This is a genomic window from Streptomyces sp. AC627_RSS907, assembly GCF_019049165.1.
Map to the genome: position 1 here is coordinate 19,587 of NZ_JAGMUE010000098.1, position 55,930 is coordinate 75,516.

The 55,930-nt window shown below is 73.6% G+C and carries 50 protein-coding genes and 8 pseudogenes (1 of these 58 running past the window's edge); 34 read left to right on the forward strand and 24 right to left on the reverse strand.

Annotated elements, in window-relative coordinates; genetic code table 11:
- The first annotated feature begins 549 nt into the window (after positions 1–549).
- Positions 550–2,067: a glutamate--cysteine ligase gene (locus tag KUM32_RS21640; protein ID WP_217143583.1), complete on the forward strand. Its 1,518-nt coding sequence runs from the start codon at positions 550–552 to the stop codon at positions 2,065–2,067.
- A gap of 99 nt (positions 2,068–2,166) precedes the next feature.
- Positions 2,167–3,024, forward strand: a complete 858-nt coding sequence (locus KUM32_RS21645) for a CPBP family intramembrane glutamic endopeptidase (RefSeq protein ID WP_217143584.1) — start codon at positions 2,167–2,169, stop codon at positions 3,022–3,024.
- Between the two features lie 62 nt (positions 3,025–3,086).
- On the opposite strand, the pseudogene KUM32_RS21650 reads toward KUM32_RS21645, so the two are convergent.
- Together KUM32_RS21650 and KUM32_RS21655 are read right to left on the reverse strand one after the other, a co-directional pair.
- Positions 3,087–3,893: pseudogene (locus KUM32_RS21650) on the reverse strand (PhzF family phenazine biosynthesis protein); the annotation flags it as partial.
- 216 nt (positions 3,894–4,109) lie between these two features.
- Entirely contained in the window at positions 4,110–4,904 is a 795-nt protein-coding gene (locus KUM32_RS21655; protein ID WP_217143586.1) for a hypothetical protein, read from the reverse strand.
- Between the two features lie 431 nt (positions 4,905–5,335).
- Here KUM32_RS21655 and KUM32_RS21660 point away from each other — a divergent pair, with 431 nt between their 5' ends.
- The 3 genes from KUM32_RS21660 (at position 5,336) to KUM32_RS21670 (ending at position 7,918) form a co-directional block, all read left to right on the forward strand.
- Entirely contained in the window at positions 5,336–5,989 is a 654-nt protein-coding gene (locus KUM32_RS21660; RefSeq protein ID WP_217143587.1) for a PadR family transcriptional regulator, read from the forward strand.
- Between the two features lie 238 nt (positions 5,990–6,227).
- A complete protein-coding gene (locus KUM32_RS21665; protein ID WP_217143588.1) occupies positions 6,228–6,767 on the forward strand; it encodes a Clp protease N-terminal domain-containing protein in 540 nt (179 codons plus the stop codon).
- A gap of 146 nt (positions 6,768–6,913) precedes the next feature.
- Entirely contained in the window at positions 6,914–7,918 is a 1,005-nt protein-coding gene (locus KUM32_RS21670; RefSeq protein WP_217143589.1) for a DMT family transporter, read from the forward strand.
- 367 nt (positions 7,919–8,285) lie between these two features.
- Here the strand turns inward: KUM32_RS21670 and KUM32_RS21675 are convergent, their stop codons facing one another.
- Positions 8,286–8,975 (reverse strand): pyridoxamine 5'-phosphate oxidase family protein, encoded by a 690-nt coding sequence (locus KUM32_RS21675; RefSeq protein ID WP_217143590.1) that lies wholly within the window; start codon positions 8,973–8,975, stop codon positions 8,286–8,288.
- Between the two features lie 35 nt (positions 8,976–9,010).
- Here KUM32_RS21675 and KUM32_RS21680 point away from each other — a divergent pair, with 35 nt between their 5' ends.
- The 4 genes from KUM32_RS21680 to asnB all read left to right on the forward strand — a co-directional run bounded on the left by KUM32_RS21680 (position 9,011) and on the right by asnB (position 13,840).
- The gene (locus KUM32_RS21680; protein WP_217143591.1) at positions 9,011–10,342 is read left to right on the forward strand and encodes an aminotransferase class I/II-fold pyridoxal phosphate-dependent enzyme; all 1,332 of its coding nucleotides are present in this window, start codon (positions 9,011–9,013) and stop codon (positions 10,340–10,342) included.
- Between the two features lie 56 nt (positions 10,343–10,398).
- Entirely contained in the window at positions 10,399–10,647 is a 249-nt protein-coding gene (locus tag KUM32_RS21685; RefSeq protein WP_217143717.1) for a hypothetical protein, read from the forward strand.
- A gap of 594 nt (positions 10,648–11,241) precedes the next feature.
- Positions 11,242–11,829 carry a hypothetical protein gene (locus KUM32_RS21690; protein ID WP_217143592.1) on the forward strand — a complete coding sequence of 196 codons (588 nt, stop codon included), beginning with the start codon at positions 11,242–11,244 and terminating at the stop codon, positions 11,827–11,829.
- Between the two features lie 169 nt (positions 11,830–11,998).
- On the forward strand, positions 11,999–13,840 hold the full coding sequence (gene asnB / locus KUM32_RS21695) for an asparagine synthase (glutamine-hydrolyzing) (RefSeq protein ID WP_217143593.1): 1,842 nt from the start codon (positions 11,999–12,001) through the stop codon (positions 13,838–13,840).
- Positions 13,841–14,133: 293 nt separating this feature from the next.
- On the opposite strand, the pseudogene KUM32_RS43645 reads toward asnB, so the two are convergent.
- A pseudogene (locus KUM32_RS43645) lies at positions 14,134–14,259 on the reverse strand (hydrolase); the annotation flags it as partial.
- On the opposite strand from KUM32_RS43645, the pseudogene KUM32_RS21700 reads away from it, so the two are divergent.
- Positions 14,245–14,673 (forward strand): annotated as a pseudogene (locus tag KUM32_RS21700) (LysR family transcriptional regulator); the annotation flags it as partial. The pseudogenes KUM32_RS43645 and KUM32_RS21700 sit on opposite strands and share 15 nt — an antisense overlap.
- Positions 14,674–14,888: 215 nt before the next feature.
- Here the strand turns inward: KUM32_RS21700 and KUM32_RS21705 are convergent.
- Positions 14,889–15,272 carry a DUF3037 domain-containing protein gene (locus KUM32_RS21705; RefSeq protein ID WP_217143594.1) on the reverse strand — a complete coding sequence of 128 codons (384 nt, stop codon included), beginning with the start codon at positions 15,270–15,272 and terminating at the stop codon, positions 14,889–14,891.
- A complete protein-coding gene (locus KUM32_RS21710; RefSeq protein WP_217143595.1) occupies positions 15,269–16,021 on the reverse strand; it encodes a HipA family kinase in 753 nt (250 codons plus the stop codon). Before KUM32_RS21710 ends, KUM32_RS21705 begins: the two co-directional genes overlap by 4 nt.
- A 633-nt stretch (positions 16,022–16,654) precedes the next feature.
- Here KUM32_RS21710 and fabG point away from each other — a divergent pair.
- The 5 genes and pseudogenes from fabG (at position 16,655) to KUM32_RS21735 (ending at position 19,940) form a co-directional block, all read left to right on the forward strand.
- A complete protein-coding gene (gene fabG / locus KUM32_RS21715; protein WP_217143596.1) occupies positions 16,655–17,416 on the forward strand; it encodes a 3-oxoacyl-ACP reductase FabG in 762 nt (253 codons plus the stop codon).
- 11 nt (positions 17,417–17,427) lie between these two features.
- Positions 17,428–18,189: an SDR family oxidoreductase gene (locus KUM32_RS21720; RefSeq protein ID WP_217143597.1), complete on the forward strand. Its 762-nt coding sequence runs from the start codon at positions 17,428–17,430 to the stop codon at positions 18,187–18,189.
- Between the two features lie 119 nt (positions 18,190–18,308).
- A pseudogene (locus tag KUM32_RS21725) lies at positions 18,309–18,511 on the forward strand (peptide-binding protein); the annotation flags it as partial.
- A 90-nt stretch (positions 18,512–18,601) separates the two neighbouring features.
- Positions 18,602–19,285: a uracil-DNA glycosylase gene (gene ung / locus KUM32_RS21730; protein WP_217143598.1), complete on the forward strand. Its 684-nt coding sequence runs from the start codon at positions 18,602–18,604 to the stop codon at positions 19,283–19,285.
- 124 nt (positions 19,286–19,409) lie between these two features.
- A complete protein-coding gene (locus KUM32_RS21735) occupies positions 19,410–19,940 on the forward strand; it encodes a hypothetical protein (protein WP_217143599.1) in 531 nt (176 codons plus the stop codon).
- A 30-nt stretch (positions 19,941–19,970) separates the two neighbouring features.
- On the opposite strand, the gene KUM32_RS21740 is transcribed toward KUM32_RS21735, so the two are convergent.
- Positions 19,971–20,432, reverse strand: a complete 462-nt coding sequence (locus KUM32_RS21740) for a hypothetical protein (protein WP_308408694.1) — start codon at positions 20,430–20,432, stop codon at positions 19,971–19,973.
- A gap of 153 nt (positions 20,433–20,585) precedes the next feature.
- Complete coding sequence (locus KUM32_RS21745) at positions 20,586–21,098, reverse strand: DinB family protein (protein ID WP_217143601.1); 513 nt, start codon at positions 21,096–21,098, stop codon at positions 20,586–20,588.
- 409 nt (positions 21,099–21,507) lie between these two features.
- On the opposite strand from KUM32_RS21745, the gene KUM32_RS21750 reads away from it, so the two are divergent.
- Positions 21,508–22,413 (forward strand): Gfo/Idh/MocA family protein, encoded by a 906-nt coding sequence (locus KUM32_RS21750; protein WP_217143602.1) that lies wholly within the window; start codon positions 21,508–21,510, stop codon positions 22,411–22,413.
- On the opposite strand, the gene lnt is transcribed toward KUM32_RS21750, so the two are convergent.
- A complete protein-coding gene (gene lnt, locus KUM32_RS21755; protein ID WP_217143603.1) occupies positions 22,337–23,911 on the reverse strand; it encodes an apolipoprotein N-acyltransferase in 1,575 nt (524 codons plus the stop codon). The genes KUM32_RS21750 and lnt overlap by 77 nt on opposite strands.
- A gap of 225 nt (positions 23,912–24,136) precedes the next feature.
- Here lnt and KUM32_RS21760 point away from each other — a divergent pair, with 225 nt between their 5' ends.
- Positions 24,137–24,877: an SDR family NAD(P)-dependent oxidoreductase gene (locus KUM32_RS21760; protein ID WP_217143604.1), complete on the forward strand. Its 741-nt coding sequence runs from the start codon at positions 24,137–24,139 to the stop codon at positions 24,875–24,877.
- Between the two features lie 55 nt (positions 24,878–24,932).
- Here the strand turns inward: KUM32_RS21760 and KUM32_RS21765 are convergent, their stop codons facing one another.
- The 3 genes from KUM32_RS21765 to KUM32_RS21775 all read right to left on the reverse strand — a co-directional run bounded on the left by KUM32_RS21765 (position 24,933) and on the right by KUM32_RS21775 (position 27,139).
- Positions 24,933–25,112, reverse strand: a complete 180-nt coding sequence (locus KUM32_RS21765) for a hypothetical protein (RefSeq protein ID WP_217143605.1) — start codon at positions 25,110–25,112, stop codon at positions 24,933–24,935.
- Positions 25,113–25,196: 84 nt separating this feature from the next.
- A complete protein-coding gene (locus tag KUM32_RS21770) occupies positions 25,197–26,072 on the reverse strand; it encodes an undecaprenyl-diphosphate phosphatase (protein WP_217143606.1) in 876 nt (291 codons plus the stop codon).
- Positions 26,073–26,359: 287 nt separating this feature from the next.
- Positions 26,360–27,139, reverse strand: coding sequence for a TVP38/TMEM64 family protein (locus tag KUM32_RS21775; protein ID WP_217143607.1), 780 nt, complete (start codon positions 27,137–27,139; stop codon positions 26,360–26,362).
- 111 nt (positions 27,140–27,250) lie between these two features.
- Here KUM32_RS21775 and KUM32_RS45345 point away from each other — a divergent pair.
- The 4 genes and pseudogenes from KUM32_RS45345 to KUM32_RS21790 all read left to right on the forward strand — a co-directional run.
- A pseudogene (locus KUM32_RS45345) lies at positions 27,251–27,397 on the forward strand (DNA alkylation repair protein); the annotation flags it as partial.
- On the forward strand, positions 27,358–27,813 hold the full coding sequence (locus KUM32_RS45350; protein ID WP_374227539.1) for a DNA alkylation repair protein: 456 nt from the start codon (positions 27,358–27,360) through the stop codon (positions 27,811–27,813). The pseudogene KUM32_RS45345 and the gene KUM32_RS45350, both read left to right, overlap by 40 nt.
- Before the next feature lie 91 nt (positions 27,814–27,904).
- Positions 27,905–29,074: an elongation factor Tu gene (gene tuf, locus KUM32_RS21785; protein ID WP_217143608.1), complete on the forward strand. Its 1,170-nt coding sequence runs from the start codon at positions 27,905–27,907 to the stop codon at positions 29,072–29,074.
- Positions 29,075–29,150: 76 nt separating this feature from the next.
- Positions 29,151–29,996, forward strand: a complete 846-nt coding sequence (locus KUM32_RS21790) for a spermidine synthase (protein WP_217143609.1) — start codon at positions 29,151–29,153, stop codon at positions 29,994–29,996.
- Positions 29,997–30,033: 37 nt separating this feature from the next.
- On the opposite strand, the gene KUM32_RS21795 is transcribed toward KUM32_RS21790, so the two are convergent.
- Positions 30,034–31,050: a hypothetical protein gene (locus KUM32_RS21795; RefSeq protein ID WP_217143610.1), complete on the reverse strand. Its 1,017-nt coding sequence runs from the start codon at positions 31,048–31,050 to the stop codon at positions 30,034–30,036.
- Positions 31,051–31,186: 136 nt separating this feature from the next.
- Between KUM32_RS21795 and KUM32_RS21800 the strand changes: the two genes are divergently transcribed.
- On the forward strand, positions 31,187–31,624 hold the full coding sequence (locus KUM32_RS21800) for a DUF4442 domain-containing protein (protein WP_217143708.1): 438 nt from the start codon (positions 31,187–31,189) through the stop codon (positions 31,622–31,624).
- 106 nt (positions 31,625–31,730) lie between these two features.
- Positions 31,731–32,366 (forward strand): DedA family protein, encoded by a 636-nt coding sequence (locus KUM32_RS21805; RefSeq protein WP_217143611.1) that lies wholly within the window; start codon positions 31,731–31,733, stop codon positions 32,364–32,366.
- 149 nt (positions 32,367–32,515) lie between these two features.
- On the opposite strand, the gene KUM32_RS21810 is transcribed toward KUM32_RS21805, so the two are convergent.
- A complete protein-coding gene (locus KUM32_RS21810; protein WP_217143709.1) occupies positions 32,516–33,043 on the reverse strand; it encodes a gamma carbonic anhydrase family protein in 528 nt (175 codons plus the stop codon).
- 107 nt (positions 33,044–33,150) lie between these two features.
- Between KUM32_RS21810 and KUM32_RS21815 the strand changes: the two genes are divergently transcribed.
- Positions 33,151–33,954, forward strand: coding sequence for an acyltransferase (locus KUM32_RS21815; protein ID WP_217143710.1), 804 nt, complete (start codon positions 33,151–33,153; stop codon positions 33,952–33,954).
- A 231-nt stretch (positions 33,955–34,185) separates the two neighbouring features.
- Positions 34,186–34,743 (forward strand): YbaK/EbsC family protein, encoded by a 558-nt coding sequence (locus KUM32_RS21820; RefSeq protein ID WP_217143612.1) that lies wholly within the window; start codon positions 34,186–34,188, stop codon positions 34,741–34,743.
- 4 nt (positions 34,744–34,747) lie between these two features.
- Here KUM32_RS21820 and KUM32_RS21825 read toward each other — a convergent pair.
- A pseudogene (locus KUM32_RS21825) lies at positions 34,748–34,942 on the reverse strand (cation transporter dimerization domain-containing protein); the annotation flags it as partial.
- Between the two features lie 168 nt (positions 34,943–35,110).
- Positions 35,111–35,518: a CoA-binding protein gene (locus KUM32_RS21830; RefSeq protein ID WP_217143613.1), complete on the reverse strand. Its 408-nt coding sequence runs from the start codon at positions 35,516–35,518 to the stop codon at positions 35,111–35,113.
- A 132-nt stretch (positions 35,519–35,650) separates the two neighbouring features.
- Between KUM32_RS21830 and KUM32_RS21835 the strand changes: the two genes are divergently transcribed.
- The 5 genes and pseudogenes from KUM32_RS21835 to KUM32_RS21855 all read left to right on the forward strand — a co-directional run bounded on the left by KUM32_RS21835 (position 35,651) and on the right by KUM32_RS21855 (position 41,863).
- Complete coding sequence (locus tag KUM32_RS21835; protein WP_217143614.1) at positions 35,651–36,355, forward strand: hypothetical protein; 705 nt, start codon at positions 35,651–35,653, stop codon at positions 36,353–36,355.
- Positions 36,352–36,950, forward strand: a pseudogene (locus KUM32_RS21840) (histidine phosphatase family protein). Before KUM32_RS21835 ends, KUM32_RS21840 begins: the two are co-directional and overlap by 4 nt.
- A gap of 23 nt (positions 36,951–36,973) precedes the next feature.
- Positions 36,974–37,600, forward strand: coding sequence for a YigZ family protein (locus KUM32_RS21845; protein ID WP_217143615.1), 627 nt, complete (start codon positions 36,974–36,976; stop codon positions 37,598–37,600).
- Positions 37,601–37,709: 109 nt separating this feature from the next.
- On the forward strand, positions 37,710–38,873 hold the full coding sequence (locus tag KUM32_RS21850; RefSeq protein WP_217143616.1) for an exonuclease SbcCD subunit D: 1,164 nt from the start codon (positions 37,710–37,712) through the stop codon (positions 38,871–38,873).
- Positions 38,870–41,863: an AAA family ATPase gene (locus tag KUM32_RS21855; protein WP_217143617.1), complete on the forward strand. Its 2,994-nt coding sequence runs from the start codon at positions 38,870–38,872 to the stop codon at positions 41,861–41,863. Before KUM32_RS21850 ends, KUM32_RS21855 begins: the two co-directional genes overlap by 4 nt.
- A gap of 16 nt (positions 41,864–41,879) precedes the next feature.
- On the opposite strand, the pseudogene KUM32_RS21860 reads toward KUM32_RS21855, so the two are convergent.
- Positions 41,880–42,050, reverse strand: a pseudogene (locus KUM32_RS21860) (Lrp/AsnC ligand binding domain-containing protein); the annotation flags it as partial.
- Between the two features lie 106 nt (positions 42,051–42,156).
- Here KUM32_RS21860 and KUM32_RS21865 point away from each other — a divergent pair.
- Positions 42,157–43,002: an SDR family oxidoreductase gene (locus tag KUM32_RS21865; RefSeq protein WP_217143618.1), complete on the forward strand. Its 846-nt coding sequence runs from the start codon at positions 42,157–42,159 to the stop codon at positions 43,000–43,002.
- Between the two features lie 7 nt (positions 43,003–43,009).
- Here KUM32_RS21865 and KUM32_RS21870 read toward each other — a convergent pair whose 3' ends face one another.
- On the reverse strand, positions 43,010–44,698 hold the full coding sequence (locus KUM32_RS21870; protein ID WP_217143619.1) for a DUF885 domain-containing protein: 1,689 nt from the start codon (positions 44,696–44,698) through the stop codon (positions 43,010–43,012).
- A 78-nt stretch (positions 44,699–44,776) separates the two neighbouring features.
- The gene (locus KUM32_RS21875) at positions 44,777–45,268 is read right to left on the reverse strand and encodes an Lrp/AsnC family transcriptional regulator (RefSeq protein WP_217143620.1); all 492 of its coding nucleotides are present in this window, start codon (positions 45,266–45,268) and stop codon (positions 44,777–44,779) included.
- 61 nt (positions 45,269–45,329) lie between these two features.
- Here KUM32_RS21875 and KUM32_RS21880 point away from each other — a divergent pair, with 61 nt between their 5' ends.
- Complete coding sequence (locus KUM32_RS21880) at positions 45,330–46,553, forward strand: PLP-dependent aspartate aminotransferase family protein (protein ID WP_217143621.1); 1,224 nt, start codon at positions 45,330–45,332, stop codon at positions 46,551–46,553.
- 22 nt (positions 46,554–46,575) lie between these two features.
- On the opposite strand, the gene KUM32_RS21885 is transcribed toward KUM32_RS21880, so the two are convergent.
- The 4 genes from KUM32_RS21885 to KUM32_RS21900 form a co-directional block, all read right to left on the reverse strand.
- The gene (locus KUM32_RS21885) at positions 46,576–47,943 is read right to left on the reverse strand and encodes a GNAT family N-acetyltransferase (RefSeq protein WP_217143622.1); all 1,368 of its coding nucleotides are present in this window, start codon (positions 47,941–47,943) and stop codon (positions 46,576–46,578) included.
- A 208-nt stretch (positions 47,944–48,151) separates the two neighbouring features.
- A complete protein-coding gene (locus KUM32_RS21890) occupies positions 48,152–49,738 on the reverse strand; it encodes an alkaline phosphatase (protein ID WP_217143623.1) in 1,587 nt (528 codons plus the stop codon).
- A gap of 141 nt (positions 49,739–49,879) precedes the next feature.
- Positions 49,880–51,325, reverse strand: a complete 1,446-nt coding sequence (locus KUM32_RS21895) for a PLP-dependent aminotransferase family protein (RefSeq protein WP_217143624.1) — start codon at positions 51,323–51,325, stop codon at positions 49,880–49,882.
- A 220-nt stretch (positions 51,326–51,545) separates the two neighbouring features.
- Entirely contained in the window at positions 51,546–52,424 is an 879-nt protein-coding gene (locus KUM32_RS21900) for an alpha/beta fold hydrolase (RefSeq protein ID WP_217143625.1), read from the reverse strand.
- A gap of 205 nt (positions 52,425–52,629) precedes the next feature.
- Here KUM32_RS21900 and KUM32_RS21905 point away from each other — a divergent pair, with 205 nt between their 5' ends.
- Both KUM32_RS21905 and KUM32_RS21910 read left to right on the forward strand, forming a co-directional pair.
- On the forward strand, positions 52,630–53,514 hold the full coding sequence (locus tag KUM32_RS21905) for an RNA polymerase sigma-70 factor (protein ID WP_217143626.1): 885 nt from the start codon (positions 52,630–52,632) through the stop codon (positions 53,512–53,514).
- Positions 53,515–53,739: 225 nt separating this feature from the next.
- Positions 53,740–54,501 (forward strand): GntR family transcriptional regulator, encoded by a 762-nt coding sequence (locus KUM32_RS21910; RefSeq protein WP_217143627.1) that lies wholly within the window; start codon positions 53,740–53,742, stop codon positions 54,499–54,501.
- Between the two features lie 340 nt (positions 54,502–54,841).
- On the opposite strand, the gene KUM32_RS21915 is transcribed toward KUM32_RS21910, so the two are convergent.
- On the reverse strand, positions 54,842–55,930 hold the 3' portion of the coding sequence (locus KUM32_RS21915; RefSeq protein ID WP_217143628.1) for an ROK family transcriptional regulator. It continues 66 nt past the right edge of the window; 1,089 of the gene's 1,155 nt are visible here — the last part of the coding sequence; the start codon falls outside the window, past its right edge — the gene reads right to left on this strand; its stop codon occupies positions 54,842–54,844.

Here is a 55,930-nt window from a genome sequence, read left to right on the forward strand (position 1 = left end):
GTCGCCTCTCATTCGAAGGCACGGTGGCGCGAGGGCGGAGCGGGCGGACGACGCTGTCGGCTCACGGGACGGGAGAGGCAGGGGCCGGGGTCCGAGAACCGAGAAGTGGGGGTGAGGCCTGCCGCGCGTCAGCTCGGCGGCAGGTTCCTTCGACCGTGGGCGCCGGTCTTCTGCCTTGTCCGCGGAGTTTATACGACATGTGTTCAGACTGTGTTTCAACTAGCGGATTCCGGCAAGCAGTACAAGGTCGCATTCGGCCGTCGATATGCGGGAAACATGCGGATTCCGAGCCGAGCGCGCGCCGGTGACCTCGGGAAATGCCTGCCCAGCGGTCGGCCAATTGTCGTCGGCGTTTTTCACGAGTTCCCGGCACCGGAAACTGCGGGAGGCGCCATGCCCAGTGAATGTGCCACCGGTCACATCGGTACAGACTAGCGGCTGCCGGCTTCCTGTGGGGACGTTATCGATCGCTTGGGCTGGGCATCATCCCACCTGACCGGTCACCGGCGGCCGGATCTTCAACCCACCGCTCCGAGAAGGGACGCTTCCATGGGGGAGAAGGTCGTGGCAGGTCAGTTCGACCTGTCCGATCGCCAGCGCTACCGCGAGAAGCTCCAGCGGTGCCTGACGGGACTGGAGCGACTTCTGGCGGAGAAGCGGTTCGACCGCCCGAAGAACCTGATGGGGCTGGAGATCGAATTGAATCTCGTCGGTCCCGACGGGATGCCGAAAATGTTGAATGCGCAAGTCCTCGAACGCATCGCGAGTCGCGACTTCCAAACGGAACTCGCCATGTTCAACCTGGAGGTCAACATCGCTCCCCACCGGCTGGGCGGCCGGGTTTTCGACCGCCTCGCCGAGGAGATCCGTACGTCACTGGCGTATGCGGACCGCAAGGCCGGCGAGGTCGACGCGGGAATCGCGATGATCGGCATCCTGCCGACCCTGGACCGGGACGACCTGGTCTCGTCCAATCTCTCCGCCGTCGACCGCTACGCCCTGCTCAACGAGCAGATCGTGGCCGCCCGCGGTGAGGACTTCACCCTGGACATCGAGGGCGTCGAGCGGCTGTCCTGCACCTCCAAGTCCATCGCGCCGGAGGCCGCCTGCACCTCGGTGCAACTGCATCTCCAGGTCACCCCGGACCGCTTCGCGGACGTGTGGAACGCGGCTCAGGCGGTCACGGCCGCGCAGATCGCCGTCGGCGCCAACGCGCCCTTCCTGTTCGGCCGCGAGCTGTGGCGCGAGTCGCGTCCCCCGCTGTTCCAGCAGTCCACCGACACCCGCCCGCCCGAGCTCCAGGCCCAGGGAGTCCGCCCGCGCACCTGGTTCGGCGAGCGGTGGGTGACCTCGGCGCACGACCTGTTCGAGGAGAACCGGCGCTACTTCCCGGCGCTGCTCCCGATCTGCGACGAGGAGGACCCGCTGGAGGTCCTGGACGCGGGCGGCGTGCCCTCGCTCTCCGAACTCGTCCTGCACAACGGCACGGTCTACCGCTGGAACCGCCCCGTCTACGACATCGCCGACGGCGTCCCCCACCTGCGCGTGGAGAACCGCGTCCTGCCCGCCGGCCCCACCGTCACCGACGTCATCGCCAACGCGGCCTTCTACTACGGCGTCGTGCGCGCGCTCGCCGAGGAGCCCCGGCCGGTGTGGAGCCGGCTGTCGTTCGCCGCCGCCGCCGCCAACTTCGACGCCGCCTGCCGCCACGGTATCGACGCGCGTTTCGAGTGGCCCCGGCGTGGCCGGCTGGGCGGCACCACCGAGGTGGACGCCGCCGTCCTCGTACGGGACGAACTGCTGCCGCTCGCCGAGGCCGGGCTGGACGCGTGGGGCGTGGAGCCCGCCGACCGGGACCTGTACCTCGGTGTGATCGAGGAGCGGTGCCGACGCCGCGTCAACGGCGCGTCGTGGCAGGCGGCCACGTTCCACCGGGCGCTCGAGGCGGGACTGTCCCGCGAGGCCGCGCTGGCCGCCACGACCCGCCGCTACTGCGAGCTCATGCACGACGGGGACCCGGTGCACCTGTGGCCCGTGGGGTTGCCGGAGCCGGTGCCGCTGGGCTGAGACCCCGGGGCCGGCCGGCGGCCGTCGGATCCGGCCCCGCCGCGCGACGCCTCATACTGATCGGGCAAGCTGGGACGCCCCAGTCGGAGGCAGGTGTGCATGGCGGAGGCGGGCCCGGTGGACGATTCGTTCTCTCAGCAGCCGATTCCCGGGAAGCCGGTTCCCCAGGAGTCCTTTTCCCCGGGGTCCCTTCCCCAGGCGCGGCTCCCGCGGCGGACCCTCCGCGGCGAGACGCTGCTCGTCCTGGCGCTCTCGCTCGGCGTGAGCGGGGTGTCCGCCCTGATCAGCTTCGTCGGCTCGGTGACCCGGCCCGGCGGGCTCAAGGACCAGGCGGCCACGCTCAACGCCTCTGCGGCGCCGGGTCGGCCCTGGCTCGACCTGGCCTGGCAGTTGTTCGGGATCACCACCGCCCTGGTTCCGGTCGCCCTCGTCGCGCACTTCCTGCTGCGTGAGGGAAGGAGCCTGCGCACGCTCGGCTTCGACCGCACCCGTCCGTGGCCGGACCTGGGCCGCGGGGCGGTCGTCGCCGCCGTCATCGGCAGCACCGGCATCGCCTTCTACCTGGCCGCCCGGGGACTCGGCTTCAACCTCACCGTGGTGCCCGAGGCACTGCCCGACGTGTGGTGGAAGTACCCCGTACTGATTCTCTCGGCGGTGCAGAACTCCGTCCTGGAGGAAGTCATCGTCGTCGGATACCTGCTGCGCCGGCTCGACCAGCTGGGGTGGAGCGCGGGCGCGTCGTTGGCGGCGAGTTCGGTGCTGCGCGGGTCCTACCACCTCTACCAGGGCATCGGCGGCTTCGTCGGCAACATGGTGATGGGCGTCGTGTTCGTCCACCTGTACCGCCGGTGGGGGCGGGTGGGCCCGCTGGTGGTGGCCCACTCGCTGCTCGACATCGGTGCCTTCGTGGGCTACGCGCTGCTGGCCGGGAAGGTGGACTGGCTGCCGACGGCCTGAAGGGGCGGGCGGGGGCCTTCCACGGGGCGCGTGTCCGTCGGCGCGTCCCCCGCGTCTGGCCGGGCCAGCAGTTCGCCCTCGATCACCGTCACCGCCCACCCGCTCAGCAGCGTGCGCTCGCCGCGCAGCTCCGTGCGGACGCGACCGGTCCGGGGCGATGCCTGGAGACCGGTGAGGTCGGGCCGGCCGAGGCGCGCGGCCCAGTAGGGGGCGAGGGCCGTGTGGGCGCTGCCCGTGACCGGGTCCTCGTCGACGCCCAGGTTCGGGAAGAAGCAGCGGGAGACGTAGTCGTAGCCCCGGGCGGGGTCCTCCGCGCGTGCGGTGGCGATGACTCCGCGCGCGGAGTGGGCGGCCAGCGCCTTGTGGTCCGGCCGCAGGCCGCGGACGGTCCGCTCGTCGGCGACCTCGACCAGCAGGTCCCCGACATCCGGCCCGGTGTCGAGGACGGCGTGGGGCTCGGCTCCCAGGGCCTCGGCGACGCCCGCCGGAGCCTCGACCGGGACGAGCGGTGCGGTCGGGAAGTCCAGGGTGATCGAACCGTCCTCGCGGGGGGTCGCGACGAGGACGCCGCTGCGGGTGGCGAACCGCACCGGGCCTCGGTGGGCGCCGGTGGTGTACAGGACGTGGGCCGTGGCGAGCGTCGCGTGGCCGCACATCGCGACCTCGGTGGCCGGGGTGAACCAGCGCAGCGCCCAGTCGGCCCCGGCCCCCTCGGGCAGGCGGTGGGCGAACGCGGTCTCGGCGTGGTTGACCTCCATGGCGACGCGCTGGAGCCGCTCGTCGTCCGGGAAGGCGTCGAGGAGCAGGACCCCGGCGGGGTTCCCGGCGAAGGGGCGGTCGGTGAAGGCGTCGACGATTCGGATGCGCATGCCCCCGACGTTAGACAGGCCCCGAAGCCGCAGGCCAAGGCCAATTCGAGGGTTCTGGACCGGGATCCGCGGGGGGACTGCCGCAACGGTGACCTGTGCCAGTGATCGTTGATCGATTGCCACTCAACGTTGATCAACGTTAGTTCGTGCCACCCAAGGTTGATCAGTGAAGGAGCCTGTCGGAGATCTTGACTGCTCGTACTGTTGTTCGTGCCGCTAAGTGGGGTCGGTCCCCAGCGTTTGGCGGGCGGCGGTGACCAGGGCGTCCCAGGCTTCTGCGTACCGGTCCCCGGCCTCGATGACGATGAGGGTCTGGTCCTCGTCGGGGAGGTAGGCGAGTAAATGGCGCTGCTCGAAGGTCAGTTCGCGGACATCTTCCAAGGCCCTCGCGGCTTCAGTACGCCAGCGCGCGAGGTCCTCGTGTGTCGTGTCGTCGACCGGGTGAGGCGCGGACGGCGTCGTCACGGCACGGTGTGCTCGACCGGCCGGTGAGTTGCGGCCCTGCGTGGCGGCAAGGCCGCGCAGGGCTGTATGCGCGCTGATGAGATCTCTGCCCCGGATGGATTGCTCAACGTGAAAAAACGTTCTGTCCTTTAGATCGGAGACCAGGGGGCGCATCTCGGCGGGTGCGCCGAGTTCGGCCTCGGCGTACGCGTAGAGGAAGGCGTGCCGCCGCTCCTCTACGTCGGCTTCAAGAGTCGGTCCGTCCACGGTGATCAGACTTCCAGCGACACGGACGTTCGCGCTCAATGCGTAGAGCCGATTCGCGCTCTCGTGGAGGGCGGCGGCTGCGCGGAGGTATTCGGCGAGAGTCGCCCAACGGCGTTCGATCATTGCTTGACGCGCCGTGGCGGTGGCGATGGTGGTAGCTGCGTCGCGTGCGGCTTGGGCTTGGTCGTGTCCGCCGCGGGCTTGGATGCGGGCGCCGAGGACCGTGCCGGCGAAGGTTCCGACGATGGTGCCGCCCACACCGATCGCACCGATCAGCGCGATGGCTATGTCGTTGTCCACGTGCTCAACCTCTCACGTGCACCTCCGGGTTGACCACGGCCTTCGGGTCCTACCAGGACCCTGAGAACCGCGCCCGAGTCCTGGAGAACTCGCGGCGCCTGAGCCCCGCCACCCAAGATCCCCCGGCAGAGTCTCTCAGCGGGCGTACAGGCAAGCGAGGGGACGTGGTGGGGGCACCTGTGGTGTGAAGGTCCGGAGGTGGGGCAGCGATCCGTAGGGCAACAACACGTAACGATCAGCCGTATCTGACGCAGGCAGCCAAGTGGTCAACCTTCGCTGACACAAAGCGGATTTGATCAACCTGCCCCGGCAATCGATCGCCGATCACTGACACAAGTCAAACGGGACGTCGGCAGGGGGTTGTCGACTGGTGTCTTCCGATATATCGTTGAGGCATCGCGTTAGGTCGGCGACTGAATGGAGCGATGGAGATGCGTACCCACGGATACGAGCGTGGACACGGCGGGCACGGCCACGGAGAGGGCGGCCCGTTCGGTCCCTTCGGCCGCGGCGGCTTCGACGGTCGGCGTGCGGCCTTCGGCCCCTTCGGGCCGGGCGGGCCGGGCGGACCCGGCGGACCCTTCGGGTCCGGCTTCGGCCACGGAGGCCCCTGGGGTGGCCGAGGGCGGGGAGGTCCCAGGGGGAGGGCGCGGCGCGGCGACGTGCGCGCGTCGATCCTGGCCCTGCTGAAGGATCGGCCGATGCACGGCTACGAGATGATCCAGGAGATCGCCGAGCGCAGCTCGGGGGCGTGGAAGCCCAGCCCCGGTTCGGTGTACCCCACCCTCCAGCTCCTGGAGGACGAGGGCCTGATCGTCAGTGAGAGCGAGGGCGGCAAGAAGCTCTTCGCGCTCACCGAGGCGGGCCGCACCGCGGCGGCGGAGGGGCCCGAGGCGCCCTGGGAGGAGGCCTCGCGAGGTGTCGACTGGGAGGCGCTGAACGACATCCGGCAGGCCGGCTTCGGACTGATGGAGGCTTTCGGCCAGGTCTGGAAGACCGGCAGCAAGGAGCAGCGCGAGAAGGCGCTCGCCGTCATCGGGGACGCCCGCAAGAAGATGTACCTGATCCTCGCCGACGAGGACTGACGAGGACTGGTGGGGGGAAGGGATCCCGGGTGTCCCTCGTGGCGGCGCCGGACCCTCGACGGCACCTTCGGGTTGACCGGGGTGGTGTGAGTCAAGGCGACGCGCGCCCGGCGGGGTGAAACGGCGTGATCTCATCCGTGAGGAGGAGATTTAGGGCGGCTGGGTCCACTCTGCGTGGGACGCGAAAATGCTCCCGTTCGGGGATGACCCGGCCCGACGGACCTGGTGAGCTGGGTGCGTGCAACCCCGTATCCCCCGGCAGTCGGCCGGCGAGCAAGACGGTCGGCGTCCGGACGGCACCGACGCCGGTGTCCGGTTCAGCGCGGAACTGGCCACAGTGGTCTCCGGCGCCCGCCGCCGTGCGGTGCGGGACGGGGACCGGCAGGTCGACACGGCCCACCTGCTGCACTCCCTCCTGGAGTACGACCCCGAGGCGCGGGCCGTGCTCGGTGACGGTCCGCAGGTCGCCCGGTTGCTCGGTTACCTCGTGCAGCGCAGCATCGGTTACGGCCTGCGCTGGCAGAGCGCCGTCGAGGACTCCGGCGCCCTTCCCGTGGTGACCGGCGTGACCGGGTTCTCGCCGCTCGCCGCCACGGCCATGGAGGACGCCTGCGCGCGCGCCCGCCGACGCGGGTGGGCGCAGGCCTGCGGCGTCGACCTGCTCGCCGCCCTCGTGTTGGACCCGCAGGCGCGGGCCGTCGAGGTGCTCGGCCGGGCCGCCGTGGACGCGCGGACGGTGCTCGCCCGCGCGGAGGACCACTTCGAGTCGACGCCCTGAGCCCGTGCCCTGGGCCGCTGTCCCGAGCCCACGCCCTGCGTCGACGCCCTGAGCCCGGTCGGCCCGGTTGCCGTCCGGGCCGGTGAGGTCCGGTCGGTGAGACAGGTGCCATCGGGGGTGACGGTCATGTCGTCCCCTGTCATCATGTGCCGGTGCATACGTCTGACAGCATTCGCGGCAGCCGTGCAAAGGGCACCGGGCTCGGCCTGGCGCTCGCGTCCGCGGTCGCCTTCGGAGGGTCCGGGGTCGCGGCCAAGCCGCTGATCGAGGCGGGACTCGACCCGCTCCACGTGGTCTGGCTGCGCGTGGCCGGCGCGGCCCTGGTGATGCTGCCGCTCGCCGTGCGCCACCGCGGGCTGGTGCGCCGCCGACCCGGACTGCTCGCCGGGTACGGACTGCTCGCCGTGGCCGGTGTCCAGGCCTGCTACTTCGCCGCCATCTCCCGCATCCCCGTCGGGGTCGCGCTGCTCGTCGAGTACCTGGCGCCCGCCCTGGTCCTCGGCTGGGTGCGCTTCGTGCAGCGACGGCCGGTGACGCGGGCCGCGGCGCTCGGTGTCGTCCTCGCGGTCGGCGGGCTCGCCTGCGTCGTGGAGGTCTGGTCGGGACTGGGCTTCGACGCCCTCGGACTGCTGCTCGCCCTCGGTGCCGCTTGCTGCCAGGTCGGCTACTTCGTCCTCTCCGACCAGGGCAGCGACGCGGGTGACGAGGCGCCCGACCCGCTCGGCGTCATCGCCTACGGGCTGCTCACCGGGGCCGCCGTGCTCACCGTCGTCGCGCGCCCCTGGTCGATGGACTGGTCCGTCCTCACCCGCACCGCCCCCATGAACGGCACACCCGTCGCCGCCGCCCTGCTGCTGGCGTGGATCGTGCTCATCGCCACGGTCCTCGCCTACGTCACCGGCATCGTCGCCGTGCGCCGCCTCTCGCCACAGGTCGCGGGCGTCGTGGCATGCCTCGAAGCGGTCATCGCCACCGTCCTGGCCTGGGTACTGCTCGGCGAGCACCTCTCCGCCCCGCAGATCGCCGGCGGCGTCGTGGTCCTGGTGGGCGCCTTCATCGCCCAGTCGTCCACGCCCGCGAAGGGTTCGCCGGACCCGGTGGCGAGCGGCGGGCCGGAAAGGGAGTTGTCCAGCCGGGGAACGGCGACCTAAGGCGCCGATCATGCATTCCGGCGCACTCGTCCTGCCGCCTCCGGCCGCCTGAGACGGGCCCCTGCGACGAGCCCGGCGCGCTACGCGGACGTCCGGAACGGCCCGGGAAGACCGGGCGCGGGGACCGCGTCTGCGGGCAGCAAGCGACCGGCCCGGCGGCACGCGGCCCTGGCCGGCACGCTGCTGATGCTCGGCGCCGTCGCGGGGCTCGCGGTGGCGGAGGCGCGGGAGGCCCGGACGCGACCGTCACCGGCGTGACGGGCGGCCTCGCGGTGGGCGAGGCCCCGCCCCCTTCACAGGTGATCGCGTGCCGCGTGGCGCCGCCACCCGGCGCAGGCGCGTGCTGCGATCCGGGGGTGGGCCGGCGTCACAGGGCCGCCAGGTAGCCGGGCAGCCCGGTGCCGGCGACCAGGTCCGGGTCGGCGACCGGGGCGTCGTAGCCCTTGCGCAGCGGGACGACGCCGGCCCAGTGCGGGAGGGCCAGGTCCTCGGGCTCGTCGTTCACGCCGCCGGTGCGGAGCTTGGCGGAGACCTCGTCCAGGTCGAGCCGGATCACGGCGGTGGCGGCCAGCTCCTTCTTGTTGGCCGGCCGGGAGTCCTGGGAGCGGCCGGGCACGACGTGGTCGACCAGGGCGTCCAGAGCCGTACGCCTCTCCTCGGGGTCCGTCACCTCGTACGCGGTGCCGTGCACCACCACCGACCGGTAGTTGATCGAGTGGTGGAAGGCCGACCGGGCCAGCACCAGCGCGTCCACGTGCGTCACCGTCAGGCAGACCGGCAGCCCGGGATCGGCGGCGCCCGTCATCCGCAGTGGGCGCGAACCCGTCGAGCCGTGTACGTACAGCCGCTCACCGACCCGGCCGTAGAGCGTCGGCAGCACGACGGGGGCACCGTCGCGGACGAAACCGAGGTGGCAGACGTAGCCCTCGTCGAGTATCGCGTGCACCAGTTCCTTGTCGTACGAGGCCCGGTCCGGGGAGCGGGTGGGGACGGTGCGGTCCGTGGGCGTGTAGGCGGTGGCGGCGGCCTGCGACGTCGTCCGCGTGGTCCCCTGCATGGCACTCTCCATTGTACTAGTGCATAATTGGCTTTGTGCTAGGAGAATATCTGATCACGGGGCGGGGCGCAGCGGAGATTTCCGCGAGCGTCGAGCGCGCGGTGGGGGCGGGGGAGCTGGAGCCGGGGCAGTCGCTGCCGCCCATGCGGGAGCTGGCCGAGCGACTGGGGGTGAACCCGAACACCGTCGCCGCCGCGTACCGCATCCTGCGGGAGCGCGGAGTCATCGAGACGGCCGGGCGCCGGGGCAGCCGGGTGCGGCCGAAGCCGGCCACCACCGGGCGTGACGTCATCCGGGCCGAGGTCCCGGAGGGCGTGCGTGACGTGTCCGCCGGCAATCCCGACCCTGCGCTGCTGCCCGCGCTGGGCCCGGCGTTCGCCGCCGCGGCCGAGCAGGGCGACCGGGAGCCGGTGCTGTACGGGGACGAACCGGTGGAGCCGGAGCTGATGCGGCTCGCCCGGGCCGAACTGGACGCCGACGGGGTCCCGGACGGGCCCGTGGCCGTCACGTCCGGCTCGCTGGACGCCATGGAGCGGGTGCTCGCGGCCCACCTCAAACCGGGCGACGCCGTCGCCGTCGAGGACCCGGGCTGGGGCAGTCTCCTCGACCTCGTCCCCGCGCTCGGCCTGCGCACGGTCGCCGTGGGTGTCGACGACGAGGGGCCGGCGCCCGAGGAGGTACGCCGCGCCCTGGCGGCCGGCGCCCGCGCCTTGGTCGTCACGGACCGCGCCCAGAACCCGACGGGCGCCGCGGTGAGCGCCACGCGCGCGCGTGCCCTGCGGTCCGTGCTGCGCGAGCATCCGAAGACGCTGCTGATCGAGGACGACCACGGCCACCGGATCGTCGACCTGCCCCTGCACCCGCTCGCGGGCGTGACACACACCTGGGCGTTCGTCCGCTCGGTCGCCAAGGCGTACGGCCCCGACCTGCGCCTCGCCGTGCTCACCGGGGACGCGGTCACGCTCGACCGGGTGCGCGGGCGGCAGCGGCTGGGCCCCGGGTGGGTCAGTCGCGTCGTCCAGCGGGCCGTGGTCCGGCTGTGGGCCGGCGACGCGGTGGACCCGCAGGTGGTGGCGGGGGCGTACGGGCGGCGACGCGAAGCGCTGCTCGGCGCGCTCGCCGAGCGCGGGGTCCCCGCCCATGGGCGCAGCGGCATGAACGTGTGGATTCCGGTGCCGGACGAGACCGGCGCCGTCGCCCGGCTGCTGCACGCCGGCTGGGCCGTGGCCCCCGGCGCCCTCTTCCGCCTGGGCACGCCGCCCGGCATCCGTCTCACCGTCTCGACACTGACGGAGGGGGACATCGGACCGCTGGCGGACGCGGTCGCGGAGGCGGTGAGGCCGGGGCCGGTGCGGAGCTATGCCTGACGCGTGACGATCCGTACGGTTCCGTCGGGCCGCGCGGGCGCACCAACCCCTACCTGATGGTCAGCCCTCTCACCGCACTGCACATCGATCGTCCGGCTGTCGGCATCGCCAATTTTTCATCGCTCCGCGACCGCATCGGCATCAACTTCACCCAGCTCCGACAGGACCGGTGTCTCGACGAAGCCCGAGAAACCGCCGACCCGGTCCGGCTGATGCGCCTGTTCGGGATCACCTCGCACACAGCGGTCCACTACGTCCGCACGGCTTACCCCGAGCGCTTCACCATCGACCCCGCCCAGGCATGAAGGGATACTCCCTGCCCTGCTCAGCTGCTGTTCAAGGCAGTGAGCACGTGGTCCAACTCATTCGGCATCACAGCAACAAGAACGGCGCCCTCTGGAGAGCTGCACTCGACAATTCTGGACCCACCGTTGATCTTCATCGCCTCGCGCCATGACGGTGACCGCACGCTGACCTGCCGCAGCCCGTCCGGGAGGGACACTGCGGCTCCGGCTTTGGTCCGTGGCTCCCAGCCCGTTCCAGAGGGGCCTACCAACAGCCGCCCCCGCAGCCATCGTCCTTCAAGCGAAGGATGTCGGAGCAGGCAGGGAATCTTGATCACATTTCCCTGAGCGGCACTGCCTGCCCGCTGCTTCACTCTGCGTCGGAACAACCACGCCGTCAGTCCTGCCGCTGCCAAGCCAACCACCAGTTCGATCACTGGAGCATTCAAGCAGCGCAGAACCTGAGTGCCCAGTCCTTCCAATGCCCGCCATTCCAGCGGGTTCGCTTCCAGTCGACCTTGAGAATCTCCGAACCCGCTGGTTTCCACCTGGCACCACCGGCACGTTCCGGTCCTGCTCGCCCGCTGGCTGCGACTGCAGGCTCGCCTGCTGCCCGTGGTGCTGACCGGCTACTCGGACGTCGCCGCCGTGGACCGGGCCGGTCTGGAGACCCTGCGCACCTCCGTACGGCGGGTCCACGAGGAGCTGACCGGGGCCGTCGGCAAGCTGGCGCACGAGCCCCTGAGCCACCGGGGGCGCTGGTCCGAAGCCGAACTCGCGCGGCTCATGGCGGGCGTCAACGACCTCCACCACGCCACGGCGCTGCTCGCCGAGCACCTGCCGGACCGCGAGGACGACGTGGTGCCCGAACTGACCGAGTTCGCCGCACCGGTGGGCGATCACCTCACCGCGCTCTCCCACGCGGCCGACGGGGGAGAGCCCGTACGCCCGGGAGCGCTGCGCGACGTCTTCGACCGGCTCGCCGCGTCCAGTGGGCTGGCCCGGCTCGGCGACCCCGGGTCGGCCGACGGCGTCTCGCACGTCCGGGCGCGGGCACTCAGCTCGTGCCTGGGACTGGTCACCGCGATCGAGACCCTGACCGGGGAGCTCGACGCGGCGGCGGCCCGCCGGTCCGTGGGGCCGGCGACGGCCCGGCCCCACGGGCGCGGCCGGGCGCGGCACGCGTGGGGGACGGCCGCGTAGGCGGCGGTCCCTCTCCACGCCGGCACCTGCACGGACCGGCCGGCCCCCGCCGGCGTCGACCGGACCCACGGGCCCGTGCGAGTGCGCCCGTCGGCGGACCTTGTTACGTTCCTGTGGGGGGTGCCATCCACGACGCTGGACGTCTCTCCACGGCAAGGAGTGCCACCCCATGTGCGGAATCTCCGGTTGGGTGTCCTACCAGCGCGACCTGCGTTCCGAACGACCCACCACCGAATCCATGACCACCACGATGGCCTGCCGCGGACCGGACGCACAGGGCCTCTGGCTCGACACGCACGCCGCGCTGGGCCACCGCCGGCTCGCCATCATCGACCTACCCGGCGGCGTCCAGCCGATGAGCGAGCAGACCCCCGACGGCGATGTCGTGCTGGTGTACTCGGGAGAGGCGTACAACTACACCGAGGTGCGCGACGAACTGCGCCGCCGTGGGCACTCCTTCCACACCGACAGCGACACCGAGGTCGTGTTGCGCGGCTACCTGGAGTGGGGGGCCGACCTCCCCGGACACCTCAACGGCATGTTCGCCTTCGCCGTCTGGGACGGACGGGCCGACCGGCTGGTGCTGATCCGCGACCGCATGGGCATCAAGCCCCTGTACTACTTCGCCACCGACGACGGCGTCGTGTTCGGCTCCGAACCCAAAGCCGTTCTGGCCAACCCCCTCGTGCCCCGTACCGTCGACGTCGACGGCCTGCGCGAGCTGTTCTCCATGGCCAAAACCCCCGGCCACGCCGTCTGGGCGGGCATGCGGGAAGTGGAGCCCGGTACCGTGGTGACCGTCGAGCGCGCGGGCCTGCGCGCCCGCCCGTACTGGCGGCTGAGCGCCGCCGCGCACACCGACAGCCGGCAGGACACCATCGCGCGGGTACGCGAACTGCTGGAGGACACCGTCCGCCGTCAGCTGGTCTCGGACGTGCCGCGGTGCGTCCTGCTCTCGGGAGGCCTGGACTCCAGCGCCATCACCGCGCTGGCGGCCCAGCAACTCCGCGGGAAGGAGACGGTCCGCAGCTTCTCCGTCGACTTCGTCGGCCAGAGCGAGAACTTCATCGCCGACGACCTGCGCGCGACGCCGGACACACCGTACGTCCACGACGTGGTCCGGCACACGGGAACCGACCACCAGGACATCATCCTCGATCCCCAGGACCTCGCGGACCCGAACGTCCGCGCCGCCGCCGTACGCGCCCGGGACCTGCCCCTGGGGCTCGGAGACCTGGACCAGTCGCTGCTGCTGTTGTTCCGGGCGATCCGCGAGCACTCCACGGTGGCCCTGTCCGGGGAGTCCGCCGACGAGGTCTTCGGCGGCTACGCGTGGTTCCACGACCCCGCCGCGCGGGACGCCGGCACCTTTCCCTGGATGGCGGCGATGGAACGCCAGACCGGACGGGGCGGCAGTTCGCTGCTCGATCCGGAGCTGAGGGAAAGACTGGACCTGCCCGGCTACCTCGCCCAGCGGTACGAGGAGGCCATGGCCGAGGTACCGCGCCTGGACGGCGAGACGGACCCCCTGGAACGCCGGATGCGGGAAGTGTGCTACCTCCACCTCACCCGGTTCGTCCGCATGCTGCTGGACCGCAAGGACCGCCTCAGCATGGCCACCGGTCTGGAGGTCCGCGTCCCGTTCTGCGACCACCGGCTGGTCGAGTACGTCTTCAACACCCCGTGGTCGATGAAGACCTTCGACGGCCGTGAGAAGAGCCTCCTGCGGGCAGCCACCGCGCAACTCCTGCCGCAGTCCGTCGTGGAACGGGTCAAGAGCCCCTATCCCTCCACCCAGGACCCCGCCTACGTGGCCGAACTGCAGACCCAGGTCCGCGAACTGCTGTCCGCGGACGACAGCCTCGCTCTCGACCTCGTCGACCGCTCCCGGCTGCGTCAGATCACCACGACCGGGCCGGGCGACGTCACCACCGGCGAACGCAACGCCCTCGAACGCACCCTCGACCTCGCGGTCTGGGCCGACATCGAGGACCCCACCGTCACCGTCTGAGACGCCGGTGCGCGGCGCGGTGCAGACGAAGCCCGGTGTCGGTGGTGACGAGGCGGGCGCCTCCCGGGTTCACGGCCGCTCCCGGGACCGGCGCCGGCCGGGCCGTTGCGGCGGGCGTCCAGCGCCCGTGCCTCGGCGAGGCACGGCCGGCCCTCCGCGAGCGCCTCGGCCTCGGGCAGCAGGACGTGGGCGTGCACGCGTGCCGAGCGCGTCGTCGTCCCAGCGGCCCCAGTCGGAGCACGCCGTCGCGGCCCGTGCGGCCGAGCCCGCGGGGTCCGTGCGGTCCAGGGGCACTGGGCCCCCTCTGCCGGGCAGCGGGTGCGCTGGGCACCGAGCCCGGTGATGAAGGCGTCCATGACGTCGCCGTCGCGCAGCAGCCGGTCCCAGTGCACGCCGTTGCCGGGGCCACCGACCTGTACGGGGGCCGTTGGGTCTTCCTCGTCGCCGACGACCGTCCGAGTGTCGACGACCGCCTCACCCGCCAGGCCCTGGCCCGACTGCCCTGGGTCACCTACCAGCGCACCTACGACGCCCCGGCCGTGCGCCGGCTCGGGATGCCGGGTGTCGAGCCCCAGGCCGAGGTCTCCGTGGACAGCTTCCGGATCACCCCGCTGCCGGTGGCCGGCGCCCGGCGCATCGCGCTGATCCAGGCCCGCCTGGCCCGCCCGGTCCGGCTCCTGGCGCCGCTCGCCGGCGTTCGCGTGGTGGAGCCGCCGTACGCGGCCGTGCCGTTGCGGGAGGCGATGGGGTGGCACCCCGTGCACACGCACGACGCGGCCCAGATCCGGCTGCGCGAGACGGCCGCCCGCGTCGGCAGACGGTTGGCCGTCGAGCCCGCGGGATGGGCGGTGGCCCGCCGCCCGGGAACGGCGGACGTCATCCACGGGACGGATGGAAGCCGTCCGCGACGTGGATCACGGCAGCACCGGTCGAGTGGCGGTACACACGAACCGGCCGGGTGCCGCTGACGTCCCCGCCGGACGCCCGGGGCACGCCGGAGCCCGTGGTGACCGTGGCCCTCAGCGGGCGGCGGGCGGGCGGACGGACGCTACCGCACGAGCAGGCCGAGGAGCCGTTCCGTCTCGGCCGCAGGGTCCGCCGTGAGGCCGGTGTGGACGGGGCCCGGCTGGACGATCGTGGAGCGCGGCGCGATCAGCCAGCGGAAGCGGCGACCGGGGTCGTCCTGGGCCGCCTGGCCCGCCGCGTCCCCTCCGCTGCACACGCCCTCGACGGCACGCAGGGCCGCGCGCACACCGGGCAGGTCCACCTGCGGGTCGAGGGCCAGCAGCCTGTTCTCGTCGAGGTGGGTGCGGGCACCGACGTAGGCCTTGGCCCGGCAGTACACGAGCACGCCGGCGTTCACGCACTCCCCGCGCTCGACGCGGGGCACGACGCGCAGCAGCGCGTACTCGAAGACGTGGCGGTCGCTCACCGCTCCCCCTTGACGCGTTCGTGGATGGTGGCGGCCCGCGCGAGCAGTGGCCGGGCGTAGGCACGACGGAGGTCGTCGGGCGTCGCGAAGCCGGGCTCGTCCAGCAGCCAGGCGTCGGGTATCTCCGCGGTGACCGCGGCGAGGAGTTCCTCGGTGACCAGGGGCGCGAGCGCGGCGGCGGCCGAGTGGACGTCCGGCGCGAAGCGTGCGAGGGCGTGGTCCGAGGCGTCGTACGGCCGGGCGGCGGAGGTCTCGGCGCCGGGCCAGTTGTGGTGCCAGATCATGGACGCGCCGTGGTCGATGAGCCACACCTCGCCCCGCCACCGCAGCAGGTTGGGGTTGCGCCAGGACCGGTCGACGTTGTTCACCAGGGCGTCGAACCAGACGATCCGCCCGGCCTCTTCGGGGCTCACCTCGAAGGCGAGCGGGTCGAAGCCGAGGGCGCCGGAGAGGAAGTCCATGCCGAGGTTGGTGCCGCTGGACTTGAGCAGCTCCTGCACCTGCTGGTCGGGTTCGCCGAGCCCGAGCACCGGGTCGAGGCCGACCGTCACCAGCCGCGGCACCCTGAAGCCCAGCCGCCGGGCGAGTTCCCCGCAGACCACCTCGGCGACGAGCGTCTTGCGGCCCTGCGCCGCGCCGGTGAACTTGAGGACGTAGGTCCCGAGGTCGTCCGCCTCGATCAGACCCGGGAGCGATCCCCCCTCACGCAGGGGCGTGATGTAGCGGGTGGCGGTGACGTGTCCCAGCATCCCGAAACCAACCTGTCCTTCCGGCCTTGCTCACCACGGCCGCCCCTGGGAGTTCGGACCGGCACATGCTGGTCTCCCTGCCTCCCCAGCAGCACATCGACGGCCGTCCGCCCCTTGCCCATCGGCTTCTGGCATGAAGTGTGCATAGTAACCGGATGTGATCTCCGGTGAGGAGTGTTCCAGCGAGGCGTCCTTCAGTCGCACCGACGGCGCCGCGCCACGCCCCGGCGAGCACGGCACTCGTCACGCGGCCCGGCCCGGACCCGGCGTGACCGTGTCCGGGCCGGGTGCGGCCGTGGCGGAACCGGCGCGCGCGGGCGGCGAGCGCGTCGCCGTGTCCTCCGCGCCGCGCGACGGCATGTGAACGCCCCCTTTCCCGCCCTGAGCGGCTCACGCTGCGAGGCCGGCGGCGCATCGCCTCCCGGCCGCGGGGCTGGGCCGTTCGGGCGGCCGAGGCGGGGGCTTCGCCCCGGGGAGCCCGGGTGATCGATCACACCGCACCCGGTGTCCCGTTGACACCGGGTGCCAGGGCTTCTAGCGTCACGTCTGCGGAAGGTACTAAGCGGTCGCTCACCCACGGGCGTGCCGAGGGGCCCCGCACGGGCCGCATCCCCAGGACGAGGAGAAGCAGCAATGTCCACCACTGAGCAGCGGGTCGCCGTCGTCACCGGAGCCGCGCGCGGCATCGGTGCCGCCACCGCCGTACGACTGGCCGCCGAGGGCCGCGCCGTCGCCGTCATCGACCTCGACGAGGCCGCCTGCAAGGACACCGTGGAGAAGATCACGGCGGCCGGCGGCAAGGCGATCGCGGTTGGCTGCGACGTCTCCGACGAGGCGCAGGTCGAGGCGGCCGTGGCCCGGATCGCCGAGGAGCTGGGCGCGCCGACGATCCTCGTCAACAACGCGGGCGTACTCCGCGACAACCTGCTGTTCAAGATGAGCGTCTCCGACTGGGACACCGTCATGAACGTGCACCTGCGTGGCGCGTTCCTGATGACGAAGGCCTGCCAGAAGCACATGGTCGACGCCGGCTTCGGCCGCATCGTCAACCTGTCCTCCTCCTCGGCGCTCGGCAACCGCGGCCAGGTCAACTACTCCGCCGCCAAGGCCGGTCTGCAGGGCTTCACCAAGACCCTCGCCAAGGAACTCGGCAAGTTCGGTGTCACCGCCAACGCCGTCGCCCCCGGCTTCATCGCCACCGAGATGACCAAGGCCACCGCCGACCGTGTCGGCATGGGCTTCGACGACTTCAAGGCGGCCGCCGCCACCCAGATCCCCGTCGCGCGCGTCGGTGAGCCCGACGACATCGCCAACGCCATCGCCTTCTTCACCGGCGAGGCGGCCGGCTTCGTCTCCGGTCAGGTGCTGTACGTGGCCGGCGGACCGCTCGACTAGGGAAGACCGACATGACTGCACTCCCCGGACTCTCCGGCAAGGTCGCGCTCGTCACGGGCGCCAGCCGCGGCATCGGCTACGGCGTGGCCGAGGCGCTCGTCGCGCGCGGCGACCGGGTCTGCATCACCGGCCGCAACGAGGACGCCCTGAAGGAGGCCGTCGACAGGCTCGGCTCCGACCGCGTCATCGGCGTCGCCGGCAAGGCGCACGACGAGGCCCACCAGGCCGTCGCGGTCGAGCGCACGATGGAGGCCTTCGGGCGCGTCGACTTCCTGGTCAACAACGCCGGCACCAACCCGGTGTTCGGTCCGATCGCCGACCTCGACCTCAACGTCGCACGCAAGGTCTTCGAGACCAACGTCATCTCGGCGCTCGGTTTCGCCCAGCGCACCTGGCACGCCTGGCAGAAGGACAACGGCGGCGCGATCGTCAACATCGCCTCCGTCGCGGGCCTCGCGCCCTCGCCCTTCATCGCCGCGTACGGGGTCAGCAAGGCCGCGCTGATCAACCTCACGGAGCAGCTGGCGCACGAGTTCGCGCCCAAGGTGCGGGTCAACGCGATCGCTCCGGCCGTCGTGAAGACGAAGTTCGCCGCCGCCCTCTACGAGGGCCGCGAGGAGGAGGCCGCCGCAGGCTACCCGCTCGGCCGGCTCGGCGAGCCCTCCGACATCGGCGGCGCGGCCGCGTTCCTCACCTCGGCGCAGTCCGACTGGGTCACCGGCCAGACGCTCGTGGTCGACGGAGGCGTCTTCCTGAACGCCGGCGTGGCCTGACACCCGAGCCCCGCCGGGGCGTACTCGGACGCGGGCGCCATCGCGCGAACGGCGCCCGCGTCCGCGTGTCGAGACGGCGGGGAAGCGCGCCAGGCCGTCGCCCAGGTGACGACCGGGTCCCGGACGCCGAGAACTTCATCGCCCCCTTCGTCGGTGCGCGCAACGCCCTCGGCACGAGCGGGCGCAGCAGGTCCTCGTGGACGACGCACGGCTGCTGCCGCTGTGGCAGGGCAGACAGTACGTGGCCGCCGCCGGGGCGGACATCGCGGGCGCGGAACGGGCCGTGGACCCCTCTACGATCATGACGATGTGGCAGCCGTAGCGGAAGACGAGCTGGTAGCCGCTCCGATTGTCAGTGGTCGCGGGTACGTTCTGAGGACTGGAAGCGACCGCACAGTGTAAGGAAGTTGACGTGACCGACATCGCCATGCTGCCCGAGTCCTGGCGCGAGGTGCTGGGCGGCGAACTGCAGCAGCCCTACTTCAAGGAGCTGACGGCGTTCGTCGAGGAGGAGCGGGCGAACGGTCCCGTCTACCCCCCGCGCGAGGAGGTCTTCGCCGCCCTGGAGGCCACGCCGTACGACCAGGTGAAGGTGCTGGTCCTCGGGCAGGACCCGTACCACGGCGAGGGCCAGGGCCACGGGCTGTGCTTCTCCGTGCGGCCGGGCGTGAAGGTCCCGCCCTCCCTGCGCAACATCTACAAGGAGATGCACGCGGAGCTGGGCACCCCGATCCCGGACAACGGATATCTGATGCCGTGGGCGAAGCAGGGCGTTCTGTTGCTCAACGCGGTGCTCACGGTGCGGGCCGGCGAGGCGAACTCGCACAAGGCCCGAGGCTGGGAGCTGTTCACCGACGCGGTGATCCGCGCGGTGGCCGACCGGCCCGACCCGGCGGTGTTCGTGCTGTGGGGCAACTACGCGCAGAAGAAGCTGCCGCTGATCGACGAGACGCGGCACGTGGTGGTCAAGGGCGCGCACCCCTCGCCCCTGTCGGCGAAGAAGTTCTTCGGCTCGCGCCCGTTCACGCAGATCAACGAGGCGGTGGCCGCGCAGGGCCACGAGCCGATCGACTGGACCATCCCGAACCTGGGCTGACCCCGGAGCGTGGGCCGGTCCGCCGCCGGCCCGGCCCACGCGCGTCTCGGAGCCGCCTGACGGGGATTGCGGGTGCGTGCGGTTAGCGTCGTCGGGACAGCCGACGACGGGCACGGAGGACGCGGTGGCCAAGGGACAGGAGCAGGCGGCGCCGGACGCCGTGCTGACGCGGATCGGACAGGTCGTCATGCTGCACCACGCGGGTGACCGCGAGGAGGCCCGGCGCCGCTTCCTCGACCTGTGGGCGGAGATCGGCGAGCACGGCGCCCCCCTGCACCGCTGCACCCTGGCCCACTACCTGGCCGACACCCAGGACGATCCGGGGGACGAACTGGCCTGGGACCTGCGGGCGTTGTCGGCCGCCGAGGAACTCACGCGGGACCGGCCCGCCGACCGGCGCGAGGGCACGCTCGCCGCGCGGGCCCTCTACCCCTCGTTGCATCTGAACCTGGCCGTCGACTACGAACGGCTCGGGCACCGCGAGGCGGCCCGGGTGCACCTGCGGCGGGCCCGGGGAGCAGCCCGGTCCCTCGCCCACGACCGCTACGGCGAGGGCGTGCGCGCGGCGATCGGCCGACTGGAGCTGCGGCTGGGCGGCGACCGGCCGGACGGGTCCGACGGGCGGTGGGGACCACCGCGGCAGCAGCGGCCGTAGGCCCCGCCCGCCGCGATCGCGGCCGTACCCTCAGCGGGCGTGCGTCCGCTCGCAGATGACCGCCTCGGGGCTGCCGGGCCGCCAGCCGCCGTACTGCTTGCCGAGGGAGCACACGTCCGCGCTGCCGCCGGTGTTCTGGCCGACGCCCCCGCCGTCCGGCAGCGGAACGTCGGGAACCCCGGTGGGAGGCCGCTCGGGCACCCGTCCCGGGATCGGCGCCCGGGGAAGGTCGGGGTGCGCCCGGTGTTCCGAGCGGTCGGCCGGCTTCTTCCGCTGCTGCGTGGGTGCCTTGCGGCGCGGCTTGCCGGAGGCGTGGCCCGGGCTCCGGGAGGGACCGGTCCGCTCCAGCGCCTCACGGGCCGGTGCCTGCACCGCGGCGGGTGCGGCCGGGCCGTCGGCGCGCGGCGCGGAGGAGTGGGCGCCGCCCGCCGACGGGTCGGCCACGGTCGGACCCTGGACCGTCGTACAGCCGGTGAGGGCCGAGACAGCCACGGTCACCAGAAGTGCTGCGGTGGTCGTCGTTCGATGCACCCGCGCCACTCTGCCCTGGGTGGGGCCTCCTCCACGAGGCCGGGCCGACGGAGATTGCCCCACTCGGGTGATCTCCGGCCCCGTACGGAGGTCGCGGGGCCGCCGGGGGTGACGTCAGTCGCCGGTGGCGCCGTCGAGGCACTCACGGATCAGGTCGGCGTGGCCGTTGTGGCGCGCGTACTCCTCGATCATGTGGGTGTGGATCCAGCGCAGGGTGAACCGTTCACCGGTGCGCCGGTGCTTCCCCCGGGTCGGTTCGTCGAGACGGAAGCCGGCCGCGTTGCGCCGTGCCACCTCGATCTCCGCCTGCCAGGTGGCGTGGGCCTCCTGCCAGGTGTCCGCCTCGGTGAGGTGGAACTCGCCGTCCGGGTCTTCGTCGCTGAAGTAGATCGGGGCCGCGTCCTCGGCCGCCAGCACCCGGCGGTACCAGCTCCGCTCGACCTCGGCCATGTGCCGTACCAGGCCCATGAGGGACAACGCGGACGGGGCCACGGCGGCGGTCCTGAGCTGGGCGTCGGTGAGGCCCTCGCACTTCCACGCGAGCGTTTGGCGGTGGTACTCCAGCCAGCCCTCCAGCATGGTGCGCTCGTCGGCGTCGTTGGCGGGTTCGCGGCGCTCGGTCGTCATGCCGGCATCCTCTCCCATGCCGAACAGGAGCCACCAGGGGTTTTGCGGCTGCCCGGTTGCCGGTGGCCGGCGGCCCGTCCGGCATCTCGCGCCTGAGCCGTCCGCCCGGGCAACCGGAGACCGGAGACCGGCGGCCGCACGGTGCCGGGGCGGGTCGGCCGCGCCCCGGCACCGTGACGAGCAAGCAGGGCCGCTCCCCGCGTTCTGCCGCGTCGGCAACCAGGCCGTCGAGGGCCGGTCGCGCCGGGTCCGCCGGGTGTGCGGGGTGTGCCACCGTGTCCCCGAACTGTCCGAGGCCGGGCAGGCGCTTTCCCGCGCGGCTTCGAGGACGTCGCCGTCCGGCGGCCCCCGCGGCCCCCGTATGCTTCCCGGCGGACCAGGTCGGCGAGCGTCAGAGGAGCACCCCCCCGTGAAGGTCGGCTGTATCGGACTCGGCGACATCGCGCAGAAGGCCTACCTGCCGGTGCTCGGCGTCCTCCCCGGGGTCGACCTGCACCTGCAGACCCGCACCCCGGCGACCCTCACCCGGGTCGCCGACGGACTGCGCCTCCCGCGGGCGCAACGCCACACCGATCTCGACTCACTCCTCGCCCAGGACCTCGACGCCGCGTTCGTGCACGCGCCGACGGCCGTGCACCCGCAGATCGTGACCCGGTTGCTGGAAGCCGGCGTGCCCACCTACGTCGACAAGCCGCTCGCCTACGAGCTCGCCGACTCCCAGCGCCTGGTGGCCCTCGCCGAGGAGCGGCGGACCAGCCTCGCCGTCGGCTTCAACCGCCGCCACGCCCCCGGGTACGCGCAGTGCGCCGAGCACCCGCGCGAGCTGATCCTCATGCAGAAGAACCGCACGGGCCTGCCCGAGGACCCGCGCACGATGATCCTCGACGACTTCATCCACGTCGTCGACACGCTGCGGTTCCTGGTGCCCGGCCCGGTCGGCGACGTCACCGTGCGCGCTCGTGCCGAGGACGGTCTGCTCCACCACGTCGTGCTCCAGCTCGCCGGGGACGGCTTCACCGCGCTCGGCGTCATGAACCGGCTCAGCGGCTCGGCGGAGGAGATCCTCGAGGTCTCCGGTCAGGACACCAAGCGCCAGGTGGTCAACCTCGCCGAGGTGATCGACCACAAGGGCCAGCCGACCGTGCGGCGGCGCGGCGACTGGGTCCCGGTGGCCCGGCAGCGTGGCATCGAACAGGCGGTGCTCGCCTTCCTCGACGCGGTGCGCGCCGGCGAGGTGCTCAGTGCCCGCGACGCGTTGGAGACCCATGAGCTGTGCGAGCGGGTGGTACGCGAGGTGGAGGAGCGCTCCGCCTGATCCGCACCGCACGCACGGCCTCGGTGCCGGCCCAGGCCGCGAGGACCAGCAGTGCGGCGTGCACCGTCCAGTCGCCGTACCGGACGTACGGTGTGCTGCCGTGCGTGAGCGGGACCTCGTACACGCGTGACGTGCTCGCGTCGGTGCCCAGCCACGAGCCGACGCGCGCGCCGTTCGCGTCGTAGACCGCGGAGACCCCCGTCAGGGTCGCGTGCACCATCGGGCGGCCGGTCTCGGCGGCGCGCAGTGCGGCGAGCGAGGCGTGCTGCGCGGGCGCCCACGTGTGCTGGAAGGTGGAGGTCGACGACTGGGCGACCAGCACCTCGGCGCCGTCGGCGGTGAGGCGCCGGCTCATGTCCGGGAACGCGCTCTCGAAGCACACCATCGGCCCGATCCGCAGCCCGTCGCCCACGTCCATCACCACCTGCTCCGCACCGCGCCGGCGATCCTCGCCCGCCGCCTCGCCGACGGAGGTGGCCCAGCCGAGCAGCGAACGGGCGGGGACGTACTCCCCGAAGGGGACGAGCCGCATCTTGTCGTACCGGTCGCCGGTCGGGCCCTCGGGGCCGACGAGCACCGAGCTCTTGTAGATGCCGGGCTTGTCCGAGCGCCGCGCGTCGACATTGACCAGGAGGTCCGCGCCGGTCTCACGGGCCAGCGCCGCGAGTCGCCGTGCCAGGTCGGGCCGGTCGTCCAGGTCGAAGCCGACGCTGCTCTCGCCCCAGACGATCAGGTCGGGGTCCTGGCCGGCGAGGAGGCGGGTCAGCTGTTCCTCGCGGTCGAAGCGCCGGTCGGCACTGTCGCGGCCGGCGACGACGCCGGGCTGCACCACGGCGATCGCGACCCGCTCGTCGGCGTCGGGGCGCGGCGACCAGACCCAGGCCGCAGAGATGACGGCCGCGGTGGCGACCAGCCCGGCCACGGCGGGCACCCGGGACCGGCGGACGGCGACGAGCACGGCCACGGCGACGTTGACGGCCACCACCAGGAAGCTCAGCAGCCACACCCCACCCACCGAGGCGAGCCGCAACGCCGGCGCCACCTGCCACTGGCTCGCGCCGAGCATCCCCCAGGGACCGCCGAGCCCCTGCCAGGAACGGACCAGCTCCACCGCCAGCCAGCCCGACGGCAGCACGAGCAGGGCCGCCGCCACCCGGCCGCCCGTGGGCGCCCCGCCCAGCAGCCGCCGCACCAGCCAGCCCCACGGCGCCCACAGCGCGCCGAGCAGCGCGGCGACGACGAACGTGAACACGTGCAGGTTGGGCAGCAGCCAATGGTGCATCGCCAGCATGAAACCGAACCCGCCGCACCACCCGTCGTACGCGGCCCGCTTGGCGCCCGGCGCGGTGCGGGCCAGCAGCAGCCACGGCACCAGGGCGACCCAGGCCCACCACCACAGGCCCGGCCCCGGGAAGGCGAGCACGGGCAGCGCGCCGGCGAGTGCTGCGGCTGCCGAGCGGCGCCAGGGGGAGATGAGCCAGTGGCCGAGCGTCTTCATAGGCGCCTCCCTACCCGGTGGTTCCCCCAGTGTGCGCTCTGGACGAGGGCAAATTCAGTTGATCACACCGGGTGCCGGTCGCCGGGGAGTCACCGCGGTCGACGCGACGGGTGGTTGTGCTCGGCGAGCACTTGATCGATGATCGATCAAACAGGGCCGGCTGTGCTGCCGGGTCTCCGTTCCGCCCGTTCCGCCCGTTCCGCCTGTTCCGCCGGAGGTAGTTTCATGGCACGTCCCCTCACTGTGGTCACCGGCGGCAGCCGGGGGATCGGCGCGGCGACCTGTCTGCGTCTCGCGGCGGACGGGCACGACGTCGTCGTGGGCTGGGTCCGGGACTCGGCGGCCGCGGAGGCGGTCGTGGCGGGGGTGCGCGCGGCGGGTGGGCGCGGTCTCGCGGTGCGGGTGGACACGTCGGTCGAGGCCGAGGTCGAGCGGCTCTTCGCCGTGGCGGAGGAGCGGCTCGGGCCGGTGACGGGGTTGGTGAACAACGCGGCGGTGACCGGACCGCTCGGGCGGCTCGCCGACAGCGACACCGCGGACCTGCGCCGGGTCGTCGACGTCAACCTGTTCGGCACGCTGCTGTGCGCGCGCCGCGCCGCGCAGCTGATGGCGGCGCGGGGGAACGGCGTGATCGTGAACGTGTCGTCGGGCGCCGCGACCCTCGGCAGCCCCGGCGAGTACGTCCACTACGCGGCGACCAAGGCGGGCGTCGACGCGCTGACCGTGGGGCTGGCCAAGGAGCTCGGCCCGGACGGTGTCCGCGTCAACGCCGTCGCGCCCGGGGTCGTCGACACGGAGATGCACGCGGCGATGGGCGCCCCCGACCGGGCGCGGCGGATGGGAGCGGCCGTCCCACTGGGCCGTGCGGGCCGGGCGGAGGAGATCGCCGCGGCGATCTCCTGGCTGATGTCACCGGACGCGTCGTACACGACGGGTACGGTGCTGCGAGTGGCCGGCGGACGCTGAGACGCGAGGACGCTCGGCGCCGGTGAGATCGGCCGGGCGGCGGGCGCCCCGGCCCTCAGGCCGCCTCGATCACCTCGCAGCGGATCGCGGTCGCCCACTCGACCACCAACAGCTCGTACTCCACACGCTCCTGCGCCGACAGGGACCCGCCCGCACGCCGCCACAGCGCACGTATCTGATCGTTCAGCTCCGCCGCGGACCGCGCGGAACCAGGAGTAACGGAATCGGGGGACATGCGGACAAGCCTAGGGGCAAGCACTGACAGTGCGCTACCGCACGGCTACGGACGCGAGGGTGTGCCCGCGCGTGCGAGGCGCGGTCAGCCGGACGACTCCGCGGCGTGCGGGCTGAGGACGCCCGTCGCGACCAGGGCGATGATGACGATGCCGAGCGCGATGCGGTACCAGACGAACGGCATGAAGCTCTTGGTCGAGATGAACTTCATGAACCAGGCGATGACGGCGTAGCCGGTGCCGAAGGCGATCACCGTCGCGAACAGCGTCGGTCCCCAGGAGACGTGGTCGCTCTCCATCGCGTCCTTGAGCTCGAACACGCCCGAGGCGAGCACCGCGGGGATCGCGAGCAGGAACGAGTACCGGGCCGCGGCCTCGCGCCGGTAGCCCATGAAGAGGCCGCCGCTGATGGTCGCGCCGGACCGGGAGACACCGGGGATGAGGGCCATGGCCTGGCACAGGCCGTAGATCAGGCCGTCCCGCACGCCCAGGTTCTCGAGTTCCTTGCGCTGCTGGGGCGCGCGGTGCCGGCCGCCCTTCTCGTCGCGCGCGGCCATCCGGTCCGCGACACCGATGATCACGCCGACGACGATCAGCATCGTCGCGGTGATCCGCAGGTCCCGGAAGGGCCCCTCGATCTGGTCCTTCAGCGTCAGACCTAGGACACCGATCGGGATCGAGCCGACGATGACGAGCCAGCCCATGCGCGCGTCGGGGTCGTGGCGCATCGACTTGTTCGTCAGTGAGCGGCTCCACGCCGAGATGATCCGCCCGATGTCCTCGCGGAAGTAGATGAGCACGGCCGCCTCGGTGCCGATCTGCGTGATCGCCGTGAACGCGGCGCCCGGGTCGTGCCAGCCGGAGAACGCCGCGGTCAGGCGCAGGTGCGCGCTGGAGGAGACGGGGAGGAACTCGGTCAGCCCCTGGACGAGTCCGAGGATGAGGGATTCAAACCAAGACATGAAGTTACGGAGTCCAAGTGCCGATCGAGAAACGGGCGACGGACACACCGAACCGCCGTGTGCGGTGGTCAGGATCAGGCGTGCCGAGGGGCAGCGTAGCGCCCTTGGGTGAATACCCGGTCACAGGGGTGGAAGCAGTTCCTGGGCCGCCGACGGGTCCGTCACCGTCCAGTCCGGGACCTGCGGAAGAGCGGCCGGGTTCGCGGTCCGGCCGGCCCCGCCGCATGCCCGGCGGGTGACCCGCGGCACGGTTCGTCGCCGCGGGCGCGCTCGATCACCACGGTCCGTCAGCGCCCGCGCAGCCGGTGGCGCTTGCGCCAGGCCACCACCGCGCCCGCCAGACCCGGCAGGGCGATGCAGGCCATGGCGATCAGGAAGGCCGGTGACGTCGGCGTCGAGGCGCGGGCGCCGGCGACGACGTAGGCGGCGGTGTTGGGGATCGACCCGAGCCCGGTCGCCAGCAGGAAGGGCAGCAGGCCCATCCGGGAGACGGCCGCGCAGTAGTTGGCGGCGGCGAACGGCACCCCGGGGAAGAGCCGCGCCGCCAGCATCGAGCGGAAGCCGTGCCGGCTGAGCTGTCCGTCCGCGGCCTTCAGCCACTTGCCCCGCAACAGCGGCCGCAGCGCGTCCTGGCCCAGCACCCGGCCCAGACAGAAGGCGGTCCCGGCACCGAGCACCGTCCCCGCCAGCGCGGAGGCGAGGCCCAGCTGCGCTCCGAACAGGGCGCCGGCGGCCAGGTTCAGCAGGGGGCGCGGCACGAAGGCGACGGTGCACAGCCCGTACGCCAGCGCGTAGGCGACCGCCGCCGCGGCACCCCCGAGCTGGGGTGGCCAGCCGTCCGTCAGCAACCGCTGCGGCTGGAACAGCACCACCGCGGTCGCGGCCGAGGCCAGCAGGGCGACGAGCAGGGAGAGCCGGGACCACGGGGAGAGCAGGACTCTCGTCACGCGGGCGGCGAAGCGGGCCGGTGCGACCGGTCCGGCGGTTGTGGCGACGGCGAGCTCCGTCGCGGCGGTCCGGGGAGAGACCGTGGCGGTGCCCCCAGAGCGGGTGGTGGCATCGAGCATCCGGTGACACTAACCGACAAATGTGTGTGATCGCCGTATGGTGCGTCTCATGTGCGTCACAGGCACGGGAATTCCGGACGCGCCACGCAGCCTGCTCACCACCGTCCCCTGGTGGAACGCCGTCGACCCGCTCGCCCCGCGCACGTCGTCGGCGGGCTGGTCGACGCCGGCCGGGACCTCACGGCCGACACGGACGCCTGGATCGCGGACGAGGACCGGTGGCTGGTCCGCGCCGCCCTGCTCCACCAACTGCGCCACCGGCAACGCACCGACACGGCCCGCCTCTCCGGCTACTGCCTGGGCCGGTCCGCCCACGACGACTTCTTCGACCGCAAGGCCGTCGGGACGACTACTTCGTCCGCAAGGCCGTCGGCTGGTGCCCGAGCGAGTACGCCACGACCGGCCCGGACGCCGTGCGCGGCTTCGTGGCCGAGCACGGGGACGCCTCGCGCCGCTGTCCGCGCGGGAGGCACTGCGGGCCGTCGGTCCGTAGCGGGCCGGGACGATCCTCGAACTCCCGTGCCATAAAAAACCATTCGACGTGGGGCAAAGCGTCCGCGAGGATCGGCGTCATGTTCCGGTACGCCTTCCCCCTCGCAGCATCCGCGGTCGCGGATGCCCCGAAGGCTGCCGTCACCTTCTTCCCGGCCGCCGCCGACGGCGCCCGAAGCTGACCCTCCCCGGATCGTCCGGCGGACCCCGCAGGGGGAGGGTCGGCGAGTCCCCGGGGTCCCCACCACCGCCACGAGGCTTCGAGGTACCGCCATGTCCAAGACGGCGTACGTCCGCACCAAACCGCATCTGAACATCGGCACGATGGGCCATGTCGACCACGGCAAGACCACCCTGACCGCCGCCATCACCAAGGTCCTCGCCGAGCGCGGCGCCGGCACGTACGTGCCCTTCGACCGCATCGACCGCGCCCCCGAGGAGGCGGCGCGCGGCATCACCATCAACATCGCGCACGTCGAGTACGAGACCGACACCCGGCACTACGCGCACGTCGACATGCCGGGCCATGCCGACTACGTCAAGAACATGGTCACCGGCGCCGCCCAGCTCGACGGGGCGATCCTCGTCGTCTCCGCACTGGACGGGATCATGCCGCAGACCGCCGAACACGTGCTGCTCGCCCGGCAGGTGGGCGTCGACCACATCGTCGTCGCGCTGAACAAGGCCGACGCGGGGGACGAGGAGCTCACCGACCTCGTCGAGCTGGAGGTACGCGAACTGCTCACCGCGCACGGCTACGGCGGCGACGCCGTGCCCGTCGTACGGGTCTCGGGACTGAAGGCCCTGGAGGGCGACCCGCGGTGGACCGCGTCCGTCGAGGCGCTGCTGGACGCCGTGGACACCTATGTGCCCATGCCCGAGCGGTATCTGGACGCGCCGTTCCTGCTGTCGGTGGAGAGCGTGCTCACCATCACCGGCCGGGGCACGGTCGTCACCGGCGCGGTCGAGCGCGGCACCGTCCGCGTCGGCGACCGGGTCGAGGTGCTCGGGGCGTCCGTCGAGACGGTCGTCACCGGCCTGGAGACCTTCGGCAAGCCGATGGAGGAAGCGCAGGCCGGGGACAACGTGGCGCTGTTGCTGCGCGGGGTCGCCCGCGACACGGTGCGCCGCGGCCACGTGGTCGCCGCGCCCGGCAGCGTCGTGCCCGGGCGACGCTTCTCGGCCCGGGTGTACGTGCTGTCGGCGCGCGAGGGCGGGCGTTCGACGCCGGTCGCCACGGGGTACCGGCCGCAGTTCTACATCCGCACCGCGGACGTGGTCGGGGCCGTCGACCTCGGGGGGACGGCCGTCGCCCGGCCCGGGGAGACGGTGACGATGACGGTGGAGCTGGGGCGGGACGTGCCGCTGGAGCCCGGTCTGGGGTTCGCCGTCCGTGAGGGCGGCCGGACCGTGGGAGCGGGGACCGTGACCGCTGTCGAATGAGCGGGGGCGCGTGACGGAGGGACCGCGGGCCGGCCGACGGCGCCGGGCCGCGGTTCCCCTCCGTCACAATGACGGGGTGAACGAAGCCATACCCGTCAGCCGCGTCACCGACCACGGCACCGCCAAGCTCATGCCCGACGTGGACCGGGAGCGGGCCTGGCTGCTCACCGTCGACGGGGCGCCGCAGTCGTACGTGGACCTGGACGATCCGGCACACCTGGAATTCGAGTACACGCGCCGGCTCGGCCACGTCCTGGACACGGTGGCCGAGCCGGGACGCGCGCTGGACGTGCTGCACCTCGGCGGCGGCGCGTTCACCCTGCCCCGCTACCTGGCCGCGACCCGGCCCGGATCGCGGCAGGACGTCGTGGAGGCCGACCGGGGCCTGCTGGACCTGGTCGCCGAGCACCTGCCGCTGCCGGACGGCGCGGGCATCACCGCGCACGGCGCCGACGCCCGCGCCTGGCTGGAGGCCGCCCCCGCGGACTCGGCCGACGTGCTGGTCGCCGACGTCTTCGGGGGATCGCGGGTGCCCGCGCACCTGACCTCCGTGGACTACGTCCGCGAGGCCGCGCGGGTCCTGCGGGCGGACGGCGTCTACGTGGCCAACCTGGCCGACGCGGCCCCCTTCCCCTTCCTGCGCCCCCAGCTGGCGGGGTTCGCCACGCTCTTCGAGGAGCTGGCGCTGATCGCCGAACCGGGTGTCCTGCGCGGACGCCGCTTCGGCAACGCGGTCCTCGTCGCCGCGCACCGGCCCCTCGACACGGCGGCGCTGGCCCGGCGCACCGCCGCCGACGCCTTCCCGGCCAGGGTCGAGCACGGGCCCGCCCTGCGGGACCTCATCGGCGACGCGCGGCCGGTGCGGGACGAGGACGCCGTACCGTCGCCCGAGCCTCCCGCCGGGGCGTTCGGCATCGGCTGAGCGGCGCACGCGGCGCCGCCCGGCGGCGTGCCGCGGCCTACGAGTCGGTCGGCGGTTCCTCGGTGAGGCGCACGGTGCTCAGGATCTTCTGGATCGTCGCCTCCGGTACCTCCTCGTCGACGCCCTTGGCGCCGTACAGGTTCCAGGTGACGAAGTCGCCCGCGCCGTTCTGGAACGCGAAGGTGATCGCCTTGCCCTCGCTGTCGCACTTCCCCTTCTGGGGTGTGCCCTGGGAGTACGCCGTGATGACGCTGCCCTGGATGCCGGAGGCCGTGGTGTACGGCTTCGGCTTGCCGTACTTCACGCTCTTCTTGTCCGGCTCCGTGTAACCGCCGTAGATCCACCACGGCACCCGCGTCTCGGCCGCCATGTCCGTGTTCTTGGCGCCGCTCTCACCGCGGGTACCGGTGGTGGCGAGGGCGGTGCTCTCCTTGCGGCCGTCCTTGTTCTCGTCCGTCGTGCACCACTCGGACTTCAGGTAGGCCGGGGCGGTGACGGTGGTGCGCTCCGTCTTGCCCTTCTCCTCCCACTCGAAGCCGACGCTGGTGTCGGTGCTGTCGACCTCCCACTCGGCGGGCACGTCGAACATGGTGCCGAACCGCGGGTTGGCGACGACCTTCCAGCCGTCGACGGTCGCCTTCGGCTCGCCCCCGGCCCGCGGGTTGTCGTCGGAGCCGGACGGGCTCGGGTCGGTGGACGGAGGCTCGGACTTGTCCGTGGACGCGCTCGCGGACGGCTTCTTGGCCTTGCCGTCGTCCGCCTGGTCGTCCTTGTCACCGCCCAGTACGAGAAAGCCGGTGACACCGGCGGCCGCCACCACGGCGAGGGCCGCGACGATCGCGACCAGCCTGGTCCGGTTTCCGCCACCGCCGCCCCCACCCGGAGCCGGCTGCGGGGCGCCGGGGGGCTGCGGAGTCCCCCACTGCTGCTGCCCGTAGGGCTGCTGCTGGTAGCCGGGCTGCTGATACGGATTCGGCTGCTGGTACCCCGGTTGCTGGTACGGGTTGTTCTGCGGGTTCTGCTCGCCCCCGGGCGGCTGCTGTCCTGGCCACATGAGCAGTCACCCTAATGCCGCCGAGGACACGATTCGGTCACCGGCCCTTGTCAGGGACGTAGCAAAGTCGACTCCGCGAGGATCCTGGCCCCTTGGAGCTACTCGCGGGTAACCTACCGGCATGAGCGCAGATCAGATGTCGATCGGCGAGTTGCTCGCCGCCACGGTGCCGATGGTCCGGACCCTGAACCTCGAGTACCTGGAGACCACTCCGGAGAAGGCGGTGCTGGCCCTTCCGGATCAGAGCGAATACCACAACCACGTCGGCGGGCCGCACGCCGGAGCCATGTTCACCCTGGGGGAATCGGCCAGCGGCGCGATCGTCCTGGCCGCCTTCGGGGACCAGCTCTCCCGGGCTGTGCCGCTGCCGGTCACCGCCGAGATCGCCTTCAGGAAGATCGCGCTCGGGCCGGTCACGGCCACCGCGACGCTCGGCCGCCCCGTCGCCGAGGTCGTCGCGGAACTCGACGAGGGCAGCCGCCCCGAGTTCCCGGTGAGCGTCGCCATCCAGCGGGAGGACGGCGCCGTCACCGGTGAGATGACCGTCACGTGGACCCTGCGCCCCAACGGCTGACCGGCGGCGACCCGGTAGGCTTCCCGGTGCGCCTCGGTCGAGGCGCACCGGGAAGCGGCGAGTCCCGCCCGGAACGCATCAGGTACACGAAGCGGAGGGTGGGACCTTGCACGTCCAGGAGTGGCTCGACACGGTGCCCGCGGCGGCCGTCTACGCCATGGTCGGGCTGATCATCGGTCTGGAGAGCCTGGGCATCCCGCTGCCCGGCGAGATCGTCCTGGTGTCGGCGGCCCTGCTGTCGTCGCAGCACGGCGGGATCGACCCGCTGATCCTCGGCGCCTGTGCCAGCGCGGGCGCGGTGATCGGCGACTCCATCGGGTACGCCATCGGCCGCAAGGGCGGCCGGCCGCTGCTGGCCTGGCTGGGCGCCAAGTTCCCCAGGCACTTCAGCGAGGGGCACATCGCCACGGCCGAGCGGTCCTTCCAGAAGTGGGGCATGTGGGCCGTGTTCTTCGGCCGCTTCGTCGCCCTGCTGCGCATCTTCGCGGGGCCGCTGGCCGGTGTGCTGCGGATGCCGTACTGGAAGTTCCTGATCGCCAACATCCTCGGCGGCATCCTCTGGGCGGGCGGCACCACCGCCGTCATCTACTACGTCGGCGTCGTCGCCGAGTCCTGGCTCAAGCGCTTCTCGTGGGTGGGCCTGGTGGTGGCGGTCCTGATCGGCGTCACCTCGATGCTGATCGTCAAGCGCAAGGCGGGCAAGGCCCGGACGGATACCCGGCCCGTGACCGCCGGGGAGTAGCGCGCCCCGTCGGGTGCGCGGGCCGGTGCCGATCCGCGGCCGGGCCGCGCAAGGGGACCGTCACGACCGGCCGGCGACCGCCTCGACCGGCCCGCGACCGTCACGACCGGCCGGCACACGGTCCGCGGACCCCGCCGCTCACCCGTCGTTCACTCGCCGAGGCGGGCGTGCTCCACGGCGAGCGCCGCGTACATCGTCCCGTTCAGCGTGACCCCCTGACGCTCCTCCTGTGTCAGCTCCCGCTTGACCTTCGCCGGCACTCCCGCGACGAGTGAGCCGGGGGGCACCCGCATCCCCTGCGGGACCAGGGCCTGGGCCGCGACCAGTGAGCCGGCGCCGATCACGGCGCCGTTGAGCACCGTGGCGCCCATGCCGATCAGGCAGTCGTCCTCGACGGTCGCGCCGTGCACCACGGCGTTGTGGCCGATGGAGACGCGTTCGCCGACGGTGACGGGGAAACCGGGGTCGGCGTGGAGCGTGCAGTTGTCCTGGACGTTGCTGTCGGCCCCGACGGAGATCCGCTCGACGTCTCCGCGCAGCACCGCCCCGTACCAGACGCTCGCCCCCGCGTGCAGGGTCACGTCCCCGATGACCGAGGACGTCGGTGCCACGAAGGCCTCCCCGTCCACCTTCGGGTTCTTGCCGCCGATGCCCGTGATCAGCGCCTTCTGCGTCATCATCGCCTCCTGCTCGGGTGGTGTACGGCACCGTACGCCACCCGGTGGGGTGAAGATCACAGGCCGCGGGAGCCATGGCCGCACCGCTCGCCGACTACCGTGAGCGCGTGCCGAAGCGCAAGAACACGTTCTCGTCCTGGCGAAGCCGCCTCGCGCAGCGGGCCGTCCACGCGGGCTGGGCCTGGGTGCAGCGCACCGGATCGGTCACCGCCGCACACCCCGGGCGCCTCCGTTTCGGCGCGCTGGGCACGGGGACCCGGCTCGCCTTCCCGCTCGGCACGGTCTTCGGTGAGCCCTGGATCCACGTCGGCGACCACTGCATCATCGGCGAACAGGTCACCCTCACCGCCGGACTCATGCCCGACCTCGACCTCGGCCCCGAGCCGATCCTGCGCATCGGCGACGGGGTCGTCCTCGGCCGCGGCAGCCACGTCATCGCGGACACCGCGGTCACCATCGGCAGCGACTGCTACTTCGGCCCGTACGTCTACGTCACCTCCACCAACCACTCCTACGACGACCCGCACCAGCCCATCGGCAAGCAGTGGCCCCGGATGGACCCGGTGGAGATCGGCTCCGGCTGCTGGATCGGCACCGGCGCGGTCGTCCTGCCGGGGGCGCGGATCGGGCGGAACGTGGTGGTGGCCGCCGGTGCCGTGGTCCGCGGCACGGTGCCCGACCACGCGGTGGTGGCCGGCGCGCCGGCCCGCGTCGTGCGGCGGTGGACGCCCGCCGACGGCTGGCAGCCGCCGTTGCGGACCCCGGCGCCGGTGCCGATCCCCGACGGGGTCACGCCGGGGCAGTTGCGGGCGCTGTCGAAGCTGGACGACCAGGCCGTGGCCAGGCTCGCCGAGCTGGACGACGGGGCGGGAGCGCCGGGCAGGCTCGCGGAGCCCGCGGCCGACGGCTGACCGTCCACCGCCCCGGTCCGCCGCCGCACCGAACGCGGCGGACCTCGACCCGCCGGCCCGGCCCCTGGCGCGCAACGTGCCCCGCCGGCGCCCCCGGCAGGGCCTTCCCCCTCGCGCTCACCGCGCGGGCCGAGAGCGACGTGCCGGTGGAGACGGGCACGGCACTTTCGGTGCCGGCCGTCCCCTGAGACGGCCGTTCACCGGGCCACGCGCTGTTGTTAGCGTGCGGCCATGCACGCACCCCTCGGGAACTTCGACAACGCCGCGCCCGCCCCGGACCGCCTCGACGAGCTGACCCGCCCGGTCGCCGACGCCGTACGCCACTGGCGCGGCAGCGTCCCCGCCGAGCAGATCGTCTACGTCGACACCGACCCGGAGTGGGCCGACACCGCCACCTTCGTCGAGCACTACGGACGTGAACTGCTCGAACAGTCCGCCAACTGCGTGGTGGTCACCGGCAAGCGGGGCGGTGGCACGACGACGGCCGCCTGTGTGGTGCTCTCCACCACCCGGGTCGACGTCAACGGCGTCGTGCGCCGCCACCTCGGCGCCCGGAAGGCGTCGTTCGCCTCGATGGACACCGCCACGAGCGAGACCGGCATGGAGTACGGAGGCATCACCCCGGTCGGGCTGCCCGGCGACTGGCCCGTGCTGGTCGACTCGGCCGTCGTCGACCTGCCGTACGTCCTCGTCGGCAGCGGACGCCGGCGCGGCAAGCTGCGGGTGCCCGGGAAGGCCTTCGCGGAACTGCCCGGGGCCGTGGTCCTGGAGGGGCTCGGCGTGGCCTGACCGCTCACGCCGCGGCGTGAGGGGCCGGCGCCGGACGCGGATCCGTCTCCCCCGGAGCGGGTGCCGGGTCGGCGTGGACGAGGGCGGCGGTGAGCCGGGGCACGGCGTGCAGCGCGTGCTCGGCCTCCACGGCGACGCGGTGGGCCTGGCGGACCGTCGCCTCGCCGTCCACGACCAGGGCGGCCTCGGCGCGCAGCCGGGTCGGCCGCGCTGTCGGAGGGGGCGGGTCCGGTCCCCCGGCAGCGGGTGCTTCGCGGTGCCGAGCGAGAACGGGCACGGGTACGCGCTGGACCGACCGACCGACGGACCCGCGGTGCGCGTGGTCGTCGGCCCGCGTCCGAACGGTGCCCGGTGGGCGGGTGTGGGGTCAGCCGAGGCGCGGGATCTCGATCGCCGGGCAGCGGTCCATGACCATGTCGAGGCCCGCGGCCCTTGTCCGTGCGTACGCGGCCTCGTCGACGACGTCGAGCTGGAACCAGACGGCCCCGGCGCCCTTCGTCACCGCTTCGTCGGCCACCGCTCCGGCCAGGTCGCTGTTGACGAAGACGTCGACGACGTCCACGTCGAAGGGGATGTCCGCGAGGGAGGCGTAACCGGGCTCGCCGTGCACCGTCTCCGCCTTGGGGTGCACGGGCACGACGCGCTTGCCGAAGCGCCGCAGCACCTCGGCGACGCCGTACGCGGCACGCCCGCGGTTGGACGACAGGCCCACCACGGCCCAGGTGTCGCCGAGCTCGGTGAGGATCCTGCGGACGGTTGCCTCGTCGCCGTACACCGGCGGCCTCCTTGGACTTGGGCTCCTGGACTCGTGTCGCGTCCCCAAGACGGACAACGGACGGCGGCCCGCCGGGATTCCCCGTGAGCGCGCCCCTGTGCGCCGTCGCCCCGCCCCGCCTACGCTCACTGCGTGCTGCGCATCATCGACGCCCGGACCGCCGGGCCCGTCCCCGCCGCCCCCGCACGCCGGGCCCCGACCCGTGTCGAGGCGCACGCGCCGGGCCGCGACACCACCGGCCTGCGCGTGCTGCTCGTCGCCGACCTCCTGGTGCGGGCCCTGGAACTCGACGGCACGCCCACATGGGCCCTGCTGACCGGCGACGAGGAGGGGACGCGGCTTGGGGAGGACGCCGCGGCCCTCGGCATCCGGCCCTTCGAGGACGGCGGCGCCGCCGGGTCCGGCCAGGCCGTGCACGTGGTCCGCGAGGGCGGGGCTCCACCGGACGGCGTGACGGTCGCCGTCGCCCCCGTGGACCCGGCCGGACACAACCCCGACGACCCCGACGCCCTCCGGCTCGCCCTGCTGGAGCGCCACCATCACGCGCGCGTGGAGCTCGACGCGCGCGTGCTCGACGAGGCCCGGGGCACGCTCGCACGCTGGCGCCGCGCGGTCGCCGCCTGGGCGCGACAGCCGTCGCGTCCCGTCCCGGGCGAGGTGCGCGACCGGCTCCGGGCCGCCTGGGAGGACGACCTGGACGCCCCGGCGGTGCTGCGTGTCCTGCGCCACGTGGAGACCGATCCGGGCCTCGCCGACGGAGCCCGCTTCGAGACCTACGCCTACGCCGACCGGTTCCTCGGCCTCGACCTCACCCGCGACCTCGGGTCCCCGGCGTGATCGCGTGCCCGGGCCCCGGGCCGTCGCGCCGCCTGGCCGTCCCGCGGCACGCCGAGTCGGCCCGTCCCGAAGGCGTCGCCGACCACGACCGCCCGCTCGCCGGACGCGGACGCCGGGACGCCACCGCCGCCGGACGGGCCCTCGCGGAGGCCGGCTGCCCGCCCCACCTCGCGCTGTGGTCCACCGCCGCACGCGCCCTCCGGGCCCGGGAGCCGGTCAAGAAGGGCCGGTAGCCCGCACGCCCTCTGCGCACACGCCCTCCGGGCCTGGGAACCGGCCTCCGCCCAGTGGGGCAACCCCGCCGCCGGGGCGCTGTGACGCGCGCCTGTACGCCGCCGGCGTGCCCGACCTGCCGGAGGTGGTCCGCGAGACGCCCGCGGAGGTCGGCACGCTGCTCCTGGTGGGCCACAACCCAGGCCTGGAGGAGCTGGTCACCGACCTGGCCGCAGACGCGGTCGGCGACGCGCCGGACCGGGTCGGAGTGAAGCACCCGACCTCGGCCGTCGCCGTACCGGCCTGGCACGGCACCTCCTGGCGGGCCCTCGCCCCCGGCACGGCCCCGCTGACCGCGACGACCGTGCCGAGAGGCGGATGACGGGGAGCGCATAGGCTGGCCGGATGCAGGACGAGTACCGCACGGTCGCCCGCGCGGGTGTGCACGAAACCGAGATCAACCGCTCCCGCTTCCTGTGCGCCCTGGCTCCGGCCGCCACCGAGCAGGAGGCCCAGGCGTTCATCGCCGCCGTGCGCAAGGAGCACGCCGACGCCACCCACAACTGCTGGGCGTACGTCATCGGAGCCGACGCGGCCGTCCAGAAGGCCAGCGACGACGGCGAACCCGGCGGCACCGCCGGCGTCCCGATGCTCCAGATGCTGCTGCGCCGCGACATGCGGTACGTCGTCGCCGTCGTCACCCGGTACTACGGCGGCGTCAAGCTCGGTGCGGGCGGCCTCATCCGTGCCTACGGCGGCGCGGTCGGCGAGGCACTGGACGACCTCGGCACGCTCACCCGGCGCCGTTTCCGCCTGGCCACGGTGACCGTTGACCACCAGCGCGCCGGCAAGCTCCAGAACGACCTGCGCGCGGCGGGACGCGCGGTACGCGACGTGCGGTACGACGAAGCCGTCACCCTGGAGATCGGCCTGCCGGAGGCGGACGTGGAGGCCTTCCGGTCCTGGCTCGCGGACGCCACCGCGGGGTCGGCCGGGTTCGAGCTGGGCGGGGAGGCGTACGGGGACGCCTGAAAAGGGGCACCAGCGGAACAAAGGGGTGAAGGCCGTTTATGGGGTGGTCTCGGGGGTGAAACGGGAGTAAGCACCGGGCTGTCGGACCCTGCCGTTAGTCTCGGGGGTCATGCGACTGCTGCACACTTCCGACTGGCACCTCGGCCGGGCGTTCCACCGGGTGAACATGCTCGGCGCCCAGGCCGGGTTCATCGACCACCTCGTGGCGGCCGTGCGCGAGCACGGCGTCGACGCCGTGGTCGTGTCGGGGGACGTGTACGACCGGGCGGTGCCGCCGCTCGCCGCCGTCGAGCTGTTCGACGACGCCCTGCACCGCCTCGCCGGCCTCGGCGTGCCGACGGTGATGATCTCCGGCAACCACGACTCGGCCCGCCGCCTCGGCGTCGGCGCCGGACTCATCGACCGCGCCGGCATCCACCTGCGCACCGACCCGGCCGGATGCGGCACCCCGGTGGTGCTGGAGGACGCCCACGGAGAGGTGGCCTTCTACGGGCTGCCCTACCTCGAACCGGCCCTGGTGAAGACGGAGTTCGGGGTGGAGAAGGCGGGCCACGAGACCGTGCTGGCCGCCGCCATGGACCGGGTCCGCGCCGACCTCGCAGGCCGCGCGCGGGGCACGCGTTCCGTGGTCCTCGCGCACGCCTTCGTCACCGGCGGCGAGCAGAGCGACAGCGAGCGGGACATCACCGTCGGCGGGGTCGCCGCCGTGCCCTCCGGCGTCTTCGACGGCGTCGACTACGTGGCACTCGGACACCTGCACGGCTGCCAGACCCTCACCGAGCGCGTCCGCTACTCCGGCTCCCCACTGCCGTACTCCTTCTCGGAGGCCGCGCACCGCAAGAGCATGTGGCTCGTCGACCTCGCTGCCGACGGTTCGGTCACCGCCGAGCGCGTCGACTGCCCGGTGCCGCGCCCGCTGGCCCGGCTGCGGGGCACCCTGGAGGACCTGCTCGCCGACCCCGGGCTGAGCCGGCACGAGGAGGCCTGGGTCGAGGCGACCCTCACCGACCCGGTCCGCCCGGCCGAGCCCATGGCCCGGCTGACCGAGCGCTTCCCGCACACGCTCAGCCTCGTCTTCGACCCCGAGCGCGCCCCGGACGACCCGGCCGTCTCCTACGCGCGGCGCCTCGCGGGCCGCAGCGACCAGCAGATCGCGGAGGACTTCGTGACATACGTGCGCGGCGCCGCTCCCGACGACCACGAACAGACCGTGCTGCGCGACGCCTTCGACGCGGTGCGCGCGGACGAGACCGTGCGAGAGGTGGCCCGGTGAGGCTGCACCGGCTGGACATCACCGCCTTCGGTCCCTTCGGCACCGCGCAGCGCGTCGACTTCGACGCCCTGTCGGCGGCCGGGCTGTTCCTCCTGCACGGACCGACCGGCGCCGGCAAGACCTCCGTCCTCGACGCCGTCTGCTACGCGCTGTACGGATCGGTGCCGGGCGCCCGGCAGAGCGGGCAGGGCATGACGCTGCGCAGCGACCACGCGGCCGTCGGCACCCGCACCGAGGTGCGCCTCGAACTCACCGTGGCCGGGCGCCGCCTGGAGATCACCCGGCAGCCCCCGTGGGAACGCCCGAAGCTGCGCGGCAAGGGCACGACCGTCGACAAGGCCCAGACCTGGCTGCGCGAGTACGACGCGACGGCCGGCGCCTGGAAGGACCTCAGCCGCTCCCACCAGGAGATAGGCGAGGAGATCACCCAGCTGCTCGGTATGAGCCGCGAACAGTTCTGCCAGGTCGTCCTGTTGCCCCAGGGAGACTTCGCGCGCTTCCTGCGCGCCGACGCCGAGGCACGCGGCAAGCTGCTCGGCCGGCTCTTCGACACCCGGCGCTTCGCCGAGGCCGAGAAGCGCCTCGCCGAGCGGCGCCGCACGACCGAGGCACAGGTGCGCGAGGGCGACGCCGCGCTGCTGGCCGACGCCCACCGGATGCAGCAGGCCGCCGGTGACGCCATGGAGCTGCCGGAACTCGCGCCGGGCGAACCGGGGCTGGCCGAAGCCGTCCTGAGCGCCGCGGCCGTCGCCCGCAGCACGGCCCGCGAGCTGCTCGACATGGCCGACTGCCGCCTCACGGCCACCGAGTCCGCCCAGGCCGCCGCCGAACGGGACCTGGCCGACGCCCGGGAACTGGACCGGCTGCAGCGGCGGTTCGCCGAGGCGCGGGAGCGGGCCGCGCTACTGGCCCAGCGGGCCGACGCCCACCGAGCGGCGCAGCACCGCATGGAGCGGGCCCGCAAGGCCGCAGCGGTCGCCCCCGCACTGGAGTTGCGGGACGCCGCCGACGCCGAGCACCGGCGGGCGGCGGCCTCCGAGGCCCGCGCGCGAGCCCTGCTGCCCGGCACCCTCGCGGACGCCGGCGCCGCCGGACTGGCCGCCGCCGCGCGCCGGGCCACCGAGGAACTGGGCGCACTGGCGTCGGCCCGGCGCGCCGAACAGCGCCTCGCCGAGCTGGGCGAGGAGCAGGCCGGGCTGGACCGCCAGGAGCGCGCCGACGAGGACGTCCTGCACGAGGCGGAGACCTGGCTCGCCGGCTGGGAGGCCGTCCGCACCGGACTGCAGGCCCGTGTCGACTCCGCACGGGAGGCCGCGACCCACGCCGAACAGCTCGCCGTGCAGCGCGAGCCGGCGCAGCGGCGGCTGAGCGCCGCCCGGCGACGGGACCGGTTCGCCGTGGACGCGCAGGAGGCGCAGCGGCTGGCCCTCGCCGCGCGCGAACGCGCCGTCGAGGCCCGCGCCCACTGGCTCGACCTCAAGGAACAGCGGCTGAACGGCATCGCCGCCGAACTCGCCGCGCACCTCACCGACGGCGCGCCGTGCGCCGTGTGCGGCGCCACCGAACACCCCGCCCCCGCCCGCAGGATCGCCGGGCACGTCGACCGCGAGGCGGAGGAGCGGGCCCTCGCCGCCCATCAGGACGCCGACGAGCGGCGTGCCGAGGCCGAACGGCGCCTGGGCACCGTACGGGAGGCGCTCTCCGCCGCCACGGCTGAGGCGGGGGACGCGCCCACCGAGCGGCTGGCCGAGGAGGCCGAGGACCTGGAGCGGCGGTACGCCCGTGCCCGCGCGGGTGCCTCCGGGCTGCACGCCGCGCAGGAGGAGCTGCGCCGGGCGGAGCAGGAGCGCGAGCAGCGGATCGCCGCACAGCAGCAGGCGGCCGTCCGGGCCGCCTCCCGGGTCGGTAACCGGGAACGGCTGGAGCGAGAACGGGTCGCACTCGACGAGGAGTTGACGCGGGCCCGCGGCACCGCGGACAGTGTGGCACAGCGGGCCGCCCAGCTGGAGCGCCGGGCAGCGCTGCTGACGGAGGCCGCCGACGCCGTCCGCGTCGCCGAGGACACCGCCCAGCGGCTCAAGGCCGCCGACGCACGCCTCGCCGACGCCTCCTTCCGCGCCGGCTTCGACACCCCGCGGGACGCGGCCGCCGCGCTGCTCGACGACGCCGCCCACCGGGAGCTGCAACGCCGGCTCGACGCGTGGGACGCCGAGGAGTCCGCCGTCCGCGCGGTCCTCACCGAAGCCGACACCGCCGCCGCTGCCCAGCGGCCCCCCGCCGACCTGGCCTCGGCGGAAGACACCGCCGCGGAGGCGGGCCGACGGCTGCGCGACGCCTCCTCGGCACGTGACGCCGCCGCCCGGCGCTGCGCCGAACTCGGCCGGCTCTCGGCGCGGGCCGCCACCGCCGTACGCCGGCTCGCGCCGCTGCGCGAGGAGCACGACCGCGTCGCCCGCCTCGCCTCGCTCACCGCGGGCACCTCGGCGGACAACGAACGCAAGATGCGCCTGGAGTCGTACGTGCTGGCGGCCCGCCTCGAACAGGTCGCCGCGGCGGCGACCGCGCGGCTTCGGCGCATGTCCTCCGGTCGCTACACCCTCGTCCACTCCGACGACCGCACCGGGCGCGGCCGCAGCGGCCTCGGGTTGCACGTCGTCGACGCCTGGACCGGTCGCGAGCGCGACACGGCGACGCTGTCCGGGGGCGAGACGTTCTTCGCCTCGCTCGCCCTCGCGCTCGGCCTCGCCGACGTCGTCACGGACGAGGCCGGCGGCGTCCGCCTGGACACCCTCTTCATCGACGAGGGCTTCGGCAGCCTCGACGACCAGACCCTCGACGAGGTCCTCGACGTCCTCGACTCGCTGCGCGAACGGGACCGCAGCGTCGGCATCGTCAGCCACGTCGGCGACCTGAGACGGCGGATCCACGCCCAGCTGGAGGTCGTGAAGGGACGGACGGGCTCGGCGCTGCGGCAGCGGGGCGCCGGCTGACAGACCCCGGCGGTCCTCAGCGGCTCAGGGGCCGACGGGGGAGCGGCGAGGAGTAGACGACGCTCGTCGTGACCGAGCCCAGCGTGCCGATCCGGCCCGACACCTCCTCCAGGTGCCGCATCGAACGCGCCGCGACCTTGATGACGAAGCAGTCGTCCCCTGTGACGTGGTGCGCCTCGAGGATCTCGGCCCCGAGACCTGGCGGGTGTCCTGCCACCGCGGTGGCAGGCGGAACGGCAGGCGCCGCTCAAACCGGGTGCGCCGTGGCCGCGGACCGGCCATCATGGGGCCCCATGCCACGACGTCCCCACCCCGCCCCCGAAGACCTGCGCCGCGACCCCCTGCCCCTGCGCGGCAGGACCGCCCTCGTCACCGGAGCCAGTCGGCGCGGCGGCATCGGCCACGCCGTGGCCCGGCGGCTCGCCGCCTACGGGGCGAGCGTCTACCTGCACCACCACGTACCGCACGACGCCGCCATGCCCTGGGGCGCCGACCGGACCGAGGACGTGGTCGCCCCCGTGCGCGCGGCGCTCGGCGACCCGGACGCCACCGTGGTGGCGGGCCCGGGGGACCTCGCCGGCCCGGCCGCACCCGGCGAACTCGTCGCCGGCGCCGCCGAAGCGCTCGGCGGACGGCTGGACATCCTGGTCGCCAACCACGCCCTCAGCGGCTGTGACGGCACCCTCGACACGATCGACGCCGCGATGCTCGACGCCCACTGGCAGGTGGACACCCGCTCGGTGCTGCTGCTCGTCCAGGCGTACGCCCGGCTGCGCGCCGCGCTGCCGCCCCGCACGCCCGGCGGACGCGTGGTGCTGATGACCTCCGGCCAGGACCTCGGGGGCGGCATGCCCGGCGAGATCGCCTACGCGCTGCAGAAGGGGGCGCTCGCCTCCGTCACGCGTTCCCTGTCGACGACACTCGCCGAGCACGCCGTCACCGTGAACGCGGTCAACCCCGGCCCCGTGGACACCGGCTACATGACCGGCGACGACCACGAGGCCGTCGCCGCGCTCTTCCCCGCCGGACGGTGGGGCATGCCCGACGACCCGGCCCGCCTCATCGCGTGGCTCGCCACGGACGAGGCGGAGTGGGTCACCGGTCAGGTCGTCGACTCGGAGGGCGGCTTCAGGAGGTGAGCGGGGCTCAGAGCCGGGACAGCTCGTCCACCAGGTCGTCCAGGCCCAGCGAGCCCTGGGAGAGGGCGGCCATGTGCCAGGCCTTCGGGTCGAAGGCGTCGCCGTGCCGCTCGCGGGCCTTCTCCCGGCCCAGCAGCCACGCCCGCTCACCGAGCTTGTAGCCGATCGCCTGGCCCGGGATCGTCAGGTACCGGGTCAGCTCGCTCTCCACGAAGTCCGCCGGGCGGCTGCTGTGCGCACCGAAGAACTCCTGCGCCAGCTCCGGCGTCCAGCGCTCACCCGGGTGGAACGGGGAGTCCGCCGGGATCCGGAGCTCCAGGTGCATGCCGATGTCCACGATGACCCGGGCGGCCCGCATCATCTGCGCGTCCAGGTAGCCGAGGCGCTGCTCCGCGTCCGTGAGGAAGCCCAGCTCGTCCATCAGCCGCTCCGCGTACAGCGCCCAGCCCTCAGCGTTGGCGCTGACCATGCCGACCGAGGCCTGGTAGCGGGAGAGGTCCTTCGCGACGTGCGCCCACTGCGCGAGCTGGAGGTGGTGGCCCGGGACACCCTCGTGGTACCAGGTGGAGACCAGGTCGTAGACCGGGAAGCGGGTGAGTCCCATCGTCGGCAGCCAGGTGCGGCCGGGGCGCGAGAAGTCCTCCGACGGGGGTGTGTAGTACGGTGCCGCCGCGCTGCCGGGCGGGGCGATCCGCGACTCCACCTTCCGGACCCGCTCGGCGAGTTCGAAGTGCGTGCCGTCCAGCGCCTCGATCGCCTGGTCCATCAGGCCCTGCAGCCAGTCGCGGACCTCGTCGACGCCCTCGATGTGCCTGCCGTGCTCGTCCAGGTGCGCCAGCGCCACCCAGGGCGTCTCGGCGCCCGGCAGGATCTTCTCCGCCTCCTGCTTCATCTCGCCGAGCAGCCGGTGGTACTCCGCCCAGCCGTACGCGTACGCCTCGTCGAGGTCCAGATCCGTGCCGTTGTAGTAGCGCGACCAGCGCGCGTAGCGCTCCCGGCCGACCGTGTTCGGGGCGCCCTCGATCGTCGGCGCGTACACGTCGCGCATCCACTCCCGCAGCTCCACCACGGCCGCGGTCGCGCCCCGGGCCGCCTCGTCCAGCTCCGCGCGCAGTGCGTCGGGGCCGCTCGACGCGAAGTCCTCGAACCAGCCGCGGCCCTCGCCCGTGTCCGCCCACTCGCCGAGCTGGTCGACGAAGGTGGCGGTCGGCCGCGGAGCCGCGTACAGCTTGCGGTCCAGACCCAGGGCCAAGGACTCGCGGTAGCCCGCGAGCGCGGCCGGTACCGCGCGCAGCCGCTCGGCGATCCGGGACCAGTCCTCGTCGGTCTGCGTCGGCGTCACCGTGAAGACCTCGCGCACCGAGTGCGCGGCGGTGCCCATGTTGCCGACCGAACGCAGACCCTCCGCCGCCTCGTGCACCGCGAGTTCGGCCGTGAGGCGTTCACGGAGCAGCCGGGCGCAGCGCCGCTCCACGTCGCTGTCCCCGCCGGGCCGGCGCTCCGCCTCGTCCAGCAGGGCGAGCGTGGCCCGCGCCAGCTCCGCGAGGGCCTCCTGACCCGCGGGCGAGAAGTCGGGAAGGCGGCTGGAACTCTCGGCCACGCCGAGGTACGTACCGGTGACCGGGTCGAGGGCGATGAGCTCGTCGACGTAGGCGTCGGCGACCTCGCGGGGCAGCGGGCTCTTGGTCTCTGACATGCGGACATCCTCGTACGGATACCGGTGCCGCGTCAGCCCGGCCGGCCTCGCCCGGTACCGCGGGCGGCTGGATTTCGCTCAGGGCGTGGCCCCCGGCCCGGCGGGCGGGAGCAGCGGCCCGCACTCCCACTGCTGGAAGATCAGCCGCGTCTCGACGCGTGCCACCTCGCGCCGTGAGGTGAACTCGTCCAGGACCAGTCGCTGCAGATCCGTCATGTCCGCGACCGCGACATGGACGAGGTAGTCGTCCGGGCCGGTGAGGTGGAAGACGGTGCGCGACTCCGGAAGCGCCCGGATCCGCTCCACGAACGGGCCGACCAGCTCCCGCCGGTGCGGGCGCACCTGCACCGACAGCAGTGCCTGGAGCCCGCGCCCCAGCTTCGCCGGGTCCAGTTCGAGCCGGTGGCCGAGGATCACCCCGGCACGCCGCAGCCGGGTCACCCGGTCCAGGCAGGTCGAGGGGGCGACCCCGACCTGGGCGGCGAGGTCGCGGTAGGTGGTCCGGGCGTCGTTCTGCAGCAGCCGCAGCAGGTGGAGATCCACCGGATCCAGTACGACAGAGGCGGCCATTGGCCGAACGTAGCACGGTCCACGGCCCCGGCGACCCGGTCGGTGTTCACCCTTCGGTCCCATGGACTCCGCGCGCACGCACACGTCACCGTCCGACCGCATACGCACCCCCGCACCCACGGGCAGGGCACTGGCGACCGAGGCCGTGCACGCCGGCCGCGACGATCTCGCCGGCCGGGGACTGCACGCACCGCCCATCGACCTCTCGACGACCTACCCGTCGTACGACAGCCGCGGCGAGGCCGCCCGCATCGACGCGTTCGCCACCACCGGCGCCGACCCGGAGGGCCCGCCGGTCTACGGCCGCCTCGGCAACCCCACCGTCGCCCGCTTCGAGACGGCGCTGGCCCGGCTGGAGGGCACCGAGTCCGCCGTCGCCTTCGCCAGCGGCATGGCCGCGTTGAGCGCCGTCCTGCTGGTCCGCGGTTCGGTGGGGCTGCGGCACGTGGTCGCCGTACGACCCCTCTACGGCTGCAGCGACCACCTGCTGACCGCCGGGCTGCTCGGCTCGGAGGTCACCTGGACCGACCCGGCGGGGATCGCCGACGCGCTCCGCCCGGACACCGGCCTGGTGCTCGTGGAGTCACCGGCCAATCCCACGCTGGCCGAGGTGGACCTGAGGGCCGTCGCGCACTCCTGCGGATCGGTACCGCTGCTGGTGGACAACACCTTCGCCACGCCCGTCCTCCAGCGCCCCGCCGGACAGGGCGCCCGGCTGGTGCTGCACAGCGCCACCAAGTACCTCGGCGGGCACGGGGACGTGCTGGCCGGTGTGGTGGCCTGCGACGAGGAGTTCGCCGGGCGGCTGCGGCAGGTCCGCTTCGCCACGGGCGGCGTTCTGCACCCACTGGCCGGCTATCTCCTGCTGCGCGGGCTGTCGACCCTGCCCGTGCGGGTGCGGGCCGCCTCCGCGAACGCCGCCGCACTCGTCGAGCGGCTCGCCGCCGACCCGCGGGTGGCCCGCGTCCACTATCCGCGCATCGGCGGCGCGATGGTCTCCTTCGAGGTCCACGGCGACCCGCACGAGGTCATCGGCCGCGTCCGGCTGATCACCCCGGCCGTGAGCCTCGGCAGCGTCGACACGCTCATCCAGCACCCGGCGTCCATCAGCCACCGCATCGTGGACGCCGACGACCGCCGGGGTGCCGGGGTCGGCGACCGGCTGCTGCGGCTGTCGGTCGGCCTGGAGGACGTCGACGACCTGTGGGCCGACCTGGACCGGGCGCTGGGGGAGGGGGCGGCCGAGGCGGTGTCGACGCGGGAGGCGCCGTCGCGGGCCGGCTGACCGCGCGACACCCCGCGCCCGCTCACTCCTTGCCGATCCGCTCCCCGTGCGGCAGCCGCGCCGCGGCCCGGGCCGCCGGGTCCAGGCCGGCCGTGATGACCAGGGTCCCCTCCTCGATCTGGTAGTCGAGGGGGAGGCCCAGGCCGCGCATCGCGGCGACCATGGCGGTGTTGGACGCCTGCGTCACCGCGTACACGCTCTCGCAGCCCGTCTCCGCCGCCATCGCGACGAGGCGCGCGAGGAGTTCGCCGCCGATGCCCCGGTGCTGCCACGCGTCCTCGACGAGCAGCGCCACCTCCGTCTCGTCCCCGTCCCACAGCAGATGACCCAGCCCGACGATCCGCCCCGAGGCGGTCTGCGCGGCGAGGGTGCGGCCGAAGCGCGGGCTGAGCAGGTGGTTCAGATACCGGTCGGCGTCCTTGACCGGGCCGTGGTACCGCAGGGAGAGGGTCTGCGCCGAGCACCGCTCGTGCATCGCCTTCGCCGCCGGGACGTCACGGGTGTCGGCCCTGCGGACCGTGATGTCGCTCCCCTCGGGCAGCGTCAGCACGTCCTGGCCGCGCGGAACGCGGGGACCGAGCCGGGCGTCCAGCTCGACCAGCGCCCGGGCCCGGGCGAACTCGGCCGGGGTGAAGGGCAGATACGGCCGCTCCACGCTGATCACTCCGCCCTCCGGCGCGCGCAGCCGCAGCACGGTGTCCTCGAGCGTGCCTTCCGGCGGCACGTCGGCCTTCGCGTCTCCTGTGACGGCCGCGGGCAGTGACCGGATGGTGCACCGCCCCAGCAACTGCCTCAGGACCAGGGGGAGTTCCGCCGCGTCCAGGGCGGTACGGGCCGCCAGCCCCAGCGCCCGGGTCGGCGCGTCCACCAGGTCGTGGGCGTCCGCCCGCTCGGTCCAGGTGTCGGCGCCGCCCGCCGCCGACACGACGTCGGCCAGTTCCGCCCCCGTGAGTTCACCCGGGGCGCGGAGCAGGAACTCGTCCACCGTGCCCTCGGCCAGCGGGTGCGTCTGCAGGCTCAGGATGTCGACCCGTCGGTCGGCGAGGGCCCCGCACAGCACGGCCAGCGACCCCGGCGCGTCCCGCACCGTCGTCCGCATCCGCCACAACGCGCTCTCCCCGGCACCGGTCCCGGCTTCCGGTCCGGTCCCCGGTACCGCCCTGTCGGACCGCTCGGACCGCTCGGACCGCTCGGACGGCCCGGCCGCCGGCCCGGTGGCCGGAGGCCGGGCGCCGGTATCGTCCGCGGGCGGGGCGTGCCCGTGGCGCCGTGACCACCGGGTGCGGAAGGCCGCCGTGGCGACCAGGGCGGCCACCGAGGCCAGCAGCATGGCGGGCACGGCGGGGCCGTGCCCGACGAGGCGCAGCACGGCATCCGTCACATCAGACATGTCTCGACTCATGCAGTCACTGTGAAGGAACGGTGTTGCGTGATCACGAACGCTCTGTGACCGATGGGTAAAGAAGGCTTCTGGGACATTTGTTGCCCTTTTTACCAGTGCTGAGTCAGTGTGCGTGCCGGCCACGGGGAGCCGGCCGGCAGGGGCCGCGCACCGGGGGATGACGCCGGTGCGCGGCACACCCGACAGGTTACGGGAACTACTGGCCCACCCGGCCCGGCTGGAGCACCTTCGTGAACAGCACCGTGCCGTCCTGCTCCCGCAGCCGCACCGTCATCTCGGCGCTGTCGCCGTCGATGTCGACCTCGCCGAAGAACTGGTAGCCGCCCGCGGGCGAGACGTTCGAGGCGGTCGGCGCCTTCACGAACACCCTTTCCGGCCCGAAGGTGCCGTCGAGGGCGCTGGCCGGGAACGCACCCGCGTTGAGGGGACCGGAGACGAACTCCCAGAACGGTTCGAAGTCGGTGAACGCCGCACGGGAGGGCTGGTAGTGCTGCGCCGAGGTGTGGTGCACGTCGGCCGTCAGCCACACCGTGCCGGTGATCCGCCGGTGCTTGACGAAGCGCAGCAGCTCGGCGATCTGCAGCTCGCGGCCCAGCGGCGCGCCGGGGTCACCCTGCGCCACCGCCTCGACGTGCGCCCTGCCCTCGGTGGCGTCGGGCACGACCAGCCCGATCGGCATGTCGGCGGCGATCACCTTCCACACCGCACGCGAGCGCGACAACTCGCGCTTGAGCCACTCCAGCTGCTCGCGCCCCAGGATCCCCTGCGGGTCCACGGTCTGGTCGCCGGGGGAGTTGGCGTTGCGGTACGTCCGCATGTCCAGCACGAACACGTCCAGCAGGGGGCCCTGGTGGAGAACCCGGTGCACACGTCCCTCCCGCGCGCCGGGGCGCAGCGTCGGGATCGGGAAGTACTCGCTGAACGCACGCCGAGCCCGGGCGGCCAGCACGTCCACGCTCTTCTCCGTGTAGCGGTCGTCGGTGTCCGCGATGGTCTGCCCCGGGTACCAGTTGTTGCGCACCTCGTGGTCGTCCCACTGGACGACCGAGGGGACCTGGGCGTTGAAGCGGCGCAGGTTCTCGTCGAGCAGGTTGTAGCGGAAGTTGCCGCGGAACTCGGCCAGGGTCTCGGCGACCTTGGACTTCTCCTCGGTGGTGATGTTCCGCCACGTGCCGCCGTCGGGAAGTGCGGCCGTCGGCGAGATGGGGCCGTCGGCGTAGATGCTGTCGCCGCTGCACAGGAAGAAGTCCGGGTCCAGCGCGCCCATCGCGTCGTAGATGCGGTAGCCCCCGAGGTCGGGGTTGATGCCCCAGCCCTGGCCCGCGAGGTCGCCGGACCACACGAACCGCACGCCGTCGCGCCGGCGCACCGGTACGGTGCGGAAGGTGCCGGGCACCGGTTCGCCGGTGCGACGCGGGTCGTCCGGGTCGGCGAGGAGGACGCGGTAGTGGATCTGCTCGCCCGGCGGCAGGCCACGCAGCCGGGTGGTGCCGGTGAAGTCCGTGTCCCGGCCGAGCAACGGGCCGTGCCAGCGGCGCGGGTTGCGGAACGACTCGGTCGCGGACGTCTCGACGATCATCCGGGCCGGCCGGTCGGACCGCACCCACACCAGACCGGAGTGGGAGGTCACGTCTCCCGTCTGCACGCCCCATCCCGCTCCCGGCCGTCCGGAGCGGGCGAAGGCCGGCGCCGCACCGAGGGCGGTGGGCAGGGTCAGGGCCGCCGACGCGGCGAGGGAGCCCCGCAGCACGCTGCGGCGACCGGGCGACGGATGGTGTGACATGAATGCGCCTCCAGGGACGGGATCCGGCCAGTGTCGCGGCCGGGTGTGCAGAGCCAGACCTACTGGTGCGGCGCGGCGGCCGCGGAAACTCCCGGTGAACAACCGGGCGCCCGCGCCCGGGGGACACCTCACCCGCCCGGGTCACACGGCCCGCGCCATCAGTTCCACCCCCGTCCGGATCCGCCCCGGCGTCAGGTGCGCGTACCCCAGCACCAGCCGCACCTCCTTCCCCGCCTCCTCGCCGCCCACCGCGTGCCCGTACTCCGCCAGCGAACGCACCGCGACGCCGGCCTCCGCCGCGCGCGCCAGGAAGCGCTCCTGGGGGCCGTACCGCTCGGGAAGCGCGGCGATGGCGTGCAGCCCCGCGGCGACGCCGGAGACCACCGAGCCGGGAAAGTGCTCATCGAGCGCGGCGACCAGCGCGTCGCGTCGTTCGCGGTAGGCGCGCTGACAGACGCGCAGCTGGCGGTCGTAGTCGCCGCGTTCCACGAAGCGGGCGAAGAGCGCCTGGTCGAGGGCCGGATGCCCGAGGTCCATGGTGCGCTTTCGCTCGACGACGTCGTCCGCGAGCCACTCCGGCACCAGCAGCCAGCCCAGCCGCAGCCCCGGGGCGAGGGACTTGCTGACCGAGCCCGTATAGGCGACGCGCTCCGGGTCGAGTCCCTGGAGCGCGCCGACGGGGGCGCGGTCGTAGCGGAAGTCGCCGTCGTAGTCGTCCTCCACGAGGAGACCGTCCACCGACCGCGCCCAGCCCAGCAGTTCGGCACGCCGCCGCGCGGAGTAGGCGATCCCCGTGGGGAACTGGTGCGCCGGCGTCGTCACGACGGCCCGTACCCCCGAGGCGCGCAGCGGGCCGACGGCGAGTCCCTCGTCGTCCAGCGGCAGGGGCACGGACCTGACGCCCGCCGCCGCGTACAGGGCCTCGTGCTGCGGGCTGCCGGGGTCCTCCACGCCGACGCCGTGCGTCCCGCGCGCGTGGAGAACGCTGCCGAGCAGCGCCGTCGCCTGCGCGACCCCGGAGACCACCACGATCCGCTCCGGGTCCGCCACCACACCGCGGCGCCGTGCGAGCAGCTCGGCCAGTGCCGTCCGCAGCCGGGGCAGCCCGCGCGGGTCGGGATAGCCGAGGCCCTCGTGCGGCAGCTCCGTCAGCACGCCCCGCTGCGCCGCCGCCCATGCCGAACGCGGGAAGAGCGACAGGTCCGGAGTCCCCGGCACGAAGTCGGCCCGGGCGCCCGGGGAGCGCGGGGCGAGATCACGCGCGCGTGGGCGGGCCGCCCGTACCGCGTCGCCCACCCAGGTCCCCGCGCCCCGTCCGCTGCGCAGGTACCCCTCGGCGGTCAACTGTTCGTACGCCTCCGTCACCAGCCCCCGCGACACCCCGAGGTCGGCGGCGAGGTCCCGGCTCGACGGCAGGCGCGTGCCCGGTGTCAGCCTGCCCGAACGGACCGCGTCCCGCAGCGCGGCCTGCAGGGCGCGGCCCCGCGCGCGGGCCGGTGCCGAGACGGCGGGCAGCAGCAGCTCCCACGCGGCGCTGCGGCCGACGGAGTCCGGCGAACCGCCCGCAGCGGCCGACGCGGATGTCATGAAAGCGGCCCCCGGCGTCGCGTCTGCCCCATCACCCTCAACTGTACGAGGAGTTGGGGCCGCCCGGGAGAGCGATCAGGAGCGACGGATCCCGGTGAGGGGCCGGCAGGCCGACGCGGGGCCCGGTGGCGTACGGGCTCCGGGAGCGCCCGTGGACGCCGGGAACCGCCTCGGGACGAGAGCCTTCTCCGCTCGCCGTGTCCCCGCCGGTGAGGACGCCCTACGACCCGACCGCGCTGAAGGGGGTCCCCGGGGCGCTCGCCTCCTGAGGGCGGCTGCCGTCCAGGAGGACGCGGGCGACGAGCGCGGGGTCGTCGTTCATCGGGACGTGGCCGCAGCCGGGCAGCCGCACCAGCCGGGCCCGCGGGATGGAGTGCTTGGCGCGTATCCCCTGCCGGGGCAGGAGCAGCCGGTCCCGGTCGCCCCATGCCACGGTGACGGGGATGCCGGGGACGTCGTCGGTGAACAGCACGCTCCGTCCGGCCCGCAGCGTCTCGGAGAACCCCTCGGCGTGGGCCAGGGCGAGGGTCTCGGCGACCACGGCCTCGGGGGAGCGGCGGCCGGGGCGGGCGTAGATCGTGCTGGTCAGGACGGCCCGTCCGGCCGCGGAGCGGGAGAGCCGCTCGACCAGGGGGAGGGGCAGCCCGCGCGCGGCCCGGTGCATCCCCTTCAGGACGCCGAAGGCGTAGCGCCGCTCGGCCTGCGTCCAGAACCCGGCCGGAGACAGAGCCGTGACCGACCGCACGAGGTTCTCGCGGCCCATGTCCAGGGCCAGCAGGCCGCCCAGCGAGTTGCCGGCCACGTGCGGCCGGTCGACTCCCAGCGCCGCGCAGAAGGCACTGAGCACCGCGGTCGTCGTGGGCAGGTCGTGCGGCACACCGTGCGGCAGCGCGGACGACTGTCCGAACCCCGGCAGATCCACGGCGATCACCTCGCGCTCGGTCGCGAGGATGTCGACCACCGGGTCCCAGGCCTGCCGGTGGTGACCTATGCCGTGCAGCAGGAGCAGCGGCTCACCGCTGCCCACGCGCGCGTAGGCGAGGGTGACGTCCTGCGGACCGTGTGCGGTGGGGGCCGTGAAGGAGAGCGTGGTGGCCATGGGACTCCTTGTCGGGAACGCGCGAACGTTTAGGGAACACGTGAACGATGACGGCGTTGCGTAGACAGCCTGTCAGTAAGAGCTACCGACGGGTAGTCCCCGGTCGCCGTTCGCCCCGGGACGGCCGCGGCGGCGTACGGGGGTGCGGTGCGGGCCCGGGCGATTCCACCTGGACACGGCCGGACGGGTCCGCTGGGATGGAGCGGTGACCACCGAAACCGTGACCGACGTCTTCGAAGAGCACCGTCCCGTCCTCCTGGGAGTCGCGTACCGCATGCTGGGCCGCCTGGCCGACGCGGAGGACGTGGTCCAGGAGGCCTGGCTGCGCTGGTCCGGGGCCGACCGGTCCGACGTCCGCGAGCCCCGCGGCTACCTGGTGCGCGTCACCACCCGCCTCGCCGTCGACCGGCTGCGCCAGATCAAGTCCCGCCGGGAGACGTACGTCGGCCCCTGGCTGCCCGAGCCCTACGTCACCGACTTCGGCGGCACCGTGCCGGACACGGCCGAGCGGGCCGTGCTCGCCGACACCGTCTCCTTCGCCCTCCTCGTCGTCCTGGAGTCGCTGTCCCCGCTGGAGCGGGCGGTGTTCGTCCTCCGGGAGGCCTTCGGCTACCCGTACGCCGAGATCGCCGCCATGCTGGAGCGGGGGGAGGCGGCCGTGCGCCAGCTCGCCGGCCGGGCCCGCAAGCACGTCGACGAGCGACGTCCCCGCTACGACGTCGACCCGGTGCAGCGCCGGGACCTCACCGAACGGTTCCTCGCGGCGGCGCTCGACGGCGATCTCGAAGGGCTCATGGCGATGCTCGCGCCCGACGTCCGGCTGGTCGGCGACAGCGGCGGCAAGTCCAGGGCACCGCTGCGCGTACTGGAGGGCCCCGCGAAGGTGGGCCCCTTCCTGCTCGGCGCCGCGCGCAAGAGCGCGCCGGACCTCTCCTTCCGCTTCCTGGAGGTCAACGGCGGCCCGGCACTCCTGGTCCTGTCCGAGGGCAAGCCCGACGCCGTCTTCCAGCTGGAGGTCGCCGACGGGCGCGTCCAGTCGCTGTACATCGTCCGCAACCCGGACAAACTGCGATCCCTGTCCGCCGCCTGAGCGGTCGCCCTTCCGCTCCGGCCGGAAGCCCCCGCCCCGCGGCGGGGGCTTCGCCGTCCCGTCACCGAGGCGGCCCCCTGTGATCACCCGGGGGACCCCCCGGGGGTTCGAGGATTGGTCTTGACCAAGGATGTGGGCCGTTTTAGGGTCACAGAGAACTGCAACAACCTTTAATAAACAAGGGCGTCAAAACGCCGCCGGACCACGGCGATTGCGGAGGACAGGGTGGGGACCACGCAGTTGGAACCGGTGCCGGAGCCGAAGTACTGGCATCTCAGGACCGTGCTCAGCGAGGCCCTGGACTCGGAGTTCTCGGTGGGTGAGATCCTGCCCAACGAGCGCGACCTCGCCGCCCGGTTCGGTGTCGCCCGCGCCACGCTCCGCCAGGCCCTGGAGCAGCTCGAACTGGAGGGCAGGCTCCAACGCCGCCGCGGTGTCGGTACGACCGTCGCCCCGCCGCGCGTGGGCGTGGCCGTCGGCACCCGGCAGCATGCCTGGCCCGGGACGGCCGAGGACGGCTGGCAGCCGGCCGACTGCGTCCTCGCGGTGCCGCCCGCGGCCGTCGCCGACACCCTGGAGACGAGCCGGCACGAGCCCGTGCACACCATCCGCCGCTCCCGCGTGACGCACGGCCAGCCGGTCGCGGCGGAGCTGCTCTACATCCCGTCGGCCTCGGTGCCCGACCTCACCGCCATCGACGCGCCCTCCGGCGCCGCACGCGCGCGTGCCGTGCTGCGCGAACTGCAGCGCGGCGCGCTGGAGCGCCAGGAGAGCGCCGTGGAGCTGGGATCGGCCGGCGCCGAGGACGCGAAGGAGCTGGACCGTCTCCCGGGAGCGCCCGTCCTCGTGGTCACCACCCGGTACCTCGCCGGGGGCCGCACCGCCGCGCTCTCCGTCGCCACCTACCGCGCGGACACCTGCCGGCTGACGTTCGGGGACTCCGGCGACGTGGAGATCCACCACGGCCCGCAGACCCGGGCCTCCTGATCCGTCCACCGACCGGACGCCCGGACCGCTCCGAGCCCTGACCGCGGACACGCCGGACACCACCCGCCGCCCGTGGGGCCGGGCCGGCCGGTGCCGTTGCCGGGGCGGTTTCGCGGGATGTCGTGGGCTGCCGGACCGTGTGCGGTCGTGCGGCCGGGCCGGGGTGTCGCGGGGCGGGCTTCGCCCGGTTCCGTGAGGTGCCGGACCGTGTGCGGGCCGTGCGGCCGGGCCGGGGATGCCTCGGGGCGGTTCCGTCGGGTTCCGCGCGGGTCGTGCGGTCGGTGGCCCCAGGGAGCGGGGGTCGGTCTGCGCATCGCCCGGCCGGTCTTCGGCGTCCGTGTCAGCGGCGGGCCGTCGTGCCCTCCACCGCGAACAACTGCTCCTCCACGTGGTCGAGGGCGAGCCGCAGCGAGCCCGTCGCGACGGCGGCCTCGCCCAGGAGAGACAGGGTCACCTTCGGCGGCCGCAGACAGTAACGGGCCAGCTCCCGACGCAACGGCTCCAGTACGCCGTCCAGCCCGGCCGCCCAGCCACCGACGACGACCAGCTCCGGGTCCAGGGCCAGCACCAGTGCCGCCACGTCGTGCACCAGCCGCTGGATGAAGCGCTCGACGGCCGCGCGAGCCCGCCGGTCGCCCTCGCGGGCCTCGGCGAAGACCCTGGCCACCGCCTGCTCGTCCAGCGGGTGCAGGGGCTGGTCCGTGGTGGACAGCAGCGTCTCCGGAGTCACGTCCCGGCCCAGCAGGTGCAGCGCGCCGATCTCCCCGGCCGCGCCGCCGTACCCGCGGTGCAGCCGTCCGCCGATCAGCGCCCCGGCCCCCGGACTCAGCCCGGCCAGCACGAACACGACGTCGTCGGACTCGGTGGCGGCACCCTTCCAGTGCTCGGCGACCGCCGCCGCGTTCGCGTCGTTCTCGACCAGCACCGGGCACTTGAAGGAACGCCTCAGCCGCTCGCCCAGGCGCAGCCCCGTCCACTGCGGCAGCGCGGTGCTCAGCCGGACCGTGCCGTCCGCCTCGACGATCCCGGGCGTGGCGGCCCCCACGGCCCGCAGCGAGCCACGCGCCACGCCGGCCCGGCGCAGCAGTTCGGCGACCGCGGTACGCAGCCGCTCCAGACGCTCGTCGGCAGGGGCGGACTCGTCGACGTCCTTGGCCTGGGCGCCGATCACCCGGCCGTCCAGGTCGGACAGGAGCGCGGCCACGCGGTGCGGCCCGATCTCCAGGCCCAGCAGGTGCCCGGCCTCCGCCCGGAAACGGAACCGCCGCGCGGGCCGCCCCTGACGCCGGGCCACGCCCTCGTCGGCGGCCGTCCCGACGACCAGACCGGCCTCGATCAGCCCCTCGACGACCCCCTCGACGGTCGGCCGGGAGAGCCCCGTCACCCGGGTGATCTCGGTCAGCGTCGCGCAGTCCGTGGCACGCAACGC

Excerpts from the sequence above, each read along its gene's own strand:
- KUM32_RS21640 (WP_217143583.1), top strand. The coding sequence starts at position 550 with ATGGGGGAGAAGGTCGTGGCAGGTCAGTTCGACCTGTCCGATCGCCAG.
- KUM32_RS21645 (WP_217143584.1), top strand. The coding sequence starts at position 2,167 with ATGGCGGAGGCGGGCCCGGTGGACGATTCGTTCTCTCAGCAGCCGATT.
- KUM32_RS21660 (WP_217143587.1), top strand. The coding sequence starts at position 5,336 with ATGCGTACCCACGGATACGAGCGTGGACACGGCGGGCACGGCCACGGA.
- KUM32_RS21675 (WP_217143590.1), bottom strand. The coding sequence starts at position 8,975 with ATGCAGGGGACCACGCGGACGACGTCGCAGGCCGCCGCCACCGCCTAC.
- KUM32_RS21685 (WP_217143717.1), top strand. The coding sequence starts at position 10,399 with ATGGTCAGCCCTCTCACCGCACTGCACATCGATCGTCCGGCTGTCGGC.
- asnB (WP_217143593.1), top strand. The coding sequence starts at position 11,999 with ATGTGCGGAATCTCCGGTTGGGTGTCCTACCAGCGCGACCTGCGTTCC.
- KUM32_RS21710 (WP_217143595.1), bottom strand. The coding sequence starts at position 16,021 with ATGCTGGGACACGTCACCGCCACCCGCTACATCACGCCCCTGCGTGAG.
- fabG (WP_217143596.1), top strand. The coding sequence starts at position 16,655 with ATGTCCACCACTGAGCAGCGGGTCGCCGTCGTCACCGGAGCCGCGCGC.
- KUM32_RS21720 (WP_217143597.1), top strand. The coding sequence starts at position 17,428 with ATGACTGCACTCCCCGGACTCTCCGGCAAGGTCGCGCTCGTCACGGGC.
- KUM32_RS21745 (WP_217143601.1), bottom strand. The coding sequence starts at position 21,098 with ATGACGACCGAGCGCCGCGAACCCGCCAACGACGCCGACGAGCGCACC.
- lnt (WP_217143603.1), bottom strand. The coding sequence starts at position 23,911 with ATGAAGACGCTCGGCCACTGGCTCATCTCCCCCTGGCGCCGCTCGGCA.
- KUM32_RS21760 (WP_217143604.1), top strand. The coding sequence starts at position 24,137 with ATGGCACGTCCCCTCACTGTGGTCACCGGCGGCAGCCGGGGGATCGGC.
- KUM32_RS21765 (WP_217143605.1), bottom strand. The coding sequence starts at position 25,112 with ATGTCCCCCGATTCCGTTACTCCTGGTTCCGCGCGGTCCGCGGCGGAG.
- KUM32_RS21770 (WP_217143606.1), bottom strand. The coding sequence starts at position 26,072 with ATGTCTTGGTTTGAATCCCTCATCCTCGGACTCGTCCAGGGGCTGACC.
- KUM32_RS21775 (WP_217143607.1), bottom strand. The coding sequence starts at position 27,139 with ATGCTCGATGCCACCACCCGCTCTGGGGGCACCGCCACGGTCTCTCCC.
- tuf (WP_217143608.1), top strand. The coding sequence starts at position 27,905 with ATGTCCAAGACGGCGTACGTCCGCACCAAACCGCATCTGAACATCGGC.
- KUM32_RS21795 (WP_217143610.1), bottom strand. The coding sequence starts at position 31,050 with ATGTGGCCAGGACAGCAGCCGCCCGGGGGCGAGCAGAACCCGCAGAAC.
- KUM32_RS21800 (WP_217143708.1), top strand. The coding sequence starts at position 31,187 with ATGTCGATCGGCGAGTTGCTCGCCGCCACGGTGCCGATGGTCCGGACC.
- KUM32_RS21810 (WP_217143709.1), bottom strand. The coding sequence starts at position 33,043 with ATGACGCAGAAGGCGCTGATCACGGGCATCGGCGGCAAGAACCCGAAG.
- KUM32_RS21820 (WP_217143612.1), top strand. The coding sequence starts at position 34,186 with ATGCACGCACCCCTCGGGAACTTCGACAACGCCGCGCCCGCCCCGGAC.
- KUM32_RS21845 (WP_217143615.1), top strand. The coding sequence starts at position 36,974 with ATGCAGGACGAGTACCGCACGGTCGCCCGCGCGGGTGTGCACGAAACC.
- KUM32_RS21850 (WP_217143616.1), top strand. The coding sequence starts at position 37,710 with ATGCGACTGCTGCACACTTCCGACTGGCACCTCGGCCGGGCGTTCCAC.
- KUM32_RS21865 (WP_217143618.1), top strand. The coding sequence starts at position 42,157 with ATGCCACGACGTCCCCACCCCGCCCCCGAAGACCTGCGCCGCGACCCC.
- KUM32_RS21870 (WP_217143619.1), bottom strand. The coding sequence starts at position 44,698 with ATGTCAGAGACCAAGAGCCCGCTGCCCCGCGAGGTCGCCGACGCCTAC.
- KUM32_RS21875 (WP_217143620.1), bottom strand. The coding sequence starts at position 45,268 with ATGGCCGCCTCTGTCGTACTGGATCCGGTGGATCTCCACCTGCTGCGG.
- KUM32_RS21880 (WP_217143621.1), top strand. The coding sequence starts at position 45,330 with ATGGACTCCGCGCGCACGCACACGTCACCGTCCGACCGCATACGCACC.
- KUM32_RS21885 (WP_217143622.1), bottom strand. The coding sequence starts at position 47,943 with ATGTCTGATGTGACGGATGCCGTGCTGCGCCTCGTCGGGCACGGCCCC.
- KUM32_RS21890 (WP_217143623.1), bottom strand. The coding sequence starts at position 49,738 with ATGTCACACCATCCGTCGCCCGGTCGCCGCAGCGTGCTGCGGGGCTCC.
- KUM32_RS21895 (WP_217143624.1), bottom strand. The coding sequence starts at position 51,325 with ATGACATCCGCGTCGGCCGCTGCGGGCGGTTCGCCGGACTCCGTCGGC.
- KUM32_RS21900 (WP_217143625.1), bottom strand. The coding sequence starts at position 52,424 with ATGGCCACCACGCTCTCCTTCACGGCCCCCACCGCACACGGTCCGCAG.